37 protein-coding genes (2 of these 37 running past the window's edge) are annotated in these 57,671 nt (G+C 55.8%); 30 read left to right on the top strand and 7 right to left on the bottom strand.

Annotated elements, in window-relative coordinates:
* Both ACIOWL_RS01210 and ACIOWL_RS01205 read right to left on the bottom strand, forming a co-directional pair.
* Positions 1-535 carry the 5' portion of a hypothetical protein gene (locus ACIOWL_RS01210; RefSeq protein WP_400380636.1) on the bottom strand. The gene continues 296 nt to the left of window position 1, outside the view, so only the first 535 of its 831 coding nucleotides appear in the window; the start codon lies at positions 533-535; the stop codon falls past the left edge of the window.
* A gap of 668 nt (positions 536-1,203) precedes the next feature.
* Positions 1,204-1,815: a hypothetical protein gene (locus ACIOWL_RS01205; protein ID WP_400380633.1), complete on the bottom strand. Its 612-nt coding sequence runs from the start codon at positions 1,813-1,815 to the stop codon at positions 1,204-1,206.
* 425 nt (positions 1,816-2,240) lie between these two features.
* On the opposite strand from ACIOWL_RS01205, the gene ACIOWL_RS01200 reads away from it, so the two are divergent.
* From ACIOWL_RS01200 to ACIOWL_RS01155, 10 genes are all read left to right on the top strand, one after another.
* The gene (locus ACIOWL_RS01200) at positions 2,241-4,244 is read left to right on the top strand and encodes a hypothetical protein (protein WP_400380631.1); all 2,004 of its coding nucleotides are present in this window, start codon (positions 2,241-2,243) and stop codon (positions 4,242-4,244) included.
* Positions 4,245-4,253: 9 nt separating this feature from the next.
* A complete protein-coding gene (locus ACIOWL_RS01195) occupies positions 4,254-4,610 on the top strand; it encodes a hypothetical protein (protein ID WP_400380628.1) in 357 nt (118 codons plus the stop codon).
* 98 nt (positions 4,611-4,708) lie between these two features.
* A complete protein-coding gene (locus ACIOWL_RS01190) occupies positions 4,709-7,270 on the top strand; it encodes a glycosyltransferase (RefSeq protein ID WP_400380626.1) in 2,562 nt (853 codons plus the stop codon).
* Positions 7,271-7,311: 41 nt separating this feature from the next.
* Entirely contained in the window at positions 7,312-9,225 is a 1,914-nt protein-coding gene (locus ACIOWL_RS01185; protein ID WP_400380623.1) for a glycosyltransferase, read from the top strand.
* A complete protein-coding gene (locus ACIOWL_RS01180) occupies positions 9,212-10,450 on the top strand; it encodes a glycosyltransferase family 4 protein (RefSeq protein ID WP_400380622.1) in 1,239 nt (412 codons plus the stop codon). The genes ACIOWL_RS01185 and ACIOWL_RS01180 overlap by 14 nt, the downstream gene beginning before the upstream one ends.
* Positions 10,447-12,240, top strand: a complete 1,794-nt coding sequence (locus ACIOWL_RS01175; protein WP_400380620.1) for a glycosyltransferase family 4 protein — start codon at positions 10,447-10,449, stop codon at positions 12,238-12,240. Before ACIOWL_RS01180 ends, ACIOWL_RS01175 begins: the two co-directional genes overlap by 4 nt.
* A gap of 134 nt (positions 12,241-12,374) precedes the next feature.
* Positions 12,375-13,658 carry a UDP-N-acetyl-D-mannosamine dehydrogenase gene (gene wecC / locus ACIOWL_RS01170; RefSeq protein ID WP_400380619.1) on the top strand — a complete coding sequence of 428 codons (1,284 nt, stop codon included), beginning with the start codon at positions 12,375-12,377 and terminating at the stop codon, positions 13,656-13,658.
* Positions 13,651-14,850 (top strand): non-hydrolyzing UDP-N-acetylglucosamine 2-epimerase, encoded by a 1,200-nt coding sequence (gene wecB, locus ACIOWL_RS01165; protein WP_400380617.1) that lies wholly within the window; start codon positions 13,651-13,653, stop codon positions 14,848-14,850. Before wecC ends, wecB begins: the two co-directional genes overlap by 8 nt.
* 68 nt (positions 14,851-14,918) lie before the next feature.
* Positions 14,919-16,814, top strand: coding sequence for a hypothetical protein (locus tag ACIOWL_RS01160; RefSeq protein WP_400380615.1), 1,896 nt, complete (start codon positions 14,919-14,921; stop codon positions 16,812-16,814).
* Positions 16,811-17,776 (top strand): glycosyltransferase family 4 protein, encoded by a 966-nt coding sequence (locus tag ACIOWL_RS01155; RefSeq protein ID WP_400380613.1) that lies wholly within the window; start codon positions 16,811-16,813, stop codon positions 17,774-17,776. The genes ACIOWL_RS01160 and ACIOWL_RS01155 overlap by 4 nt, the downstream gene beginning before the upstream one ends.
* 175 nt (positions 17,777-17,951) lie before the next feature.
* On the opposite strand, the gene rfbA is transcribed toward ACIOWL_RS01155, so the two are convergent.
* Positions 17,952-18,860: a glucose-1-phosphate thymidylyltransferase RfbA gene (gene rfbA / locus ACIOWL_RS01150; protein ID WP_400380611.1), complete on the bottom strand. Its 909-nt coding sequence runs from the start codon at positions 18,858-18,860 to the stop codon at positions 17,952-17,954.
* A 102-nt stretch (positions 18,861-18,962) separates the two neighbouring features.
* On the opposite strand from rfbA, the gene rfbB reads away from it, so the two are divergent.
* The 3 genes from rfbB to ACIOWL_RS01135 all read left to right on the top strand — a co-directional run bounded on the left by rfbB (position 18,963) and on the right by ACIOWL_RS01135 (position 24,396).
* A complete protein-coding gene (gene rfbB, locus ACIOWL_RS01145) occupies positions 18,963-19,979 on the top strand; it encodes a dTDP-glucose 4,6-dehydratase (protein ID WP_400380609.1) in 1,017 nt (338 codons plus the stop codon).
* A gap of 2 nt (positions 19,980-19,981) precedes the next feature.
* Positions 19,982-21,415: a sugar nucleotide-binding protein gene (locus ACIOWL_RS01140; RefSeq protein ID WP_400380608.1), complete on the top strand. Its 1,434-nt coding sequence runs from the start codon at positions 19,982-19,984 to the stop codon at positions 21,413-21,415.
* Positions 21,416-21,912: 497 nt separating this feature from the next.
* Entirely contained in the window at positions 21,913-24,396 is a 2,484-nt protein-coding gene (locus ACIOWL_RS01135) for a LuxR C-terminal-related transcriptional regulator (RefSeq protein WP_400380606.1), read from the top strand.
* Positions 24,397-25,025: 629 nt separating this feature from the next.
* Here ACIOWL_RS01135 and ACIOWL_RS01130 read toward each other — a convergent pair.
* Positions 25,026-25,157 carry a hypothetical protein gene (locus ACIOWL_RS01130; RefSeq protein WP_400380603.1) on the bottom strand — a complete coding sequence of 44 codons (132 nt, stop codon included), beginning with the start codon at positions 25,155-25,157 and terminating at the stop codon, positions 25,026-25,028.
* Between the two features lie 102 nt (positions 25,158-25,259).
* Between ACIOWL_RS01130 and ACIOWL_RS01125 the strand changes: the two genes are divergently transcribed.
* The 12 genes from ACIOWL_RS01125 to ACIOWL_RS01070 all read left to right on the top strand — a co-directional run bounded on the left by ACIOWL_RS01125 (position 25,260) and on the right by ACIOWL_RS01070 (position 42,376).
* Positions 25,260-27,065, top strand: a complete 1,806-nt coding sequence (locus tag ACIOWL_RS01125; protein ID WP_400380600.1) for a response regulator transcription factor — start codon at positions 25,260-25,262, stop codon at positions 27,063-27,065.
* 583 nt (positions 27,066-27,648) lie between these two features.
* Positions 27,649-29,181: a sugar transferase gene (locus ACIOWL_RS01120; RefSeq protein ID WP_400380598.1), complete on the top strand. Its 1,533-nt coding sequence runs from the start codon at positions 27,649-27,651 to the stop codon at positions 29,179-29,181.
* Positions 29,182-30,276 carry a Gfo/Idh/MocA family protein gene (locus ACIOWL_RS01115; protein WP_400380596.1) on the top strand — a complete coding sequence of 365 codons (1,095 nt, stop codon included), beginning with the start codon at positions 29,182-29,184 and terminating at the stop codon, positions 30,274-30,276.
* Complete coding sequence (locus ACIOWL_RS01110) at positions 30,273-31,295, top strand: NAD-dependent epimerase/dehydratase family protein (protein ID WP_400380593.1); 1,023 nt, start codon at positions 30,273-30,275, stop codon at positions 31,293-31,295. The genes ACIOWL_RS01115 and ACIOWL_RS01110 overlap by 4 nt, the downstream gene beginning before the upstream one ends.
* A gap of 68 nt (positions 31,296-31,363) precedes the next feature.
* Positions 31,364-32,518 carry a DegT/DnrJ/EryC1/StrS family aminotransferase gene (locus ACIOWL_RS01105; protein WP_400380590.1) on the top strand — a complete coding sequence of 385 codons (1,155 nt, stop codon included), beginning with the start codon at positions 31,364-31,366 and terminating at the stop codon, positions 32,516-32,518.
* A 1-nt stretch (position 32,519) separates the two neighbouring features.
* On the top strand, positions 32,520-33,212 hold the full coding sequence (locus tag ACIOWL_RS01100; RefSeq protein WP_400380587.1) for a NeuD/PglB/VioB family sugar acetyltransferase: 693 nt from the start codon (positions 32,520-32,522) through the stop codon (positions 33,210-33,212).
* Complete coding sequence (locus ACIOWL_RS01095; protein ID WP_400380584.1) at positions 33,209-34,336, top strand: DegT/DnrJ/EryC1/StrS family aminotransferase; 1,128 nt, start codon at positions 33,209-33,211, stop codon at positions 34,334-34,336. The genes ACIOWL_RS01100 and ACIOWL_RS01095 overlap by 4 nt, the downstream gene beginning before the upstream one ends.
* 2 nt (positions 34,337-34,338) lie before the next feature.
* Positions 34,339-35,820 (top strand): lipopolysaccharide biosynthesis protein, encoded by a 1,482-nt coding sequence (locus ACIOWL_RS01090; RefSeq protein WP_400380582.1) that lies wholly within the window; start codon positions 34,339-34,341, stop codon positions 35,818-35,820.
* A complete protein-coding gene (locus ACIOWL_RS01085; protein ID WP_400380579.1) occupies positions 35,817-38,183 on the top strand; it encodes a glycosyltransferase in 2,367 nt (788 codons plus the stop codon). The genes ACIOWL_RS01090 and ACIOWL_RS01085 overlap by 4 nt, the downstream gene beginning before the upstream one ends.
* Positions 38,184-38,283: 100 nt before the next feature.
* Positions 38,284-39,099 (top strand): hypothetical protein, encoded by an 816-nt coding sequence (locus ACIOWL_RS01080; protein WP_400380576.1) that lies wholly within the window; start codon positions 38,284-38,286, stop codon positions 39,097-39,099.
* Positions 39,100-39,102: 3 nt separating this feature from the next.
* On the top strand, positions 39,103-41,055 hold the full coding sequence (locus ACIOWL_RS01075; protein ID WP_400380574.1) for an O-antigen ligase family protein: 1,953 nt from the start codon (positions 39,103-39,105) through the stop codon (positions 41,053-41,055).
* Between the two features lie 28 nt (positions 41,056-41,083).
* Complete coding sequence (locus ACIOWL_RS01070; RefSeq protein WP_400380571.1) at positions 41,084-42,376, top strand: hypothetical protein; 1,293 nt, start codon at positions 41,084-41,086, stop codon at positions 42,374-42,376.
* A 175-nt stretch (positions 42,377-42,551) separates the two neighbouring features.
* On the opposite strand, the gene ACIOWL_RS01065 is transcribed toward ACIOWL_RS01070, so the two are convergent.
* Both ACIOWL_RS01065 and ACIOWL_RS01060 read right to left on the bottom strand, forming a co-directional pair.
* Entirely contained in the window at positions 42,552-45,236 is a 2,685-nt protein-coding gene (locus ACIOWL_RS01065) for a WecB/TagA/CpsF family glycosyltransferase (protein ID WP_400380569.1), read from the bottom strand.
* Positions 45,237-45,332: 96 nt separating this feature from the next.
* On the bottom strand, positions 45,333-45,920 hold the full coding sequence (locus tag ACIOWL_RS01060; RefSeq protein WP_400380567.1) for a DapH/DapD/GlmU-related protein: 588 nt from the start codon (positions 45,918-45,920) through the stop codon (positions 45,333-45,335).
* Positions 45,921-46,192: 272 nt separating this feature from the next.
* On the opposite strand from ACIOWL_RS01060, the gene ACIOWL_RS01055 reads away from it, so the two are divergent.
* From ACIOWL_RS01055 to ACIOWL_RS01045, 3 genes are read left to right on the top strand one after another with little or no spacing between them, the layout of a single operon-like run.
* Positions 46,193-46,939 carry a hypothetical protein gene (locus tag ACIOWL_RS01055; RefSeq protein WP_400380564.1) on the top strand — a complete coding sequence of 249 codons (747 nt, stop codon included), beginning with the start codon at positions 46,193-46,195 and terminating at the stop codon, positions 46,937-46,939.
* A gap of 3 nt (positions 46,940-46,942) precedes the next feature.
* Complete coding sequence (locus tag ACIOWL_RS01050; RefSeq protein ID WP_400380562.1) at positions 46,943-48,262, top strand: MFS transporter; 1,320 nt, start codon at positions 46,943-46,945, stop codon at positions 48,260-48,262.
* Positions 48,259-49,290 (top strand): hypothetical protein, encoded by a 1,032-nt coding sequence (locus tag ACIOWL_RS01045; RefSeq protein WP_400380559.1) that lies wholly within the window; start codon positions 48,259-48,261, stop codon positions 49,288-49,290. The genes ACIOWL_RS01050 and ACIOWL_RS01045 overlap by 4 nt, the downstream gene beginning before the upstream one ends.
* A 618-nt stretch (positions 49,291-49,908) precedes the next feature.
* On the opposite strand, the gene ACIOWL_RS01040 is transcribed toward ACIOWL_RS01045, so the two are convergent.
* Positions 49,909-55,686 carry a DUF4082 domain-containing protein gene (locus tag ACIOWL_RS01040; RefSeq protein WP_400380556.1) on the bottom strand — a complete coding sequence of 1,926 codons (5,778 nt, stop codon included), beginning with the start codon at positions 55,684-55,686 and terminating at the stop codon, positions 49,909-49,911.
* Between the two features lie 835 nt (positions 55,687-56,521).
* Here ACIOWL_RS01040 and ACIOWL_RS01035 point away from each other — a divergent pair.
* Together ACIOWL_RS01035 and ACIOWL_RS01030 are read left to right on the top strand one after the other, a co-directional pair.
* The gene (locus ACIOWL_RS01035; RefSeq protein ID WP_400381525.1) at positions 56,522-56,956 is read left to right on the top strand and encodes an adenylyltransferase/cytidyltransferase family protein; all 435 of its coding nucleotides are present in this window, start codon (positions 56,522-56,524) and stop codon (positions 56,954-56,956) included.
* Positions 56,957-57,414: 458 nt separating this feature from the next.
* A protein-coding gene (locus tag ACIOWL_RS01030) for a YveK family protein (protein WP_400380554.1) crosses the window boundary here: on the top strand, positions 57,415-57,671 show its 5' portion. Its footprint extends 1,192 nt past the window's final position; only the first 257 of its 1,449 coding nucleotides appear in the window; its start codon is at positions 57,415-57,417; its stop codon lies off the right edge, out of view.

The raw sequence follows: 57,671 nt of genomic DNA, 5'->3' as shown, positions 1-57,671 counted from the left end.
GCGCATGCTCTTGAAGCTCTTGGCTGACGGTAACTTCACGAGCATGGAGAGTTCGACGTTCGCCCGCTATATGACGCATGCCATGCACGAGGAAACTAACTTCCCATGTGCCGAGAATTCCCTCCGCCTGAGTTGGTACTGGCAGTAACTGAAGGGTATGGCCAGCCCGTCTACCGCCCGAGTGCGGCAGTTGCTCCCAAGGTGTGGGAACATCGGAAAGCCCTAGCGCCGAAACGAAACTTGAATAGTCTGGACGCCTCGGGGTCATGACACGTTGGGCAAAGAGTGGAAAAAGATCGTCTGCATCATAGCGAGCATACAAATCAGGGAAACCGACGAGAGGTCGAAAATCTTCGATACTTAACACATTGTGTACGTAGTTGAAGCTGTAGACACCAGAAAGTGTTTTGGCCAGTAACCCGATAGCACTGATTTCGCGCGTAAAAGGGTGCTGCCAGGTAACGACCAATACGTTAACTTGATGCGCGCCGAGCGACTCTGCCGAGAGCAGGCAGGGTGGGGCAAATACAGACATCTTGGATCTCTTCCATATTCACGGTGAGCAGCGTAGTGATGAATCTACGCCGAACCACCTACATTTTGTCGAAACCGTTCGCGATTTCGTTTACTCGTCCAAGAGGGATGTTCGATGGAGACTGTGATCAATGTCGTTTACCGTCATCGGAGTGCTTTGCCAGTTTGGGGATGATACTAGTGCCGAGAACATTTCAGTCTGCCCATAGACGGCCACTAAAATTGCCCGTTGATGGTCGCGAAAAGCACCCACCAGTGGCCATGAATGCTGCCCACCGATCAGTTCACAGTTTTCTGGGTCTTACAGTCAAAGGCGTTTGCCAAGGTCAGAGTAGAATCAATCGCTGATTCGCTTGCAGAAATCCTTCGTAGCCGATGTCGAGACAAATCAGAGTTCCAACGCGGACTTGAAAGTAGGCAATGGGGCAGCTTCGTACATTGAAGTGTTGTTCCTGCTGTTCAGGTGATCGATTCCGGACCTATGGCTATCAAATACCTGGTGTATTGGACTAGCCACTCACCGACACAACCAACGCTAAACAGGGGGGGCACTGAGCGACCGAATGTTATGTGCGCGGAGACGATGAGAACAGCGGATTAAAGCACAAGAGGCCGGAGCAGGAACAAATTATGTCTTCCTGCTCCGACCTCTTCGGAATCTATCTGCGTCTAACGCTTGGAAGCTCGGTAGCCTGCCTTGCGTGCGTCGCTCGTGTTCTTGAAGCATTCCTCAGGCTTGGTGCGGTCGTAGAACTGGCCGCCCTTCACGTGGTACTTCCATTCCTTATTGCTGCCGGTCCGGTTTCCCTTGACCGGGTAGCCAGCAGGGCAATTGTATCCGCTGGGCTTCTTCGAGACTGGTGTCTTTTTTGCAGCCTTCTTGGAGACTTTGATTGTCTCGGTCTTCGTTTTGGTCGAGGTTTTGCCTTTGTACTGGTACTTGACCGTTGTGGTGACCTTATACGTTCCGGTTGCCAACTTGGCCGAAGTCTTGTTCTTAGCTACAGTTTTTGAGCCCTTTTTCACGGTGAGCGTCGCGGACTTGACCTTGACGTTTTTGACCTTGGAATAGCTTGGCTTAATGGTGGCCTTTGCCGAGCCGGAAACGGTTTTGTTACCGATCTTCTTGATGGTGACAGCCAAGGTCGCCTTTTTCGCGGCGACTACGCTCACGCTGGCCGGTGCGGTAACAACTGGCTGTGCTGCGGCAGTGGTGGCGCCCGAAAAGACCAAGGCACCAGAAGCAAGAGCGACCAGAGCCCTCTGCAAGAGTTTGTTCATATTTTCCCCTAAGAAGTGATGATGACCGAGGAAAAAGCCTCAGATGAAAACCAGTTTAATGCGATGTATGACGCCATGTAAACCTAGATACCATTAGCCGAAAGCACAGCGACACGGGCTGTCACCTGTAGTTTTGGTTCACGACGTGGAGCACTCGAGGCTTAGGTGTGTGCAAAAGGAACTACCAATCGGACGCCAGAAACGCGAGCAAATCGTTTTCGGGTGCTGGCTAGAGGCAATTCGGCAGATTGAGGCACAGGTGAAATGCCCTGCGACAATCACCGTAACCGGGCCGGTGGTTAACGCCCCGTGAACACTTCGTGAGCCCTCGGTAAAGAGCTTCTGAAAAGGGCGTATTTGAGACTAGAGCACTGTTAGCCTCGAATGGACGATCATCATCCCGCTGCAGTGAGAGCAAAAAATTTATGCCCATCAATTTCTATCCGCGTGGTTTTCTGTACTCACGGGACGCCCAAGTGATTACGGACGAACTCAAGGGCTTTCGGCACCATCAGACCAGCCGCGGTGAATTCTGGCAGGCGCCAGAAACTGAACTAGAGATCTTGGATAGAGGCACGGCACTCATTGTCTTGATTGGACATGCCCAGTACGTTTCGGATTCCGCTTCCACCGGCGATACACGTGAGATTTGCGCCCTGATTTTTGATGCATGGGAAACTGCGGGCCGCACGGAAGTAGAAAAGTACCTCTATGACCTTGGAGGTCGCTATGCGCTGTTTGTACTGACCGATGACGAACAATATGTCTACCATGATGCGCATGGTATGCGCTCGGTATACTTTATCGACGGTCAGACGGTCGTTTCATCCCATGAGCGAATGCTCGCCGATCTTGTGAATGCCCGGCCCGAGTTGGCTACTATTTCGAGCCTCTCGCTTGCATTGAGAGGGCGATTCAGCCGTTTTCGCGGAATCACAGCATTACAGCCTAACCATAGGTTGGACTTGTCGACCTCGTCGCAATCCCGCTATTTTCCTTACACTGAGAACTCTTACCTAGGTGCGTCAGACAAAGAACGGTTAGATCTGGCTCAGCATTTGTGGACTGAGCAGATCAGGCTGATCTCGTCTGATCGGGACGTGGCGCTGTCGATGACCGGGGGAATTGACAGCCGAGTTTCTTTGGCAATGTCACGAGCCTTTTGGGATCGGATCAAAGCCTTTACCTATACGGCGATTCCTCGGCAAGACAGCGCTTGGTCACGTTCCATCTATCAGGATGAAGCGATCGTTCAGCAAATCCTGGATGTGGTCAACATTGATCATGAATTTCTACGCCGTGATGAAGCACCAGCATTGTCGGCAAATGAAAAGAATACGTTGGCCAAGAACACCGCTGGCCAGCACGGACAGTGGCTACTGAAGCTATATCAGCGAAGGTTTCCGAATCCGAGCACCGTACATTTACGGGCCAATCTGCATGAAACTGGTCGCAACTATTTCCACAAGTACCGTACGCCTGGTGAGCCATTGCGTGGCTTAAGGAAACTCTTGCGTGATCAGACGGTTCAACGCCACCCTGCGATGGAAACTCAGATCGATACGGTGATGGATGAATTTGACGAGCTTATCGGCCAAGCGGGCTACCGTGAATTGCCCGCATCCTATGAACCTCTAGACATGTACTACTGGGAGCTGCGCCAAGGACGATGGTTTTCTGAAGTGTTTAATGAAACGGATTGCGCTTTTGATACTGCGATTCCGTTTAATCACCGCCGTCTAATCGATCTGGCGCTGTCCTTCGACGCGAGTCAACGTCGCGAAGGCTACTTCTTCAAGGAACTAATCAATCGAAGTGCACCGTTCCTCAACTTCTACGGGGTTAATTCCACCAAGAATCTCTATGAACAAGGTCGGGACAAACTCAAGGAGTTGCCACCGTTACGCACCAATAGGGTGAACAATTCCGTAGGTACAAATGTTGAGGTCACTTCCAAAATCAGCATCTTGAATGAACAGGGGCAGAAAATCGCCCATAGGCCCTATGCTGGAAGCTTATATGTTCCAGCCGAACACTTCAGATCAAGCCATGTGGCTGAAATTCAGATCAATCATGATCCGGATGCAGATATGAGACCTATCGATCTGCAGCTCTCTGTGGAAAATACCTACGAGAACCCCAGGGCCACGAATCACATGGAGTTCGTAGTTGAACTCGACGGAGTTGAAACGCTGCGACATGATCTATCGGCAAGGCCAGAACCCTATGGAATTACGATGACCGCCCTGCCTGCTGGTACGTGTGTCAAGATTCGAATTCGTGCGCTTCGAGATACGCCACGAGATTCATGGGAGAAGGCTAGCCGCACCGGCTTGCAGATCGTCGCAAGGGTCGCGCAGGGCCAAGAACGAAAAATCCTGACCGACAATCCTTTTGCCAAAATTCTTCCCGTGGAACCAGCTAACTGAATGGTGAGCATGACCGACCAATTGAACAACCAGACGACTCGGCAAAGTGTTCTCCTGAACAACGCGCGCCGCACCCACCTGAACCTGCATCAGGAGATTCATGAATTGAGTGAAGAGTTACGGGCGCTCTACGAACGTGAATCCCGTTTGCTGAAGATGCTTGATAAACGAGACAAACAGCTGGCGCAAACGCCGGATGGTCGTCATCCCAAAGTTGCACCTGCTGCTACCGCGCAGAAAGGTAACCCCGATTCGGAAAAGGCCATGCGGGAGTTGGAGCTTTTGCAAAAACGCTATTTGGCCTTGAGCCGTTCGAAACTGGGGCGGTTGCAACTGTGGTACTGGCGATTTAAGTCGGGAAGGTAATATCAATGGATCCGAAAAGTCTTAGCAAACGTCTAAAACACATCGACAGGCGCATTGCCAGTCTTTCTCTTCCCGAGGGTTATCCGCAGGGATTCAGCATGGAACGCCACTTGATGTCCGACTACTATTCGCAGGCGTTAGCCGGAGAACATCCTTTCATCGACCCGGCACGGAGCTCAGCGGACTATGTGAGTCGTCGTTCCTACTTCGACTCCACCCGACGGCGAATCACTGACGAATTCTCCAGCGTTATCAATCGCAGCGAATCCGACGGACAACGCTGGTACCAGCCTTTTGAAACACGTATCGGAATCATTGCCGATGAGTTTCTCTATAAGAGCTTTGCCAATACCGCGAAATTTGTTCCGCTCACCCCTCAGAACTACACAGCGCATGTGGGGAAACTCGACTTGGTTCTTGTCACCAGCTCGTGGCGTGGCCTTGCCGGAGAGTGGGTTGGCGCCTCGCAACGCAAGAGCCGGATCCGCAAGCTCATTGAAACCGAACTTATCCCGGCTTTCCAAAATTCCGGTACCCCGGTTGCTTTCTACTCCAAAGAGGATCCGCCCAACTATGCGGTGTATCTGAGTACCGCGCAGCTTTGCGATTATGTTTTCACCAGTGCCGCGGAAATGGTTCCCCGGTACGCAATTGATTGCCCCAACGCCAAGGCGATCGAGGTTCTGCCATTCAGCGTCGACCACCAGCACCACAATCCGGTGGGCAGCCGCCAGCACCGGATCGATGATGTGGTGTTTGCCGGCAGCTGGCACAACCACAAATACCCAGAGCGCCGCGAGGCCGCGTACCAGCTCTTTGACGGGGTGATTGCCTCCGGGCGACGGTTGCGCATTATTGACCGGAACTGGGACTTGGGTTTGGAGAAGTACCAATACCAACAGCATTACCTACCCTATGTTGAACCTGCCGTCGCACATGATGAGCTTCTCCGTATCCATCGGACAAGCGATATTGCCATCAACCTGAACTCGGTAGTGAACAGCGCCAGCATGTATGCGAACCGTGTGGTTGAACTACAAGCCATGGGTTGCACGGTGTTGTCGAACTATAACGCGGGGGTTAATGACCGATTCCCCAATGTGTTTATGCCTGAGTCAGCGTTCGATACCGCTGACATCGTTGCCTCGCTGGATGCTGAGCATCTGTACCGCAATCAAATGACTGGTCTGCGCAACGTTTATACCAGCCACGTGAACTTTGACCGGATGCACACTCTTCTTTCCACCTGCGGTGTTGCCACCAGTGGGCCAGGAACCCGAACGGTGGCGTTGGTTGGTTCTGCAGAAGTTGCCCATCGTTTTCTGCAAAGCCAGCACTTGCCGGGAATGGATCCTTCCACTATCCAGGTCTTCGAAGATGAACGCAGCGCCAGAAATGCTGGTGCGGATCTGGCATGCTCGGTTTCCGAAGGGTTCGATTACGGCCAGCACTATCTCCAGGATCTGCTTAACGCCACCAAATTCGTTGCGGCGGGGACCTTGTTTAAGGCACCTGAATCGTCCGCGAGTACGCAGCACCATGACTTCACCGAAGACGCCGCCCCCGAACACGGCTCACTACGTTGGCTGGAAGCCACGAACGACAGCCGCGAAGATCAGGGTTACATGCTTGACGGTTACGAAGTCGCTCCGCGAGCGCGGGAACGTGCCGAAATCAGCCCTGAGTGGAAGCCGGAGCTGAGTGTGGTGATTCCGGTCTACAACAATGGTGGACACCTGAACTTTAAGTGTTTTGAATCCCTGCGTCGAAGCTCAATTTTCGAGTCCATGGAAATCCTGCTTATCGACGATGGTTCAACCGACGCGGCGACACGAAATACCGTCCGCGAACTTGAATCACGTTATGCCAACGTGCGTGCGTTTAGTTTTGAACCCGGAGGCTCGGGCAGTGCATCACGCCCACGCAATAAGGGTTTGGATATGGCAACAGCGCCGTGGATCACCTACCTGGATCCGGATAACGAGGCACTGTCGGATGGGTACGCTAAGCTGCTGCAGCTGGCCAAGACCAACGGTTCGGATTTCGCCCTGGGCAACATGATTCGTAATGCGGACCGACGCAAGCTGGTCAACTATGTGCGAATCCTGCGCAAGCAGATCCACCAGAATCGGGTGTCCGACGAAACCTACGCTGTAGATCCTGGGCTGCTGCCAAAAATCAATTTCACGCCCATGAGCATCCAGGCATTGGTGGCGAATACCGATTGGCTCCGATCCCTGAAGATTGAACAACCCGTTGGCGCGGTAGGACAGGATTCCTACTTCTTCCAGCAGATGCTCTACTACAGCACCAAGATTTCCTTGCTCAACGAGCCGATCCACGCATACTTCGCGGCCGTATCCACCTCGACGGTGAATACCCTTGGACCGAAGTTTTTCCGCAAGTACATTCCGCTGGAACGCGAACGCGCTGCCTGGCTTGGCGAAGTGGGGCTGCTGGACGTCTACAAACAACGACGTATGGAGCCCTTTATCAAGGGCTGGTACCTTGACAAGCTCCAGCGGGTCGCGCCGGAAGAACAGCCTGAATCTCGTGCGCTGATTGCCCAGCTGGCAGGTTTTTATGGGCCACATGAGTGGCAGGACGAGACTCTGCAAGAGTTTTTCGCCACGACGGCAGCCGAGCTACCCGTTTCCTAGGCTCCGCAAGAACATATACAACACCGTAGGACAGAAACTCGATGGACATCAGAACACTGCGCACCGGGCTGTGGCACCTGCGCACCGGTGGTTTTAGCCAACTAAGCACCTGGTGGAGGCGCCAGCAATTGGGCCTGCATCAGGCGCCACCGTCAGCAGTTGCCGACCGTCAGAAGCTTCTGGGGTACTCGCCACAGGGCATTGCCGGGAGCAGCGTCAATCATTCGCGGGCGCGTAGCTCGTTGCGGGTGGCAGTGATCCTCGACGAGTTCAGCCATGCCGCGTGGGGACCGGAATGGGAACTGGAAGCGCTGACCCCGGGGAACTGGGAACAGAAATTAAGCGACTCACACTTTGATCTGCTGTTCGTCGAATCAGCGTGGAATGGCAACAACGGTGCCTGGCAATACCATCTGACCGGTCCCACGGCACCGCGTCCCGCGCTGGTTTCAATGATCCAAGGATTCCGGGAAAAGGGAATTCCTGCGGTGTTCTGGAACAAGGAAGATCCGCCGCATTACGCGGACTTCTTGGAAACGGCCAAGCTTTTTGACGCGGTGCTCACCAGTGATGTTCGCAAAGTTCCTGACTACACCAAAGACCTAGGCCACCGCCGCGTGGGGGTGCTTCCCTTTGCCGCGCAACCCGAACTGCATAATCCGGTGCGCTCACGAAGCGCCACGCCTCGCGGTGTTGCATTTGCCGGGATGTATTTTGCCCACAAATACCCCGAACGCCGTGAACAATTGGAGCTGCTGCTGGGAGGTGCGCTGGAAGCAGGAAACAAGGGCGGAGAGCAACTCTCCATTTTTTCGCGCCAGCACGGAGGCAAGGCCGAGTACCAATTCCCTGAAGTGTATTCGAAACATGTGAGGGGTTCATTGCCATATGAGCAGATGGTTGACGCCTATCAAGAGTTTTCGGTATTTCTGAACGCCAATTCGGTGATCGATTCACCAAGCATGTGCGCCCGCAGAATTTTTGAGATAACCGGATGCGGCACCCCGGTGCTTTCCGCGCCCAGTGCGGCGCTCGGAAACTACTTCGCCCCGGAGGAAGTCTTCGAAGCGCAAACACGGGAAGAAGCCTCGCAGGTTTTGCGCACGCTGGCACGAAGCCCGCAGCAGCGAGACCGCAGTGTCCATCTGGCCCAGCGCAAGCTCTGGCATGAACACAGTTATGCGCATCGAGCCCTCGACGTTGTTGGACTTGCCGGCCTAGAAAGCCTCGAAGCGGCAACGCCAAACAAATTCTCTATGGCGGCTGACCGCAATGTGAGTGTCATTGTGGCAACCAACCGCCCGGGACAACTGGACCATGTGCTGGAAACGCTTTCGTCTCAACAGCAGGTCAATATACAACTCATCCTGGTGACCCATGGATTTGAACCCGATGCAGGCACCTTGCAGACCTTTCGTGAGCGTAATGCTGAAGGGGAACTGATTCATGTACATGCCCCGGAATCGATGAGCTTGGGGTCATGTTTGAACCAGGGGATACTTCGTGCCGACTCAGATTTTGTCGCGAAGATCGATGACGATGACATTTATGGACCGAACTACCTCGCCGACTCGATCAATGCGTTGCGTTACAGCGGTGCTGATCTTGTGGGCAAGCAGGCGCATTACATGTATCTGGAAGGTAGCAACCGAACTCTTCTGCGCATGGCCGAACGCGAACATCGATTCACCGATCTGGTCATGGGGCCAACCATGCTAGGTAACCGAGAGCTATGGGCCGAACTGAAGTTTGCTGATTTGGGACGAGGGGAAGATACGGACTTCCAACGCCGCGCCGTCTCCGCCGGAGCAAAGATCTACTCAGCTGACAGGTTCAACTTCCTGCAGATGCGCACCGCAACTGAAGGGCATACCTGGCAGGCGGGGGAGCGCGAGCTCGCGGCCACCGGGAGCGTCCAGTTTTTCGGAAGAAACGATGACCATGTTTTTTTCTAAAACGGACGGGGAGGCTTCGCCTTCTTTGAAGATCCTGCTCCTGACCCATTCCTTTTGGCCTGAGAATTCGCCACCCCAACGACGATGGAAAAGCTTCACCCGTTCGTTGGCTGAAGCCGGACATCAGGTCAGTGTGGTCACCCCGTATCCCAAGGCGTCCTCGGAATACCCCAAATCACACAGCGCGGAGCAAGACCAGCGTATTCGGATGATCCGATACCCGGCGTTTGGTTCAGTCACCTCGCTGATCGGAAAGGCCGTGCGCTCACTTTTTCATGCGTTCGCTTCCGTGCCGGCAAGCTTGCGCAACGGCCGACAGGATGTGGTGATCGCTACGGTTCCGGCCTTGAGCACACTGTTCAGCGGATTCGCGGCCAGCCGCTTGTTGCGTGCCCAATTTGTGGTTGACCTACGCGACCCATGGCCGGATTTGTTCAGGGATTCTAAGATTCTTCGGCCCCGAAGGCTTGAACCGCTCGCGATTCGTGCGGTGCTGTATCTGCTGCGCAAGGCAGACCTGGTCGTGACCGTAACCGAAGGATTGGCACACACCGCACGGAACCAAGGAATACGCCACGTCTCGACCATCCCCAATGGGGTAGACCTCGCCAACTACCCGTTGCCGCGCAAACGGAGTGAAAACTCACCGCAACGCAGACTTCGGGTGCTCTATCTTGGAAATGTAGGGCTCAGCCAAGGACTAGACCTGCTGATCCGTTCTGCTGCGCAGCTGCCGGGGCGGATTGAGGTACGTCTTGTCGGTGAAGGCAACGACAAGGTCCGGTTGCAACGGCTAGCTTCCGAGCTTCGCGCACCGGTGCACTTTTTCGACCCGATACGTGGAGAGCAAGTTCTGGATATGTACAGCTGGGCCGACACCGTGGTGGTGAGCTTGAGACCAGATTGGCCGAGTTTCAGCCATACCGTCCCATCCAAACTGTACGAGCTGCTGGCCCTGGACCTTCATGTGACGGGACTGGTTCAGGGTGAAGCCGCAGACATCATCACCGATGCCCGAGCCGGGCAGATTGTCCGACAGAACATCAAAGCGCTCACCACCTACTTTGAGCACTTGTTGCAAGATCCACTAGTCCTCAAGGCTTCTGGCGATGGTCCGCAGTGGATCGCCCGCAACGCGGACCTTGCACGTCTCGGACGGCAATACACCCAACAACTCGAAGCGCTAATCGCGCCAGAGGCGTCCGCCGGAAGAGTTCATTCATGAACGCCTTGAACAGGCCCGCCCAAGCTGCGGGTCAGCTCCGGCACTACAGCAGGGGAATCAGCAATCTCCTCCGGCTGGTGACCGCCAACCTCGGTGATGACCCGCACTATTTCGCACTTCAGGCCGTACGCAAGCTCGCAGGAACTCAAAAACTGGCGGGAATCCAACACGCTGTTGCCGCGGCAGCAAACCGCAGCAATCTCTCCACACTCGGAGCGCTCTTGAGCGAAGATCGGGCCTCGCTCCAAAACACCGTGGAGAACCAAAGGGACCGCTGGAACGAACCACGCTACGCAGCTCGACTGGCTGATTGCGCCATTGCCGCCGGACTGTGGACCAGCGCCGCCGAAATCCTGGCAAGCAGCGAGATATCCCGGCATACCGCCCGATCTCGCGCCAGATTATCTTGGGCATTGGGAAATATTGACGAAGCCATCAGCACACTTGAATCCTCTCGCATATCTGCTGGCCGGCAACTGGCACACTATCGTAGCGAACGTGAAGTTCTCACCGGGTGGGAGCCTACCTTGCCTGCCGGCCAGCGCCATTGGAGCATCGAATCAGCACCCAAACTCCTCTACGTCGCAACAAACTCCCTGCCCCACACCGGTAGCGGTTATGCCCAACGAACCCAGAGCCTGTTGGCGGCGCTGCAAGAAGACGGTGTTGAAACACGGTGTGCCACCCGAGTGGGATACCCCCTGAACATCGGGCACGTCTTCAGCCCGGACCACGAAACCGTGCAGTCGGTTCACTATCACCGCCTGCTGCCAGCCAAAATGAACTTCGATATGGTTGGCCGGATCCAGCAGCAGACACAGCTGCTGGCAGATTTGGTGTCGACACTTCAACCCACGGTTCTGCACACCACCACGGACTTCACCAATGCACTATCGGTGCGAGCCGTCGCGCGCGTCTTCGACCTTCCCTGGGTATACGAAGTACGCGGACAACTGGCAGACACCTGGGCCTCCACCAGGCCGGAAACATCTCAAGATTCGCAACGTTACCGGCTCTTCACCCAACGCGAAGCCGACATCGCAGCTAGCGCGAACGCGGTGTTCACCCTCGGCGAGGCCATGAGCGAAAATCTTCAAAAATCAGGGGTAAGTCCGCCACGTATCACCGTATTACCCAATGGGGTCGGAGACGACTTCTTGAAGCGCGGTTTGCCTGACGAAACTTCACGCGCAGAACTACGCGCGGAACTAGGGCTGGAACCTACGTCTTTCTATTGGGGTACCGTTTCCAGCCTGGTTGATTACGAGGGACTAGATTTGCTGGTCCGGGTCACAGCCGGGCTTGCCCAGAGATACCCGAAACTTCGTTTGTTGATCGTTGGCGACGGGGTCGAACGTGAACCGTTGATGCGACTGGCTGCAGAATTGAACATCGAGGATCGGTGTGTCTTCACCGGACGAGTTCCACGGCACGAAGCCCCGGCCTATCATGCGGCGCTGGATGTGTTCGCCGTTCCACGACGCGACCTGGGTGTCACCCGGGCGGTCACGCCCCTGAAACCGGTGGAAGCCATGGCCAGTTCGGTGCCCGTGATGGCCTCCAATCTTCCAGCGCTCGCCGAACTGATCGAGGATCAGGTTAGCGGTGTTTTACTCAAACCGTCCGATACCGAAGTTTGGAGCGATTCGTTGGAGAAACTCATAATTGACCCATCATTCAGAGCTCGTTTGGGCGCGTCAGGACGGGAATTTGTAGAGAATAACCGCACGTGGTCTTCGTGTTCATCGAAACTTAAGCGAATCTATTCTTCCTTGTCCATCGTAAATTAACCCGGCGTTCACTCACGATTCCTAACTTAGATGAGTAATGGTTGGTCGGCTCGCACCGGCATTATCCACAACTGATAATTTGAGTCTCAATGTCTATAGCAGCGAGGCTCCCTAAGGATGAGGAAGTCGCACGAGTGACTGAGATCAAAGAAGTAGCTGTCATTGGCCTGGGATACATTGGCCTTCCAACGGCTGCGATTCTGGCTGAGAATGGAATTCGTGTTCACGGAGTTGATGTTAATGAACGCAACGTCAATGCCGTCAACGAGGGCAAGGTGCCCTTTGTTGAGCCAGAGCTTGGCGACTTCGTTTCCCGAGCCGTCAATAATGGCCTGTTGACGGCAACGGTGACAACCCCGGCAGCGGATGCCTACATTTTGGCTGTCCCTACGCCGTTTAATGAGGACTACACCGCTGACCTGAGCTACATCGAGGCCGCGGCCGATGGCGTTGCGCCGCTGCTTACGGGAACTGAACTCGTTATTCTTGAGTCCACCTCGCCTCCGGGGACCACCGAGCACCTGGCGAATTATCTGGCAGCCGCCCGCCCGGACCTGAACCTGGATCAGCTTCTGGTGGCGCACTGCCCCGAGCGTGTGCTGCCCGGTCAGGTCATGCGAGAACTCGTGACCAACGACCGAGTTGTCGGCGGAACCACTCCGAAGGCCGCGCAGCTGGCCAAGGATCTCTACTCGACCTTCTGCCAAGCCGAAATCCTGACCACCGATGCCGCCACTGCTGAGATGTCCAAGCTGGTGGAGAACTCCTACCGCGATGTAAACATCGCCTTCGCCAATGAGCTCTCGAAAATTTCAGACAAGCTGGGCATCAACGTGTGGGAACTGATTGACCTAGCCAACCACCATCCGCGGGTCAACATCTTGCAGCCAGGTCCTGGCGTGGGTGGACACTGCATTGCGGTTGACCCGTGGTTCATTGTCGCCGCGGCCCCAGAAGAATCCCAGCTGATCCGCCAGGCCCGTGAAACCAATGATTCCAAGCCAGGATGGGTCGTCACAAAAACCGAGGAAGCCATCTCCCGCAACCCGCAGGCGCCCGTGGCCCTGCTCGGATTGGCCTTCAAAAAGAACATCGACGATTTGCGTGAGTCGCCGGCAATCCAGATTGCCCTGGAACTGGCAAACAAGAACCCGCACATCAATTTCCTGGTCTCTGAACCGAACATCGAGGTTCTTCCGGCGTCATTTGCCTCGGTGCAGAACGTTCAGCTGGTGCCGACCAACGAAGCCATCGACCAGTCAGCGACCGTTGTTTTGCTTGTTGACCATGATGAATATTCAGATGTTTCCCTCCAGCAGCTGACGGGTAAACAGGTGATAGATACCCGCGGGCAATGGCGTGCGTTGACCGCCGCACCAGCAGTGGAATCCTCGGCCTTGGAGAATTCGAATGCCTAAAAAAATCATGCCGATCTACGGGACTCGTCCCGAAGCGATCAAGGTTGCACCCATCGTCAAGGCGCTGCAAGCCAGCGAACTTTTTGATTGTGTTGTCACCGTCACCGGTCAACACCGGGAAATGCTTGATCAGGTCAACACCCTGTTTGACATCGTTCCAGACCACGACTTGGACATTATCGAACCACGGCAGACCCTCAACGGCATCTTGACCAAAACGATCAAGGGGCTGGATGAGGTATTGGATAACGAAAAGCCGGATGCGGTGATTGTGCAGGGCGACACCACGACCTCTACCGCCGCCGCGCTGGCTGCCTTCTACCGGGGAATCCCCGTGGTGCATGCAGAAGCGGGACTGCGAAGCCATGACCTGTATTCGCCGTTCCCGGAAGAAGCCAACCGCAAGCTGACCAGTCAGCTGGCTGCGTTGCATCTGGCACCGACACGAGTGAGCCGAAACAATCTTGTTCGCGAGAACCTGAAGGCGGAAGACATCGTCGTCACCGGCAATACCGTGATCGATGCACTGCTAAGTGTGGTTCAAAAGAACGTTCCGTTTGAGGATTCTCGGCTGGAAGAAGTGACCTCCAGCGGGAAACGTATCGTCCTGGTGACCACCCACCGCCGTGAGAACCAGGGTGAGCCGATGCGCCAGATCGCTAGGGCCTTGGCTCGCCTGGCCCAAGCCGAGCCTGGTGTTGAATTTGTGCTCCCGCTGCATCGAAACCCAGCGGTACGCGAAGCGCTGCTTCCTTCCATTGAAGGAATCCAAAATATCACCCTGACCGAGCCATTGAGCTACGGGGAATTCACCCGCATGCTCGACGCCTCGAACATCGTCCTCACCGATTCCGGGGGAGTCCAAGAAGAAGCTCCGAGCCTGGGCAAGCCGGTACTGGTGATGCGCGAAAATACCGAACGTCCCGAAGCTGTTTCCGCTGGAACGGTACGACTGATCGGTACGGATGAACAGCGGATTGTCGACTCGATCAGCGAGCTGCTGAATAATGCCGCAGCGTACGCCGACATGGCCAATGCGGTTAATCCCTACGGGGACGGTTTGGCCGCTGAACGCACCGTGGCGGCTCTTGCCGAACTGCTGGGTGTTGGGCAGCGTGCCGAGGAATTCGGCGACTACGACTTCGACGAGGCCGCCGCCGAGCAGGCCACCAAACGTTCAACCTTGGTCTAATACCGAACCCGTCCACATATTTTGTCGGGGTCAAACCGACAAGTCAGGCATGTCCGCACCGTGCGGGCATGCCTGACTTAAAACATCAGCACGATCTTGTGTATGAAGGACTTCAACTGTTGAAAACCGAAGAGCTGGCCTATGTGCTTACTCGCGAACTGGACGTTGAGACAACACATGTTTCCGTCCAGCTGTCATTGGAAAACATCCCGTCAGAGGACCTGGATAAGTCGGGTGTGCTCTACTACCGCCTGCAAGACGCAGAAGGCCAGGAGATTCGACTCATCGAGAAGGTTGGCGTTTCACCGGTCTACGGTCCCTTTCGTTATGTCCACCAACGCCAAGGTCAAAGCCACTACACCATCAATGTTCCTATCCCGGAAGGGACCAGTGTTTTTGAAGCTGGTGTGGTCTCCTTGCGGCAGCGGCTTCGTGGAAATGTCAGCCTGGATGCCACGGAACGTGGACCGAATGCGGACACCGATTTCTCTGCGGTGACCCCCAAGTCACCCATTCCTGTGGACGGTGTACGTCTTACATTCCCGGTACAACCCGGGGCCGAGTACGAATTGTTTGCTCCGGTTCAGGCCACCGACCAGGGCAAGGCACTGTTGCTCTTTTCCTTCATGGATAGCGCAAAGAATCTGCTCCTGCCCGCCGAAGGGCTAAGCTACCACCCTGAGTTTGGCGCCTATCAGTATGCTCAGGGCGCGGCAGGTGCCGCGACCTCAGTCAAGATCCCGGAGGGCTGCACCGAACTGGAGTTGCGCGGCAAACAATTCTCCGGATCGGTAGTTGAGCTGATCGGTGAACCTCGGCTTGAAAACACATCTGATCAGATGGTTCCGTCCGGTCAGCTGATCACCTCATGGATCGAGAACCTGGACACCGCCGATGACATCATTTTGCTCCAAAGCACTGCCGGTCCGATTTCGCTGACAAATAAACTACTGCTTCGCTCTAACCGCACGGCGATGGAACTTGCCAAGCACGGATGGAAAGTTGTGTATTCACCGTTCAGCACCCCTGACCTCGCCGATCGGTTGATTAACGAGAATCTGCTCCAGCTCGCTCCTGACGAGCTCCCCGGCGTGGTTGATCGCCTGGTCGCCAAGGGTCTGACCGGGCGTCGGGTGCTGTACTGCTCCTCCTTTGCCGACATGAGAGCGTTGTCCGTGCAAAACCGGCTGCAAGACTACGGCTGGAAGTCCGTATACGAGATCCGTGACGATATGGAAGAGTTCCGTCGAGTCGGCTATTCCAAGTGGTACAGCCCCGCGCTGGAGCAACGCTACGCACAGGAGGCAGAAGGCCTCCTTGCCACAAGCCCTCGGCTTAGGGATAAAATCTCGGTTATTTCCGGCCGGCAAGATGTCGCGTATTTGCCCAATGCGGCGCCCGACGAGTTGATCGAACAGACCCGCACGATGCGTTCAGTGCAGCACCATGACCAGCATCGCTCTACGGCGGTCGTTGGGTACCTGGGGCACCTGACCGACTCGTGGTTTGATTGGCAAAAGTTCTTGTCGGTTGCCAAGCTGAACCCGGATCTTGACTTCGAAATTATTGGCCATGGCATGCCCAAGGACATCAGGCTTCCACTGAATGTCCGCTACCTCGGAGCGATGAGCCATGACGAATGTTTGCCCATCGTTTCGCGCTGGACCGTGGGCCTGATTCCGTTTGTGGAATCACGACTAACCTATGGGGTCGACCCGAACAAGGTCTACGAGTACGTTGCGATGGGTCTACGCACGGTCAGTGCTCCCATGGGAGATTTGGAGAACGTTCCCGGGGTCAGCATTTACCGGACAACCGAGGAATTCTCACATCTACTCAGGGACGCCGTGAACGACGTGCCTGATGAAGAGTTTTACGATACCTGTTCAGCGTTCTTAGAAGAGGCCGCCTGGTCCTTCAGGGTCGGGGAAATCAGGGGTTTTATTGAAGGGCTGTACAAGTGAATCGAATCCTCACCACCTACATGAATTGTTCCCTGGGTGGGATGACCAGCGTTTACCGCGCTCGAGCCCTGCATCATCCGAACACCCAGTTTGATCATGTGTTCGAAGCGGATCGAGGTGGGAGACAAGCCTTCGTTTCCTTGCCAAATTCTTCGGTTCGAATCATCGAAGAGAACCGTTCGGCAAACTATCTGAGCTACCTGCTGTCACAGGTCGACTATCGCCAACTTCGAATTACCAGCCGTCCGGGCTTACTGGACAAACTTGTCATCCCTTCAAATACCTCAGTGGTCTACGAGATTCACTCGCCGAACCCGAAAATTATCGCCCGTGAACTGAAATCCTTGAGCATGGAGCGCATAGATGAGATTTGGACCCCATCAGATTGGGCCTCCCAACTAGTGCAGTCGTTACTGCCGGCCCGCAAACACGCGACAATCCGGACGGTGCCAAATCTTGTTGACACCACAAATTTCCGCACGGAGTCGACAAAAAGTTACAGTTTCCTCAAACGTGAAGGAAAGCCCGTATCTTGGATTGGTCGGCTAGAGAATACGCAGAAAAACTACCTCGACTTTTTGCGAATCTTGAAGCTGCTGCCCCGAGACCACTACGGACTGGTGATTTTTAGTTATGAGAACACCCCGGACCGGCTTGAACGTTTTCTCGGAGACGCGGCCATGCTTGGTGTTGACGATCGACTACAAATCTACGGCAACGTGCCGCAGCCAGAAGTTGCGGACATCCACCGCGCAGTGCGGGACGCCGGCGGGGCCTTCTGTTCCACCGCTCTGAGCGAATCATTCGGCTACGCGGTGCTTGAGGCTGCGCTCACCGACTGTCCGGTGGTTGCCTACGATGTAGGTCCATTGGCTGAGCATCCGATTCCCGTACATTTGACGGCGGTCGGGGACCTGCGCGGCACCGCGGAGGCCATCAGGGAGATTACCGAATCAAACTGACCGTTTGACTGCCAACGCACAATGAGCGGTGCGGTGGTTTGACGCCCAAGTTTTTCTGGGCACCGAAGCACCGCACCATTTACGACCCGTCAGTTGATTGCCGGGCTTACTCTGCACCCGCACCCGCTGGCGGCTGCGGTATAGCCAGGACCCAGTAAGACACCGATTCCAGTGGTTAGACCCCCATCGGGGTGGTGACGTCATGGTAAGGGTCTGCAAAACTATGATCGAGTATCTCGTTCAGGTAGCCGCCGTAGCCGCTCTTGCCAAGTGTTGCTGCAAGTCCGCGGAGTTGGGTGTCGTTAATGAATCCTTGACGCCACGCAACTTCTTCCGGAGCCCCGATTTTCAGGCCTTGTCTGGCTTCAACGGTACGGATGAAGTTGGATGCGTCATTCAGGGATTCAAACGTCCCGGTATCCAGCCAAGCGGTACCGCGGGCCAACACATTGACGTTGAGCTGGCCTTCGTCCAGATACAGGCGGTTGATGTCTGTGATTTCCAATTCGCCGCGAGCAGATGGTGAGAGTGCCTGTGCTTTGGCAATCACGGAATTGTCATAAAAGTACAGGCCCGGAACGGCGTAGTGGCTTTTGGGATTTTCCGGTTTCTCTTCTAGGGAGATCGCCCGGTGGAACTGGTCGAACTCAACCACACCGTAGGCGCGTGGATCTTTGACCCAGTAACCGAAAACGGTTGCGCCCGGCTGGTCGACGTATTTTCGCAATTGAGTACCAAAGCCGGGGCCATGGAAGATGTTATCTCCCAGGACCAGAGCCACCGATTCATCACCGATGTGGTCGACACCAATGATGAACGCCTGGGCAAGCCCCTCAGGCTTCGGCTGCACCCGGTAGCTCAAGCGCACTCCGAATTGTGAACCGTCACCAAGAAGGTTCTGGAATTGAGCCTCGTCCTGCGGAGTCGTAATGATCAAAATGTCCCGAATACCAGCCAACATCAACGTTGATAACGGATAATAGATCATTGGTTTATCAAAGACCGGCACCAGCTGTTTTGAGATGCCCATCGTAATTGGATGCAGACGCGACCCAGTTCCCCCAGCAAGTATGATTCCCCTCATGAATCGAGACTAACAACGGCAATAAGCTCGCCGGCAGAGTATCCGTACTCGAAAATTTCTAGGTCTACACCTCGCACCGGTATTGCTAGTTAGCGTAGGGATATGAAAAGAATCCTTGTGACTGGGGGAGCGGGATTCATTGGGGTCAACTATGTCCACCACATGATCGAGCACTCCGACAGCGCCATCACCATCCTCGACAAGATGACCTACGCCGCGAATCGGCAATCGTTAGATTTGTTGCCGCCGTCCCGCGTCAAGTTGATTGTCGGAGACATTGCCGACGCAGTACTTGTTGACGAACTCGTCTCCAAACACGACGTGGTGGTGCACTTCGCCGCCGAATCTCATAACGATAATTCGTTACATGACCCGGGTGTTTTTGTGCGAACCAACGTTATCGGAACGTTCGAATTGCTCGAAGCGGTACGTAGGCACGATGTCCGATTCCACCATATTTCCACGGATGAAGTTTACGGGGACCTCGCCTTGGATGACCCGCAGCGATTCACCGAAACCACACCCTACAACCCATCAAGCCCGTACTCGTCGACGAAGGCCTCCAGCGACCTGCTGGTTCGTGCTTGGGTGCGCTCCTTTGGAATCAACGCGACGTTGTCCAACTGCTCCAATAATTACGGGCCATTCCAGCACGTCGAAAAGTTTATTCCCCGTCAGATCACCAACGTTCTGACCGGCGCGAAACCCAAACTCTACGGGGACGGCACCAACGTCAGGGACTGGATCCATGTGCGGGATCATTCATCGGCGGTGCAACGCATCGTGGAACAGGGGCAATCGGGCCATACCTATCTGATTGGGGCGGATGGGGAGAAAAACAATAAGGACGTACTCCGGATAATCTTGCGGCTCATGGGCGAAGCAGAGGATGCTTTTGATCATGTGATTGATCGTCCCGGACATGATCTGCGGTACGCGATCGATTCCACAATTCTGCGCAGCGAGCTGGGCTGGACCCCTAGGTACACCGACATCGAATCAGGACTTTCTCAGACCATCGATTGGTACAGTAACCACAGAACCTGGTGGGAGCCTGGTAAAGCCAAGACCGAAAACAGATATGCACAGCAACTCCAAATGACTTCGGAGGCTACCTGAGCATGAATGACTCCAATTCATTGACGATCCGCCCGACACAAATTGCCGGACTGCTTGAGCTGTCAATGCCTGTCCACGCGGACGAACGAGGTTGGTTTAAGGAAAATTGGCAACGCGAAAAAATGGTTGCTGCGGGGTTGCCCGATTTTCATCCGGTGCAGAACAATGTCTCGTTTAATGCTTTTCGCGGTACCACTCGTGGATTGCATGCCGAACCGTGGGATAAATATATCTCGGTGCTCTCCGGGAAAATTTTTGGCGCCTGGGTGGACCTGCGTCCTGGGGCGGGATTTGGGACGGTGTATACAGCAACTGTTGGCCCCGATTCTGCGTTGTTTATTCCCCGCGGTGTCGCCAATGGTTTTCAAACCCTTGATCCGGACACGGTGTATTCATACTTAGTGACCGAGCATTGGACCGAGCAGGCTCGGTCCAACTACAGCTACGTCAACCTGGCAGACCCAACTCTCGGGATCAATTGGCCCATCAGCCTAGACGAAGCGATCATCTCCGAAGCTGACCTCAAACATCCCAACCTTGATGAAGCAAAACCAGTACTTCCGAAAAAAATTGCTGTCCTCGGCGGCACCGGTCAGCTGGGACGAGCTTTGACAGCGCTGGGTGTGGAAGATCCACGGATTGAAGTATTTTCGCGCGCAGAATTCGATTTTGAGCGGTCAGGTTTTTTGGAAGGTTTTCCGTGGGCCAACTATAGCCATGTCATCAATGCCGCTGCCATGACCGCGGTTGATGAGGCTGAGACTCCACCGGGACGTCGCCGTGCCTGGCAGGTGAACTCTACTGCTGTTGCCTCACTGGCCGCACGGTGCGCACAGCACGATGTCACGTTGGTGCACGTATCCACGGACTACGTTTTTGACGGAAAAGATCAGGACGTGAAAGAACAGCACCCGATCTCACCATTAAGTGTTTATGGGCAGAGCAAGGCGGCGGGTGAAGTCGCGGTTTTATCCCACCCAAATCATGTAGTGGTGAGAACGAGTTGGGTTGTCGGGGAGGGGAAAAACTTTGTCGACACGATGTTCAACCTGGCGCAGCGGGGTGTGTCTCCGAAGGTGATTGACGATCAATTCGGCCGACCAACATTTGCGGTGGACTTGGCGCAGGCAATCATGCATCTGATTGACACCGGTCAGCCCGGCGGCACCTACCATCTTCAGGGCGAAGGGGAAGTGACTAGCTGGTATGAGTTGGCGCGCCGAGTTTTCAGCCTCTCCGGGCACGATCCTGACCGGGTTGCCCCTACCTCGGCAGTCGAGTACCTCAGCAGCGTTGCCTTGGCTGCACCACGTCCTCGCAACAGTTCTTTCAGTCTGAACAAGATCCGTGCGACCGGTTATCTGCCCGTGAACTACCTGGTTCGGCTGGAAGAGTACATAGAAGCGAAACGGAACATCGTGCAGATCCTCGATTAAGTCACTGATTCAACTTTCGGCGATGTTTCGCAACACAGTAAATTTCGAGTGGATGCTCAGTGAGCGCACGCTGCGCTCAGGCGGAACCAAAGGGCACGAAGTGCCGTATTGCGACTGTCAGCTCGAAATTCCTAGTCATCAAGCTTTCTATCCAAGACTTGATCCGTAGCCCGGTTACACAGCTGCTACGGACAATTACCTGAAATTGTGAGTCTCGGTACTTGGTTCGTTATGAACGCCCTAAAATATCGTGATTTTTCTCCGTAGCGAGCCTAGGATAAAAAACACGCGGATTGGTCGGGGGATCCATTCGCAGTCATATATGGGGATATGAACCGATTGGGGCGGTTTAAATGGAGTACTCGAGCGTATTTATTGGGGATGACACTCGGAATTCACGTAGGCTTTGGGGTGAGACCAGCGCGCTGGTCGCTACCCCTACCGACGCGAGCACCGAGATCGGAAGAATTCTAGAAAAATCAACAAAATCTGGAGCGGTGGTCTCTGGGCCATCGGGTAGTGGGAGGCGTGCCAGCGCCGAAGCGGCGCACAGCCAGTTGAATGACGCGCCACGGCTGATCAGGCTTAATGGCAGTAGCTTCGGTCAAAACATGCCGCTGGGTGTCCTTGCCTTTCTGTTGGCTCAAATCGAAACCGCTCAACAGCCAACCCATCATGAACTGGTGCACGGACTTGCCCGTTTATTGTGCCCAGAAGGAAAACCCTCGGTAGTTTTGCTGGGGAAACCTGATCTGATCGATGAGGAGTCCGGTTCCCTGCTGGCACAGCTGGCGGCCATGCGAAAAATCAAACTGGTTGTGGTCTGTGATGAAATTCAGGACCTGCCACAAGACATCTTGGCACTGTTCCGCTCCGGGCAATTGGAGCATGTGAGTATCTGCCGCATGAACACCTTGGAGACTCGCGCATTTTTAGAGTCCGAATTGCAAGGGCCGATTTCAGCATTCGCGGCTTCGACCTTGCAATACCTGGCGGACAGCAACCGTGGTGTGATTTTGAAGTTGGCCCGGATCTGGATTGCCAATGGCCAACTGAGTCAGGAATCGGATACTTGGGTTCTTCGCGACTTGGAGCTGGGTAACGGGCCGGCGGTCCAAACCCTGTTTAACTCCATGGCTTCGGGCCTCGATGACGGTGAACGTGTGCTGTTATATGCGCTGGCTCTAGGGGGTCCGGTGTCACGGGAAATGGTTCACCGTGCAGCGCAGACCAAGGCAATGGACCAGCTGATTGCCAAGGGCCAAGTGAAGGTGGTGCCCCAGGCTGAGCACCGTCTCATGATTGCTGTTCCGCTGCTGCGTCTGATGCTTCGTCAAAGCATTGATCCTGAAATGGAGCGCAGCGGCCGAGATCTTGTGGCGCAGCTGCACCAAAACGCAGAAACGGCTTTGACCTTATCCACCATTTCCGTGCTGTCTGATCTGGGACAGAACACGGAACTGTTGGATATTGCCGAGGACTACTCGGCTCACGGCTACGCCAAAGCGCAATGGGTGGTTGGTCCGTTTGCTCGGGTACGTATCCTCAAGCTTCATATCAGGGCTCTGCTTCGGCAGGGTGAGATCGCCGCAGCGACCGTCATTGTCAGGAAAGCGAGTGAGAATCTGCATGCGGCCATTGAAGACTCATGGTCTCAGGATCGTTTGCTCCGTGCCCAACAAGAACTTGAGTTGTTAACGCACCTAGTTGACGCTGCGCGTGCTGAAGAAGAAACAAATTTTGAGGCCAATGCCTTGGAGGCTTCAGCTTTACCGCAACAAGCATGGATGACCCGGGGGCTAAATCTCCGCGCCATGGCGCTGCAGTCGGGTAATTATGCTGCACGTGCACGGCAGTCCGATGCCCAAGCGATAACCAGCTTTGTCAGTAACGAGTTGCGTGTCCGCCGGTTGGGAACAGCGGCATATGGCAACGTGTGTTTTGATGACCTCGGCGAGGTCGAAGAGCAGTTGCTTTTGACAGAAATGCTGTGCGGCATGTATTCCGAGGCCTTGGTGCGAGCTACCGAACTTGCGGCCGGGAAGTTCTCGAACCCCCAGCTGATCGCCCGGGCAGAAAGCCTGCGGGGAATCTTGTTTGCTTTGCAAAGCGATTATGAGCGTGCATTGAAGATTCTTGAACCGTCTCTCGCACAGCTACAAAAGCAGGGGAGCTGTGTCGAGCTTTCGGCCGTGGAAGCGGTTGTTGCCCATTCGATGATCATGGCCGGGCGGCGCTCAGATGCGGCCGAGATTGTGGGGCGCGAGTACGACGGAGAAAACAACACGGTTCCGGTGAACTTTTACACCTGGGTCACCCAGCTTTTCTCGTCGATGAGTTTGGCGGTTATCGGAATGCCGGAAGTCGCGATTGAGCGAATGACTTCCTTTGCCGTCAAAGCACATGCCGCTGGTTACTTGATGCTGGAACTGGGGAGCATGGCTTATGTGCTGCGCTTGGGAGGTGACGATCCGCAGCACAGGCTAGGTGAAGTTTCGGCCCTATGCCAAGGGCCACTGGCCGAAATGTACTCTGAGCTGTCCACAAAATGCCATGATGGCTCAGCTGACCTCTTTACTGTACTTCGCAACCTGGTGGTAGCCGGTCATCTGCTCATGGCCACGGTACCGGGCAACACACTGGTTGCTTCGCTGACCCTGAAAGATCAGCGAAAGCTGGCCAAGCTAGTGAGTACCGTGAAACGTCCGGCCTACATTGCTGACAGCACCTGGAGCGAATCCCCGGAACAGACCAAACCAGACGCACCAAACTGGGCGGGAGAGCTGACCAAACGCGAATCACAGATCGCTTTGCTGGCGATTTCTGGCAAAACAAATCTTGAGATTGCTCGTTTTAATGGTGTGTCGATTCGAACCGTGGAGGGACACCTGTATCAGGTGTACTCAAAGCTACAGGTTCGCAATAGGCAAGAGCTCACCGCACTGGATCGTACCAGCCGACGTGCGGCGGGACAGCTATGAGCGCCACCGCTTACCAGAGCAGGCGCAAATCCAGCGAATACCATGACCTATTGCACGTTGTGAGCACCCCAGAACCAAGCGGTGCCTTGGTTTTGGGAGGCGTCGGTATGGGCAAAACCAGCCTCGTTGATGCGGTGATGAGTAATTCTGGGAATATCGAGCCTGCAATGAAACTCTTCTGCAGTCCGACACTTGCTTCGGTTCCATATGGTGTCTTGTCACCATATTTGGATGCATTGGGCTCGGTAGAAGAACCGGTCCAGGTTTTGCGAGAACTCAATCGTGTGCTCATCAAGACACCAGTAAGTGACCAGCCGAGAATTGTGGTTGTTGAGGACGCGCAATTTCTTGATGCACAAAGCTGTTTTGTCCTTTCGACACTCATGGAAAACGCCGCGCTTAAGCTCATTGCCTTAGGCGCCGGGGCACTTGATTCCGAGTCCACGCTGGCGCAGCTCGCCCAGTCGCCACTGATGTCTACCATTGTGGTTCAACCACTGGACGTGGCCGGTATTCGTGCCGTCGCCGAATCCATGTTGGGTGGGCCCCTGAGCGAAAGTGCGGCGGGGTCGATACATCGACTCTCCGGCGGGAATCCGAGTTTTGTTGAAGCGCTCGTTGCCTCGTGCCTAGAACAACGACTCTTGATTCAAGACAAAGACCTGGACTACGGACCCGGTGCGCTCCAGGGAATCTGGGTGCTCAGCCAAGAAGATATTGCCATAGACGCGCGACTGGCCGATCTTGTCAGCGAAATCCATCGGCTCAGTACCGAGGAAGAACGCCGTGCCTTGGAGTTTCTGGCTTTAGGCGGGCCGGTGTCCAAGGAGACTCTAGAATTCGGACGGTTCGAGTACCGCCGGATGATTGATTCAGGCCAGTTAGTTGAGCTTGCCGACGCGAGGGTGACCTTGGCCTCGGAGTTGCATCGCCGTGTACTTGGTGTGATGACCTCGTCAGAACGAAGTGCGGAACTCTTTCAGACATGGAAGGAATACTCGGGAGGCTCAGCCACAGCACTTTCACCTTCCCACCTTTTATGGGGAATGAAGCTTGGATTGAGCTATCCCACAGAACGGGTGTTGAACGCCGCCAGCGCCGCATTAGATTCGAGCGACTATCCGTTGGCGTGGGAATTATGCAGAGTAGGAAACGTCGCGCACACAAGCGGGCAGGGGGCGTTGTTTGAAGCCGATGTGCTACTGGGGTTGGGGAGGTTTGAATCCGCGCGCAACATTCTTCTGCGTTTCGTTCGAACCGCCAAGGAACCGCATCTGCTGACGTTGGCCTACAGCCAATTACTGGTTGTTGTCACGAATTTGGGCAATAACCTGCCATTAATGGGTGAGTACATTCAGCAATGGCAGGATTGGGCCGAAAGCTTGCCGCCGGGTGAGGAATCATTGACTGCGGTGAGGGACCAGCAGTTCGCTAAGAAACTGTTGGTGTTGTGGACAAGCGTGAACTCCACCAACGGACAACGCCCAGCACCTGAGAGATTCGAACAGCTCATCAATGATCCTCAGTTTCCAGATCAAGGACAAATCATTGCCAGGCTGATGTCTTGTGATGTGGCAAGCGTTGAAGGGCGTTCAGAAAGTGCATTAAAAATTGCCCAAGAAGCCGCCCAGTTGATCGCAACCGACCCGAAGGTCCGGTCACTCTACGAGACACGGTTGATGTTTCTCCAAGTGTGGAACCTGTTGCAACTGGGGGATAATCTTCAAGCTCAGCGGTTCCTGGCGTCCTATAGGTATGGTGGGCCTCATTATGGTGTTCAGCATCAAGGAGCTATCGCCATGCTTACCGGGCTTGCCGACCTGCTGCAGGGACGTAACCAGTCTGCGGTGCGGATGTTGGCTGAGGCCGTGACCGAACTGCGTTTCACTGACCCGGGGCAAGTGTTGAGCCTCGCGCTGAATTTGTATGCCAAGGCGCGAGAACAGGCCGGTACCATCCTGAAGGGAGCTTCTTCAGATAGCTCCGGTCACCCCACTGATCCGCCAGGAGTCTTGGGGGAGTTGCCTTCGCGCCAGCGAATCTTCGCCCGCGCCTCGGCCACGAGTATTGGGCACGCGCTGGGAGAAGAAAAACTCAGGGATTTCCCGATTTTTGAACGTATGGCACTGGCAGGCAGAGTTTCGCATCTACCCGATGAACAACTTGTGGGTAATGAAGAGCTTCAGCGGCTGATGGTGCTGTGCCGGGAACACGAAGGTAACAAGTCACAGCTCCTGTTGGAACTGAGTGAATACCGTTCGGAGCCCGAACCTCGACCATTGGAAGAACTTGCGCAAAAAGCGTTCCGCCACCAAGAAGTGCTCATCGGTGTTGAAGCCTTGGCGCGGGCAGCCGTCCGGTACTCGAATGCAGGCGAACCACGCACCTGCGGCACGTTGTTGCGCCAGGCATCTCGGGTAGTTAACGAGCATCGGATCAATCCGAACAAATATGTTGCTCGTGCACTTGCCCTGACCGAACTCACGGCTCGCGAAGCTGAAATTGTTCAGCTTGCCTTGTCAGGAAAAAACAACTCGCAGATTGCCCGAGCGCTGACGGTTTCTCAACGCACGGTTGAAGGTCATCTGTATCGAGTTTTCTCGAAATTGGGAATTTCGGAGCGCTCTGAATTGGGTGTTGCGGAACTAGATTTTGGAGCAGCCCAGTAAGTTGACTACGGGTTTCAAGCAATCTTGAAGTAAGAACCACCCGTGCGCAGCCTTATTGAGTTTCAGTAATCTCTACTATTAGGGAGCAGCGCGAAATCAGAGCGATTTCATGCTGTCCACGAGAGAACTGGGGACCATGCACGTGGTTAACATCCCTAAGGACTCCTTCCCTTAGACGGGGCGGCGGTTAGCGAATCCGCAAGGATTACCCCCCAGCGCAACCGTTCGCCCCTTACACTAAACAGGTCTCATACCGGATCTCCCCCGATCGCTGGTATGGGACCTGTTTTGTGCGTTAAAGACATTTTTTGCCGAGCGAGTGCCCTCTAAGTATCAACCAAGTATCAGTCGAGTATTTTCTCAGAGTTTCCTCTCAGGATTCGAGTGTTCCTCCACTCGTGCCACTAAGTAGCTCGCACCATAAGCTCAACATTAAGAGTTGCTGAATTGGGTTTTTGGGGACGCGGCTCTTTATTGGGGAAATTGCATCGTTTTGGGGGATTACACAAGATGTGTATTTTTGGGGGACTTTCACGTGCCTGCGCCCGCGCTACGGATACATCGCAGGTTGCGAGGTACTGCCATGTCGCAGGTTAGCGGGCGAATTGAAGGCAGCAACTTAGGATCGTCGCGGCTGTTCGGCGCGACCCGAGCGTCGACCGGTACCGCGGTGGCCTCGACCGCTGCGCTGGACGGACGGCGTTACGTTCGCCGCCTGGCAATCACCGACTTCGTCATCATTGCGTTCGCCAGCGTCTTGCCGGAAGTTTTTGTCCTGGTCGGCGGTCGCATCAACGGCGGGAACCAAGAACTCACCGAGCACTTCATCTTGACCGGTGCTGTTGTAGCACTGGCTTGGCTTCTGAGTTTGACGTTTTTCCACACCAGGGCTTCAGGCCGCATCGCGGTAGGTATGCAGGAATACAAGTTTCTTGTCTACGCGACGGCAACCGTTGCCGGCGGGATCGGTCTCATAGCCCTTGTGACCGGCAACCTTGACTATCGCTTGTTCATCATCCTGAGCCTGCCAATTGGTCTGGGAGCGCTGCTGCTGGGACGTTGGACCTGGCGCCAGTGGCTGGCCAAACAACGCCAACGGGGTTTCGCCCTGAGCAATGTCCTAGTCTACGGGCAGGTCAAGGACGCACCCTACGTGGTCCGCCAAATCTCAAAACAGTCCGGGCCGGCCTATCGGGTCGTTGGGGTGTTGCTGGATGGCGAACACGACCAAGAATCCGAAATGAACCTGCGTGCCGTAGACCCGACCCTTCCGTTGACCTACGACACCGGAGCCATCGAGGAGGAAGTTCGGCGTTATGGCGCTGATTCCGTGGTGGTTGCCGGGCCGCTGAGCGGCGGCAACACCGCACTGCAGGAACTCGGCTGGCGCTTGGAAAAAACCGGCACAAAGCTGATCGTTGTCTCCTCGCTGACCAACGTGGCAAGCCGCCGGGTGCGGACAAGCCCGGTAGACGGAATGCCGTTGCTGCATGTTGAGCTCGCTCGTTTTAGCGGATGGCGGTTCTGGCTCAAGCGCAGTTTCGATGTAGTTTTTGCATCACTGGCGTTATTAGGACTCGGCCCGGTGTTTCTCGTCATCGCCCTGCTGATTCGTTTGGAAGGGCCAGGCAAGATCTTCTTCAAGCAGGAACGTGCCGGGCTGGACGGATTGCCTTTCTACATGTTCAAGTTCCGCTCCATGGTGGAAGACGCCGAAGAGCAGCTGAAGTTCCTTGAAGCCCAGAATGAGGGTGCTGGCCCGCTGTTCAAACTCAAGGACGACCCCAGGGTCACCAAGATCGGCCGGCTGCTGCGGAAACACTCACTGGACGAACTTCCGCAGTTTCTCAACGTATTACGCGGCGAAATGTCGGTCGTAGGCCCACGCCCGCCGCTGTTCAAAGAAGTCGAAACCTACACAGGCCACGACCACCGGCGTTTGTACCTGAAACCAGGTGTCACCGGGCTGTGGCAAGTCAGCGGTCGCTCCAATCTGGATTGGACCGAAAGCATCCGACTGGACCTGTACTACGCCGAAAATTGGACAGTTCTCAGCGACCTGCGCATCGTGTGGCGCACCTTTAAAGTCATGATCAAACCGGATGGAGCCTACTAAATGAGCATCGCACCAGATACAAGCGTCAACCCAGCGATTCGAGTCGCAGTGGTAGGCGCAGGATACTGGGGACCTAACCTGGCGCGAAACTTTGCAATGAGCAGTGAATGGGAACTAGTCGCCATCTGCGATATGGACCTTGAGCGTGCCCGGGGCCTGGCCCACAAAACCGGTGAACCTGCGGTGGCAGGTTCCCTCGACGAACTCTTGGCCAATCACGAGATTGATGCCATCGCCATTGCCACACCGGCAAGGACCCACTACGCCATCGCCATGCAGGCGATTGCCGCGGGCAAGCATGTGGTGGTTGAAAAACCTCTGGCAGATAACAGTGTCCACGGCCGGGAGATGGTTCAAGCCGCCGCAGCCGCAGGAACCATCCTGATGGCAGACCATACCTACTGCTACACGCCGGCGGTTCTGAAAATCCGCGACCTGCTAGCAGACGGCGAACTAGGCGAAATCCTCTACATTGATTCGACGCGGATCAATCTGGGACTGGTTCAACCCGACGTGGATGTGTTCTGGGATCTTGCGCCGCACGACTTGTCCATTCTCGACTTTGTGCTTCCCGGAGGACTACGCCCGTTGTCGGTGACAGCCCAGGGTGCAGATCCATTAGGCGCCGGCAAATCTTGTATCGGATACCTGAGCATGCCGTTGGAAAACGGAGCGCTGGCTCACGTGAATGTGAACTGGCTTTCGCCAACCAAGATTCGGCAAATGGTGATTGGCGGCAGTAAAAAGACTTTGATCTGGGATGACCTGAATCCGCAACAGCGTTTGAGCATTTTCGACCGCGGTGTGGATCTGGGCCGGCAGGAAATGATCCGCACCGACACCGAAGATCGTAAGGGCGCCACCATTTCCTATCGGCTCGGAGACACTTGGTCGCCGGCACTCTCCGAGTTCGAGCCGTTGGGATTGATGGTCTCGCAGTTTGCCGCGAGCATCCGCAGCAACAAACCAGCACCCACCGACGGTGAATCCGCACTTCGTGTCCTGCGTGTTCTGGAAGATGCCAGCGCAAGTTTGGCCAATGGATCCGCACCGCAATTTAGCATCGAGACTTCTGTAATGGGGAACGCATCATGACACAGCCTGTGGCACGCCTTGAGGGCAAAAAGTTTTTGGTTACCGGCGGCGCCGGAACCATCGGTTCCGAAATCGTCGACCAGCTGCTTGCAGCTGGTGCGGAACAGGTAGATATCCTGGACAACCTGGTTCGGGGGCGCCGCGGCAACATCACCGAGGCCCTGGCCAGCGGTCGGGTAAACCTCATTGAGGGCGACATTGCCGACCGCGAACTGGTTCGGGAAGTCACCCAGGGTAAGGACGTAGTTTTCCACCAGGCCGCCATTCGTATTACCCAGTGCGCCGAGGAACCGCGTTTAGCGGTAGACGTCATGGTCAACGGAACCTACAACGTGATCGAAGCGGCGGTAGAGGCAAAGATTCCCAAGGTCATTGCCGCATCCAGCGCCTCGGTGTATGGCATGGCTGAAGAGTTCCCCACCACCGAACGACACCATCCGTACAACAATGACACCCTGTACGGAGCAGCTAAGACCTTTAACGAAGGCCTGCTCAAGAGCTTCCACGCAATGTACGGCCTGGACTATACCTTGCTGCGCTACTTCAACGTGTACGGTCCTCGAATGGACGTGCACGGCGCCTACACCGAGGTGCTGGTGCGTTGGATGGAGCGTATTGCCGATGGGTTGCCTCCGCTGATCTTCGGCGACGGTTCACAGACCATGGACTTTATCTTCTCTGAAGATATTGCCCGCGCTAATTTGTTGGCGGCGGCCAGCCCGCTACGCGAAGGGATTTACAACGTAGCAAGTGGCACGGAAACCAGTTTGAAGCAGCTGGCTGAAACTCTCTTGAAGGTGATGGGTTCTGACCTTCACATCGAGTACGGTCCGGAACGTGCGGTGAACTCGGTGGTCCGCCGTTTGGCCGACACCAGCGCGGCCCGCCGCGATTTGGGTTTTGAATCGACCGTGGGGCTGGAAGAAGGACTGCGTCGGTTGGTGACCTGGTGGGAACCGCTGCGCGAAGAAGTGGCCGCCGGCCGACTTCTGAAAAAACCAGTTGCCGCTAACCACTAGGCAACAGCCCACGTACACATTACATTTGTGAGTACTCACGCGAACACCGATTTTTTGGGGGAAGAATCATGGATCGCATTAGCGTCATGAAGCCATGGCTGGGGACGGCCGAATCCGACGCGGTAGCAGAGGTTATCGCCTCAGGCTGGGTTGCTCAGGGGCCGCGCACCGCAGCATTTGAACAGGAATTTGCCAAGTACCAACGGGTCGGGCACGCGGTGGCGGCTTCGAACTGCACCACCGCATTGCACCTGGCACTTAAAGTGGCAGGGGTGCAGCCCTCAGACGATGTCATTGTGCCGTCGTTTTCATTTATTGCGACGGCCAATGCGCCGACGTACCTTGGCGCACGCCCGGTTTTCGCAGACGTTGAGCTGGAGACCGGCAATGTCACCGCGAACACCATCCAAGCGGCCCTGACCGAGAAAACCACCGCAATCATTGCGGTAGACCAGGGCGGAATGCCCCTGGATCTGGAGCCTTTGCGCAGGCTCTGCGACGAAAAGGGTCTGGCCTTGATCGAGGACGCGGCCTGCGGTGCCGGCTCCACCTACCGGGGCGCTCCGGTTGGAGTGGGCGCAGATGTCTCGGCCTGGTCGTTTCACCCGCGGAAGCTGCTCACCACCGGTGAAGGCGGCATGCTCACCACCAACAACGAACAGTGGGCGCAGCGCGCCCGGCGACTGCGCGAACACGCCATGGATGTTTCTGCCGCTGACCGCCACGGCTCGACCTTGGCTCCCCAGGAAAGTTATGGCGAGATCGGTTTTAATTTCCGCATGACCGACATGCAGGCCGCCGTAGGCTTGGTTCAGCTCTCTAAACTGGACCAGATGGTGGCACGCCGCCGGGAATTGGCAGCACGGTACCAACAGGCTCTGGCAGGGATTCCGGGACTACGCTGTGTGCAAGATCCAGAGTATGGAACGTCGAACTACCAGTCATTCTGGATTGAGCTCACCGAAGCGTTTGCGCTGAGCCGTGAAGAACTGCTGGCAAAGCTTGCCGAAGATGGAATCTCGGCACGCCGCGGCATCATGGCGACCCACCTGCAGCCAGCATATGCAGGGCATTCCGGATACACGATCCCGCTGCCGGTAACCGAACAGCTGACCGCCAACACGCTGATCCTGCCGCTCTACCACGACCTGCGCGAAGCCGAGCAAGACCGCGTGATTGTCAGTGTGCTTTCCGCCAGTGTACTCACCAGCACCGGGGCCTAGGATGGCGCAGGTACTGCTACTGGCCGCCAGCGGGCTGGCCAGGGAAACACTTGAATCAATCCGCGGCACCGGTGACCATGAGGTCACCGGGATCTTGGATGACAACATTTCGTTACATGGAACGAAAGTGAATGGTGTGCCGGTCCTGGGCGGGTTGGAGCTGGCGGCCGAACGCACCGAGCAGCTGCTGATCTGTGCAGGCAAGGGAAGCTCCCGGGCTGCCATCATCCGGCGCTTGGGCCTGGACAATGAACGGTATGCGACACATGTCAGTGCCCATGCGGTACTGGGCTCAAACGTCCACGTGGGGACCGGAAGCATCATCCTTGCCGGCACCGTGGCCACCAGCGACATCCGCATTGGCCACCACGTGGTGCTGATGCCCCGCGTAGTGCTCACCCATGACGACGTCTTATCGGATTACTCAACCTTGGCCGCCGGTGCTGCGCTCGCCGGATCCGTCCACGTGGGCCGCGAGGCCTATCTAGGAACCAACAGCACGGTCCGGGAAAACCTCAATATCGGGCCTGGTTCCGTGCTGGGCATGGCCGCGGCCCTGATCTCCGACTTGCCGGCGGGCCAGACCTGGGCTGGAAATCCGGCCCGCGAGCTGAATACGTTCCGCTCTGGATCGCAGCCGGTCCAGGATTCCCACACACTTTCGAACGCAAGCCTGAAAGAAGCCACTCGATGAGCAATAACTCGACGACAACCCACGCACCTATTCCGCTGGTTGATCTCAAAGCGCAACAGCGCGAAGTCCAGGAACAGGTTAACGCCTCACTGGCCCACATCTTTGAGCACACTGCGTTCATCGGCGGGGCTGCGGTGAGCGACTTTGAACAGTCTTATGCAAACTTCTTGGATACCACGTACTGCATCGGTGTAGGGAACGGGACGGATGCCCTGGAGCTCGCCTTGCGTGCCGCCGGGGTGGGGCCGGGGGACGAGGTCATCATTCCGGCAAACACCTTTGTCGCCACGGCAGAGGCGGTAAGCCTGACCGGTGCCACCGTGGTGCCGGTGGATGTTGACCCGCAGTACCTGCTGATTGACCCTCTGGCGGTGGCCGAGGCGGTGACCGAAAAAACCAAGGCGATCATCCCGGTGCACCTTTACGGGCAGACAGCGTTTGTTGAGGAGCTGGAACCCATTGCCGCGGCCTGCGGAGCGATCATCATTGAGGACGCCGCGCAGTCACAGGGAGCTACCCGTTTTGGTCGCAAGGCCGGAACCTTGGGGCAGATTGCAGGAACAAGCTTTTATCCGGGCAAAAACCTTGGGGCGGCTGGCGACGCGGGAGCGGTGTTGACCAACAACAGCGAGCTCGCCGAGCGAGTTCGCCTGCTGTCGGCCCACGGAAGCCGGGTGAAGTATGTCCATGAGGCCGTAGGGCGCAACTCCCGGCTGGATGCGGTTCAGGCGGTGGTGCTCAGCGCCAAGCTTGAGCGTTTGGCTGGGTGGAATGAGCTGCGTCGACGGGCCGCAGAGCGCTATGGCCAGTTGCTGGCCGAGGTACCAGGGGTAGTTCTGCCGCAGCAGGCCGAAGGCAATGAGGATGTCTGGCACCTGTACGTTATCCAGGTCGAAGATCGCGACCGGGTCTTGGCGGAACTGAATGAGGCAGGTATTGGCGCCGGAATCCACTACCCGGAACCGATCCACCTGACCGGAGCCTTCGCCCACCTTGGGTACGGTGCAGGTTCGTTCCCGGTGGCTGAACAGGCCGCCGATCGCATCCTGTCGCTGCCGCTGTACCCGCACCTCACCGAGGAACAGCAGCAGCGGGTGGTTCAAACCTTAAAGCGAGTACTGTAGCCATGGATCAACACCGGAATGAGACTGGCAAGGCCACCAAGGCCACGGCCCCCTCGGCCGGTGGAGCTTTTGGCTGGAGCTTGGCTAATACCCTTATTTCACGGCTTGGGACCTTGGGGATAGGCATTGTGCTGGCTCGAGTCTTGGGTCCCGAACAGTTTGGCACGTTTGCCATTGCCTTGGTCGCGTTGATGGCTGTACTGAGTTTCAACGAGCTCGGGGTGAGCCTGGCTATTGTGCGGTGGCCGAGTGACCCAGCGTTGATTTTCCCTACGGTTAATACGTTATCCCTGATAGGAAGCACGGTGTTCTGTGCTGCGGCTTGGTTTACGGCACCCGCATTCACCGCGCTGATGGGGGATCCTGAAGCTACGCCAGTTGTCCGTCTCTTGATACTCTCCGTCTTGATTAACGGGGCCGTTGCCGGGCCGGCGGCGCTGCTTCAGCGTTCATTCCTCGAACGTCCGCGTATGGTCATCGACCAAGTGAACGTTTGGGGTGGAGCCGTAGTTTCGATTCTCCTCGCCCTCCTGGGAATGGGGGCCATGGCGTTGGCCATCGGTCGGCTGGTAGGTGGTGTTTTATCCGGCATCATGTTTCTGGTGGTCTCACCGATTCGTTATCGTTTGGGTTTTGATCGGCAGAAAGCCGTTGATCTCCTTAAATTTGGGCTTCCGTTAGCCGGCTCTAGCATCGTGGTTTTCCTTGTAGGGTATGCGGATCAATTGATGGCCGGAGCACTGCTTGGAACCCTTGCACTAGGCTTTTATGTGCTCGCGTTCAACCTGTCCAGTTGGCCATTGAACATCGTTTCGCAGCCATTGCGGCGCGTCGCTCCTGCGGTTTTCGCCGCGGTGCAACATGATCCACAACGATCCCAAAACACTCTGCGTGGCCTTTTCACCTTAGTAGCTAGCGTGAGCATTCCCATTTTTGCGGCCCTAGCCGGTGCTGCTGAACCACTGGTGATGTTGATCTACGGTGAAGTTTGGATGCCAGCTGCGGCGGTATTAATGTGGCTGGTAGTCGCGGCCCTAGCGCGAGTCTTCTGCGAACTGGTTTACGACTACCTAGTGGTAGCGGGAAGGACCTCGGTCGTTTTTGTAGTTCAACTGACGGGACTGATTTTGTTGGTTCCGGCGTTGTGGCTTGGAGCTGAGCTTGGTGGGATCGTGGGTCTGGCTGCCGCGCAGACCATCGTGTGGTTCGCGATCATTCTCCCAATCTATTTGGCGCAACTGCGAAACCTTGGGGTGCATTTTCAGTTCTTGGTCAAGGTATTTTGGCGACCGTGTTTAGGCGGTTTGGCGACCGGATTTGCCTGCTTTATCGCCAGTGAACTGGAAATCCATCCCTTGGTTTCTTTGGCCCTTGGCGGGCTATTTACCCTTTTGGTGCTGGGCGTGCTGCTGTGGCGTCAACGCGGCGAAATCTCTGCCATCCGGAACATCTCACGAAACAACGAAACAACGGTGACCGCATGAGAATCCTGATCTATCCTCATGACCTGGAAATGGGTGGCAGCCAGCTTAACGCCATTGATCTGGCCGCCCAGCTGCAGGCTCAGGGACATGAAGTGATTGTTTACGGTTGGCCTGGTCCATTGGTAGAACGCATTAGTGAGCTAGGACTTGAATTTGTTGCGTCGCCTCGCCCGCGTTTTCGGCCTACCCCTTCAATCGTTTCCGACCTGCGACGTCTTGCGGTAGAACGCCAACTAGACGTGTTGCACGGATTCGAATGGCCACCGTCGCTCGAATGCAGACTTGCCGTGCAAGGCCTTCAGGGAGTAACAAGTGTTTCTACCATCATGTCGATGGCGGTCGCGGACTTTATCCCTCGTGACATGGCCTTGACTGTGGGAACCGAACAGATTCAAGACGAACGAACTCGTAAAGGATATACACAGACCTCGTTGTTGGAACCTCCAATCGATATCAACGAAAACCAGGCCGATACCGCTCTCGGTTGCGAGTTTCGCGCTACGCATGGAATACCTGGCGATGTGCTGCTGCTGGTTGTTGTGTCACGGTTGGTGCCAGAGCTGAAACTCGAAGGAATTCTGACGGCAATTGATCATGTTGGTCAGCTTGCACGGCAACGGAAGATAGTAATGGCCATCGTGGGTGATGGATCAGCCCAAGAATTAGTCAGCGCGCGCGCTGAAAAGGTCAACAGCTCCAGGCCGGGGACGATCATTTTATGCGGTCAGCTGTCAGATCCGCGCGGTGCTTACGCTGCCGCGGACATCATGTTGGGTATGGGTGGTTCGGCATTGAAATCAATGAGTTTCGCCAAGCCACTGGTTGTGCAGGGTGAGAACGGCTATTGGAAGTTGCTTGACGAATCCACGCGTCAAGAATTTGAATGGCAAGGCTGGTACGGTATCGGGGATAACTCTCACAATGGCGAACTTGTTTTGGCCACAGAACTTTCGCGGCTGCTGAACGACGCTCCGTTGCGTACGCAACTGGGAGAATTTGGGCGTCGGATCATTGAAGAACGCTACAGTTTACAGGCAGCGGCAACCATCTTGGAAGGAACCTACCTCGAGGCCCAGGAACGTGGTCAGGGACGTTGGCTGGAACTTGCCCGTGCAGGGATGCACTTCGGTGTTTACCTCGCCCAGCGCGCAGCACAACGTGTGCAGCGAAAGGTCGTAACGGATGATTTTAACTCCCAGCGCCTTGTCGCAGGACGCGAGAGTCGCCTGGACGATACCCAGCGCAGAGTCATTTTTGTGCCCGGAACTTTCTGGGATGACGTGCAAGGTACCGACCATATGTTAGCCAGTGCCTTGGCACAGGAAGCTTTTGTCCTATGGGTCGATCCGCCACGAAGTATCCGCTCTTCATTCAGTGAAGGTCAGCAGGTGCCGTTGAAACCCGTAGGGGTGGATCAGGTAGGGGTCGGAGTAACCCGAATCCGTACCCAAGTGCCTGCTGGCGTCCGATTTGCGGCCGTGCGTAATTTGTATGATCTGCTACCGCTACGCCGAATCCGCGCGTTCGCCCGGACCCGAGAAGCTGAGAAAACAGTGATCGTTAATGCGTCGGCGACGGCTGCCTTTCCTAGGCTCGTGGACGGTCTGAAGATCTTGTACGTCACCGATGATTGGATTGCCGGCGAAAAGCTTATGGGTTTGCCTAACGGCAGTGTCAGCAAACGACTTAAAGCGAATTTGGCGCAAGCAGACGTAGTTTTTGCGGTGTCGCCAACCTTGGTCCAGCAGTTGACTGAGCTGGATCCTACATGTCGGGTAGCGCTGTTGCCCAATGGATGCCGGCTTCAAGACCTTGTGCCTGATCGAGGGCAGCCATCTGCGGGGCTGGTCGGTCAGCTAAACGAGCGACTTGATTTGAGTTTGCTCGAGGCGATTGCAGACGCCGGAATCGCACTGCGCATCGCTGGCCCGCTCAGGGGCGGCGATCCACTGTGGCGGGCGCGAATGGAAAGATTTTTGGCCTCGCCTGGTGTGGAATGGGTGGGGCAGATTCCAACCGAACAGGTTCCTGAATTCCTTTCACATTCTCGGGTAGGAATCACTCCATACGCAGTCAATGAATTTAACCAGGCGAGTTTTCCGCTGAAAACCCTAGACTATCTGGCTGCTGGCTTACCGGTCATTTCCACGAACTTGCCATCCTCAGCCTGGCTGAATACGGGGCACGTGCTCATTGCGGATTCGATTCCAGAATTTGTGGAGTTGCTTGGTCAAGCTGTCGCCAGCGCTCTGGAGCCAGCCGAACGAGCAGAGCGTTTGCAGATTGCTGAACAGCACAGTTGGCCGAGGCGAGCGCAACAACTTTTAGCCGAAATTGATGACTGTGTGTTATCCGACACGTAGACTCGATTAAGCCGAAGAACCTGATTCATTCGGCGCATCCACAGGTTGGGGACCTTGTGGCATGGGGGAGTCGCCTTGGCGACAAAATTTGGGGGGAAATATGTTTGTTAACGACATGCTGAGAAGCTTAATTCATCGATGGTACATCGTTCTTGCGGGAATACTGGCGACGGCGGGCATGGTTTATGGTGCCTATGTTATGACGCCCGTTACCTATCAAGCGCAAGCCACCGTGATCCTGCTTCCGCCTGAGAAGTCTGTGGCGGAGGGGGATAATCCGTATCTATATCTTGGCGGCCTGGGGCAAGCCCTGAACGTTCTCGTGATCAGTATGAATTCTGCGGAATCGCAAAAGGAGTTGGTTGGTGAGCAAACCGGTGTTGGGTACGCGCTGGAGCAAGACACAACGACAACTGGACCTATCATCAACATCACTGCTGTAGCACCCGATTCGGGAACGACAATGGCAATTTTGGACCAGGTGGTGGCCCAGGTTCCAAAAACTTTGGTGGGCCTTCAGGACCAACTTGAGGTGCAAGCCAACGCGCAGATCGGCATAATGACGCTGTCTAAGGACGCTGCGCCTGAAGAACAGAACAAAAAGCAATTGCAACTCATGGCAATTGCGGCCGGTGTTGGGGGTGTGGGCACACTATTGCTCGCCGCTGCCGTTGACAAGCTCCTTACCCGACGCGGGGCCAAGCGTAAAAATGGCCCTGACGATGGCCATGATCTCGAGAAACCAAACGATGAAGCAAAAAAGAAGTCTCGTGATCACGACGAACCCGGTGGAGGCTCGCTTCTCCCAGAGATCGATTTGAGTCTGCTGCCTGAATCGGCCAGCTCGTCCGTTAAACGTTCCACAGACTCGTCAATCTTGCAGGTGCGCAACCTGAAAGCGTTCAACGGGTTCTAAACAATGCTTAAGACTGCGCCTTCAGCTTCGGTCAGCGAGCCAACTAAAACGCAAAAACCGCGCATCAAATCTGATGCAGTGAGCGGTCTGACAGTTTATGTTGTGCTGATGTTTTTGGTGCCCAGCGATCGTGTGGTTGCTCAGCTGGGCGGGTCGGGTACCCCATCGGTCATTTTTGCCATTGGGCTTCTCATCTGGTGGCTCTGGTTTCGAGCACGCCGTTCAACACGAGCGCGGTTTCCGAATCCAGTTGTTATCGCATTCATTTTGTTCTGCGTCGCGGTGTTGGCCAGTGAAGTGGTAGCTGCAACGATGACGGCCCCCATTATGGATCGAAACGCAGCAGATACAGGACTGATTAAACTTGCCAGCTACGCCGGCGTATTTTTTGTCGCTGCCGACGGAATTCCGAGCTTCGATCGTTTGATGGTGTTGATTCGACGTTTGGTTTTCGCTGGCGCGTTGATTGCGCTGCTGGGAGCATACCAATTTGTGACGGGAACGGTGCTCATCGATCGGATTCCCACCCCGGGGCTAGCTGGCACCGATGCAGGAATCGACATCCGTGGCGGTTACATGCGCCCGCGCGGTACGGCTCGGCACGCATTGGAGTTCGCGGCGGTGATCGTGACGATTTTACCTCTGGCTTTAGCGTTGTGCGTGGGAGATCAGGCACGTCGCATGTCCCGACGGCTTGTTCCAGTCGTGCTACTGGTATTGGTTTCGCTGATGTCGCTGACTCGGTCTGCACTGATCGGTCTTGTGCTGTGTTTCATGGCAATGTTTCCGTTCTGGGACAGTAAGGTACGACGGATAACAATTTTGTCGATGATCGCCGGGGTTGGTGCTGCCGCCGTGGCATTCCCACAACTGGTACGCACCATTGGCGACATGTTTTCTTCGGTTGATTCAAGCGTTAATTCGCGAACCGACAGCTACGGTGTCGCTTTTGAGATTTTTTCTATACATCCGTGGTTCGGCCGGGGATTCGGTACCTTTCTTCCTTCGTATCGGATCTTGGACAACCAGCTATTGCAGCTGCTGATTGAAATTGGAATCGTTGGGATTTTATCTTTCCTTGGGGTGCTGTTGACTTCCGTTTACTGCATTTTTGCCGTGCGTAAGGCAAAAATGAGTACCTTGGAAAGCCACCTCGGCGTGGGGCTGGCAGCCTCAATCGCCGTAGGAGCCTCCCTGATGGCGTTCTTTGATGCGCTGTCGTTCCCACAGGCTCCAGGTGTTTTGTTTCTCGTTCTCGGTTTGGCGGCGGCATACGTGAGACTGGCCGGAGAAGAAAATACTTACAACCGATTCATGATCCCGGTTCTTTCGGTCTCGAAACATCGTGCTCATGTGATCGCTACGGCGGCAGCGATGCTGGTCCTGCTGGTGGCTGCGCCGATTGCCCTATCAATCAGGGCAACACCAAACATTGTTTGGGCGCAACGTGACGTGGTTTTTTTGCCGCCAGCCTCCTCTGTTGGAGGAAACTCGCTAAGGTCCGATGCCCAAGACCTGATTCCGTTTGCCACGATGGTTGAGCATCGCTACGACGGGATCCATGGGCTTGATGCGATTCAGACCGTCTCCGCACCGATTTACGGGACCGGAATTTCGTCCGGATCCTCGGTATATGTTTCGAATGCCGGAGGACAATGGCAAACATACATGACCGACGCAATCATCAGTGTAGAGGTTGTTGCCAATTCCAATGAGGCGGTGCTGCAAAAAATTAATGCGATCACCGATGAGCTTGAAGTCCTTGCCGCACAACCACAGGAGCATATGAAGATCATCGACAGCGCTCACATCCTGACAGATACTTATCCAGCGGACATCGTTCCACAGACTATCGCGCCGCGTACCAAATGGGCGTTGCTTCTTTTCGGTTTTCTGACGCTCATGGGAGCCGGCTTCGCCTATGACCTGACTCGTCGAAAACTCGGGTTGCCTTAAAACGTAGATTCACGGGAGGTGAAAACACATGGGGAATACCCACCCTGAACTGGTTCGTTCACTAGGCAAGTATTTGGTGCTGGCCTCAGCTGGTGTTTTGGCATTAAGCGGGTGCAGCCCAAGCCCCGAGAATATCGATGCATCACAGAGGACACGACAGGCGATAGATGGGGGAGCAGACTACTATGCCCAATTCACAAATGGGCTATCAGATGAAGCAAGTTTTTTCCCCTTGGCGCTTTGGCATGAAAGCTTGACGGACGTTGCCGGGGTCCAAACTGATAAATCATTCGGAATCAATACATACGTAGAGGTTACGCCTGACTCAGATCCCTCTCTTGCTTGGGACAACAACATGTATGTGCTCTCAAGTTTGGCGACGGAACAGCAGAATGGCTATGTACTGCCAGACGAAGTGGATATGTGGGCTAAATCCGGCGAAGGCGTTTGGACCGGAGCTTGGCCTGGGGAAGCACCCGTGTGCGAACCCGAGGAGAGCCGCTGTGGCTACACGGTAATGGAAAAATCGTTGGCCAAGGCTCCCGAAGGGTTGGCCGTGTACGCCAATTTCGGCAAGGGAGTCACGTTTTGGGACCCCGACGAACCCGGGAAGCACTTCGTAAACTCGTATGCTGACATCGTGTCAGCAGATAATTACTGGTTCACCGATCCGTACATCTGCAGCCAACACGAAGGAGGGACAAGGTTCGCGACACCTCGGGACATGACCGCCGATGAATGTCGGCTCGCTGCGAATTATGGGTGGACTGTTCAACGTGTCCGCGGTTTAGTGGAGCCCGAGTCTGACATGCCAGTTTGGGGGTTCGTTGAAATCGGCTTGCCTTTTGCGGACGGTGCACGTGCCATCACCGCCCAAGAGACCCGTGCCGCAGTGTGGCAGAGCATTATTGCTGGCGCCAGAGGCATCGTCTACTTCAACCACAGTTTTGGTGGAAGCTGCCAGTCACAGCACGTCTTGAGAGATTGTGGCGCGAAGCTCAGCAGCAATATCCAGTCGCTTAACTCCGAGGTGACAGCACTAGCGCCAGTTATTAATGCACCAACTCTCCAGGGGCAGCTGACCGTTGAAGGAAACACTCAAACGTTGGTGAAGTCGTTGGGTGAAGACCTGTACATCTTTGCGGGGTCCGCTCAGTCCGCCGGTCAGAAGACAAATTTTTCGCTGTCATGTGATGTGCCAAAAGAAGTTGAAGTTCTAGGCGAAGACCGGACGATTACTACCTCCGGGGGGATGTTCACGGATTCCTTTGCTGATGGGAACTCGATTCACCTGTACAAACTCACCAATGCAGGATGCTGACTTGGACAGCTGAGAAAGCTGTTCAATGGGAGTAGTCTGTACCGGCACGTTGACTTTTTTAGCCCCAATGCAGCTTAGGGACGTCGATCCACTTTCGATCAACGTCCCTAAACAGGGGCAACCACACATACTTGTCGCAACGGGACTACCTGAATACTCCTCCTGCGAGTTGCCGCTAGACGCGGCTGGTCTCGTCTCGTTCCCATACAACGATTTCAGGCTTGACCCGCCGATTTTTGAGCCGCGCTGAGACTACGAAACCGGCATAGACTGCGGCATCAAAGGCTGATCCTGGGCCGGAAATGGAACGTGCTAGTTCTACCGATGTTCTTCTTGTGGAAGAACCGTTGCGGGAACTGACGGCAAGGCTGTCCATTTCGGTTTGGCCACGATAGTTGCGCTTCAAGATCCCCATCAGCGCTGCGACCGTACGAGGCGTCGAAACTTTCACCGGGATACTGGGGACAATCTCCTTTTCGTCAGCTCCAAACTGTAGATCAACAAAGAGATCATCACCCGTGAATTCTGGAAACTCATCGAAGCGTGCTCGTCCCGACGCGCTCATGGCGTAAGCGCCCGCGCCCCACAAGGCCTCGTTTGTCGACGGAAGACGACGACGCGCACGGTAGAAGGCCTGGACTAATGGTGATGCACCGTCGGTATCGTACTCAAACGCAGGACGCGCCGAGAGGGCACCTGGCTGGTTCAACCGGTCAAAAGTCATACGCAAGGCCGAGACCGTCAAAGTGATGTCGGCGTCAAGGTACAAGCGCGGGAAAACGCCGGTGGAGTCATCGGCAAGATTTAGCGCAGCGACCTTCGAAGGGATCGATGACTCAATCACCTGAACACCAGCAAACCCACGGGCGATTTCCGCGGTGTCATCGGTGCAGCCGTTGCACGCCACAATGACGTCAATGGTGCCGGCTTTCGCCAGGGGCGTCAACGGTTCCAACGTGCGAGCAATGACGCTGGCCTCGTTGTGGGCGGGAATGATGACGACCCCGTGCGGGAAATTGGCTCCACCATCCACCGGTTGTGTTCCGCTGGGTAGGCTTTGCCACGATTTTTCGTTTGCCACCCGTTGAAATAATCCCTGATGCGCGGGGACATTGCGTCGTGCTGCGTGGTGCAATGTCACGAGTGTATGAAATGCTGCAGCGTAACGGGCGGTTCGGTGTTTGCGGGCGTACTTAACTCGGTTGACCGCCATCAAAGCGTTGAGCTCCAGGGATGAACCTGATCCACCCATCTGATGAGTCATTACGGCAGCCGGTTCATACCAAACCTCTTCTCCTGCCGCCCGGGCGCGGTGGAAATAGTCAGTCTCTTCCGAGTAGAGGAAAAACTGTTCGTCCCAGGCCCCAAGCTGTTGTTCCAGCTTGGCGTCGATTAGAAGCGCAGCGCCGGTGGCCCAATCAATTTGATGCGGATGGGCATAACTCTCCGTATCGAAGTCGATTTCGGTAGTCCAGCTAGGCCGTGTGGGTATTTTGGCCCCAAGAAGTGCATCGCCCAGCGCCCGAGAAAGTGTTGGCTCGTGGCGAAGTGAAACGTAGGTTGTCCCATCAGACTCCAGAAGTTTTGGCACAACGATCCCGGCATTTGAACGACGCATCCGGGCAGTTAGTGCAGAGATGGCGCCGGGAGATACCGTCAGATCAGGGTTGAGCACGAGCACCGCTTCACAGTCACCAATCAGCGTGCGCGCCATATTGATGCCGCCGGCGTACCCAAGGTTGGCCCGATTCTCCAGAACAAGAACATCTTGATGCTGCTTGAGGATGCTCAGGGTCTCATCCGAGGAACCATTGTCAGAAACCACAACCCGCAAATGAAGATCCCGTGCTTCAACACGCAAACTATCGATCAGTTCTTGAATTGAGTCCGCGTTGTTGTACGTCACCGCCAACACGCTCACATCAGCATGTTCCTGCGCGGAAACAAATTCACCGGGCCGGGTTTGCAACTTCTTCAAGACAAGGGGCAGATTCTCGATCTGGCGCGGTGCAGTTTTCCCGGAGAGGTAGGTACGTTCGCGACGGATTTTCAACAATCCCGGAGGGTCATTAACCAGATAACGCTGAGCGAGCCGACGCGGCTCCATACTCAGCCGCCAGGCCCACTCCAATCCGTTGTCACTGACCCAGCTCGGTGAGCGTTTAACGACACCGGCAAGAAAGTCCACCACGGCCCCGAACGCCAGCAGTACCTTGGCACCGGTGAGCGCCCCGTAACTTGCCATCCATAACTCTTGGCGAGGTTTACCCAGGCCCACCACCAGCACGTCCGTTTTCGACAGCCGAATCTGTTCTGCAAGTTCAAAGGACGTTTGCGGGTTTTCGATGTCGTTTCGTGAAGGCGCCCAGAACCCCGATACCTTAAGCTTCGGACGATCTACCAGCAGCTCTGCCGCTAGTTGTTGCTGCACCTGGGGTTGGCCACCGAGAAAACCTACCGAGAGGTTCTCTTGCTCGGCGGCATCGAGGAGCGGACCGATCAGATCACTGCCTGCCAAGCGAGGCCATTGCTGTTTGGTCATTTGGTTGGCTTGAGCCACCAGCGGTGCACCGTCCAACAGGGTCAGCCAGTGCATACCGCGTTCCGTGGAATCATGGATCGGATCATTCCCAGGACGCAATGGTCGAGTTGTATGCGTTGAGTCACCGAGCACCCCGCGCCAACGGCTCTGGCTGCCGAACTGGATAATATGATCAAGGTTCGCGGATACTACCGAGAGCGGGCCAAAAGCTTCAGCAGGAATCAACGCATGGTTAATGATCTGCTTCACCGCGGCGTGCTGATCCATCAGGTCTACAACGATTCCGCCGAGGCTGATTTTTTGATGTGTTAAATGCACAGTAGGCTCCTTGCAAGGCCGGTCAGGGTACGGCCGCAAGGCATCGCGGCAAAGAAAAGGACCGGTAGGGCTTAGATAAAACTAGATGCGGCTGAGTTAGCCGACAGAAGAGAGCTCATCATTGGCGAAGCGATATCGCTCACCGGTGGCGGGACAAACCCAGTCTTCGCCCTCAGGGATCAAGCGGTGACCTGATTTCCCAACCCAACCAAGTTGTTTTGCGGGAACTCCAACCATCAGCGCATGGGCAGGTACATCCTTGCTGACCACTGCACCCGCAGCAACCATGGCCCAGGCACCGATTTCTACCGGTGCGATACAGACCGCCCGGGCACCAATTGAAGCACCCTCTCGTAGGGTGACCCCAACGGCATGCCAGTCGGACCCATCTTTGAGCGTGCCGTCGGTATTGATTGCACGCGGATATAAGTCGTTAGTGAGAACGGCGGCAGGTCCAATGAACACCCCGCCTTCAAGTCGGGCCGGTTCATAAACCAGAGCGTAGTTCTGGATTTTGCAATTTTTACCCAGAATCACGTCAGGGCCGATATACGCCCCTCGCCCAATGTTGCAACCGGCACCAATCTGCGCGCCTTCACGCACCTGCGCCAGGTGCCAAATGTGTGTGCCGGCACCGATACGTGCCCCCGCTGAGACATCAGCGGTGTTTTCAATATGTGACATGTAGTTTCCCCCAAGTATGGCTTTGTCTTAGCCATGGGTGCCCATCGAATGCGGTGTGGGGCACCTCTAAGTTATGAGGATAAGTTCAGCTTCACCGTTCCACAACGAGAATCCGCGAAGAACGTACCAATTAGGTGGACTATGCCTTGGGACAAGTAGTAATCGAGTGTAAGGCTGCTTCACCACTCACGACACAGGGTTCATTCACGCTTTAGTCTGGTCATGGTGATATCGCGTATTCGTGGGGGATCGGGATATCCATGGGGGAGAAAATGAAATCCAAATCTTTGATTGCCGTGATCCTGTCGTTAGCGGCAATCTTATTTATTGTCGCTTTTGCAATGGACTGGATGGGGCGTTCAGAGCAGCCATCACAGGCCGGCGAACCGGTTCCTAGCGCAACCGAACAAACAACTCAAAGTTCCGCGCTTCCATCAGGACAAGAGCCTGTTGCAACACCGTCGGAAACGACCGCTCCGAAGGCATCAGCCACAGGCCAAGACACCGAAGCTTCTGCGGAGGGTGACTCCTCGGAAAAGGTGCAGGCCACCCGTCCGAGCTGGAATCCGCAGCCAACGCAGGCAGACGAGCGACTGGAAGTGCCCGAAGAACCGAGTAAAAGCTCCAGCGCACTGCCAAGCGCCGAACCCCGGGAACCGGTGCTATCCAAAACACCCAAAACCGGGGCTGCTGAGGGGGAACTGACCAAGGGGTTCCCAAAGGACGCGATACCGCTGCCGGCCTCGACAACCGTCGAACGCTCATCCGTGGAAGCTCAGTCTTCGCTGGTTATGGTGGGGGTGCAAGGGCGTAGCAAACAAAGTGTGGAAGACGTGCTGGCCTTCTATGAGTCCCACTTCAAAGATCTTCAGTGGCTTGCAACTACCAGCGACCAAGCGGACGGGACAACACAGCTTCAGGCCGGGTTTGGCAAGGAAACCGCAACTGTCACCCTGCACCAGCTGCCGACCGGGTTGACCGAGATCAACGCCGCAGGCGTATTCACGGTGGAGGGATAGGGCATGTATCTGAGTCTCTCTGATTGGAAGAGTAACAAAGCCTCAAATTCTGCCCGAGCCACCCAGGTGGCGTTCAAAGCTTCACCTACGGTGATTGCGCTGGGTATTGTGAGCATGCTGACCGATATTTCCTCGGAATCCGTAGCAGCAATCCTCCCGATGTACATCACCGGGGCACTTGGGTTATCCATGATCGCCTATGGATTTTTTGAAGGCCTGAATCAATCGGCCAGCGCGTTGGTCAGGATAGCCGCTGGCTATACAGCAGACCAAAGCCGCCGCCCCAAACCGGTCGCCGTGGCCGGCTACTCACTGTCAATGGTGGCCCGGATAGGATTGCTTTTTGCTACCGGGTTTGCCGCGATCACCGCGGTGATCGGGATTGATCGCGTGGGAAAGGGAATCCGCACCGCACCACGCGACGCGATGATTCAACAGGCATCGCAACCCGAACATTTGGCAAGGTCCTTTGGCCTGCACCGGCTATTGGACACCATCGGAGCTACCGCGGGGCCGCTGCTTGCATTTATGGTTTTGCTGATGGTTCCAGACGGATATCGAGCCGTTTTTGTTCTGTCCCTGGCTGTTGCAATTCTCGGCGTGGCTGTGCTGGTTCTTGTGGTGCCGAACCGCAAGCTTGGAACAACACCTCTACCTGAGCAGGAAACCACCCAAACGGTTGAGCCCGAAGTGATAGCGGCAACGAAACCGGTTCGTTCGCTAAAGGTTCGCCCGATGCTTCGAATGCTGTCCCACGGACAGATGGGGCGGTTGCTGTGCGCAGCAGGAATACTCGGCCTATTGACCGTCGGAGACGGGTTTGTGTACCTCGCTTTGATGGACCACGGAACCATGGACTACTTCTGGTTCCCACTGTTATTTGTCGGATCTAACTTCGTGTTTTTGGTGCTGGCTGTTCCCCTGGGCAAACTTGCCGACCGAACCTCACGCGCCGCAGTTTTTGTCTTGGGGCACGTGGCCCTGGCGGTTGCCTACCTGTGCGCCAGCGGGGGAGGATCCATTCTCTTTATCCTTAGTGCGCTGGCCGCCCTGGGACTGTTCTACGCTGCGACTGACGGTGTGCTGGCAGCGCTCGCCGGACAGCTGGCCCCGCAAGGCTCGGTCTCTACCGGCATCGGTGCCGCACAAACGGTGGTGGCCGTGGCACGACTCCTGTCAGCGACCGGATTCGGTGTGCTGTGGGTGATTTTCGGTGCACAAATTGCTCTTCTTGGGGTGGCCGCGTTGCTCCTGTTGATGGTGCCGCTCGCGTGGTATCTCTTGCTTGGAAAAACCGCCGAATCTCATAAAGTGAATCCATGAGCATTACGGATCAAAGAGGCATCAGCAAAACCCGGACACTGATCCTCATCATCGTTGCGGTATTGGTTCTCGGAGCGGCAGGCATCTACAGCATGCAGGCATTTTCCCGTTATCAAGAACGCACTAGCGGCGTTTCAGCGGCTGCGCTTCGAGAGACGATGCCAAGCGGTGACCGTATTGTTTTTCGCAACACCGCGATGGGTGAGGGATACGGCACCCTGGCGGCTGTTGCCCTCGATGCCCCCGGCGGGGAACGGGCATTAACTGGAATCGTTTGCGACCGCGTTGCCCAGCGCGCTGGACTCATTTCTTGTATGCGAACTCAACGGGGGATTCCCACTACTTTTCACAACGACGTACTCGACACACAGGGTGATGCCCTAGAGACATTACCACTCCCGGGGATTCCCAGCCGCACCAGAATCTCCGACGGCGGGCTAGTGGCAACTACATCGTTTGTGACAGGGCATTCCTACGCTGCAGGAAGTTTTTCCACCGAAACCACCGTGACCCGGGCGGACGGTACCGGATATGGAAACCTCGAAGAATTCACCATGATGGTTGACGGGAAGGAACTGACCGCCGTTGACCGCAACGTCTGGGGAGTAAGTTTCGTCTCCGAAGACGAATTTTATGTAACCGTCGCTTCTGGCGGTAGCACGTGGCTGATGCACGGAAGTTTCTCCGCCCGCACCTTGACCTCGGTACATGACAACGCCGAGTGTCCCTCGGTGTCGCCGGACCGGACCCGTGTCGCCTATAAAAAGCGCACCGGCTCTGGTGCCACGGTGCATTGGGATATCGCGGTCCTGGACCTGAAGACCGGGCAAGAAACAATCATTGGGTTGCGTGACGGTTTTGACGACCAGCTGGAGTGGCTGGATGATGACCGGTTGCTATTTGGCGTTCCGCGGGTCGGAGAAGTTGGTGACAGTGATGTTTACGTCATTGATGCCCAGCCCGAGGCTGAACCTGAGCTGCTTATTGAGCATGCCTGGTCGCCTTCGGTTGTGCGTGCTTCCGACTGACCCGTCGGTGCGGGACACCAGTCGTTAATTATCTGTAGTTGGAACCGCTAATCCACGTACCCGGTCCACGTGCCCGGTACCGCAGCTCTCCCTACTGGGTACGGCCCGACCCGGCCTGTTCGTGACCCCTCGGCCACTAGCGTGGCCACGGCAGGTCGCGCGTAATCGATCCTGCGAAGGTGGACTTGATGGCGCAGGAGCACGCCATTATGAAGATACTGCTCCAGGACGCCACTACCAACAGATCTGCGGCGCGGATCTGCGGCGCGGCAGTGCTCGAAGCGAGCCGAGTGTAGCAGCCCCCAAGGCCTTGTCCCCGCAGGGGTAACATCTCGCTTGCTCCGTTAGATTCTTTGGACCCGGAGCTACGGAAGGGGTTGTTCTTCGGCGGACGTAACCACCGCACGTTGGAATGCATGCAGCCCGATGCCAGGCCGCCCTTGAGCGGCTGGCCCGTTCGGATGGACTGGCTGATGGGCTCGGTACCCGGTTCGGGCGATGGCATTACCGGGCACCTGAATTTCGATTCACGACAACGGGAATCTAACTCCAATCACATGCAAAAGCGCCGCTGAGGAAATTCTCCCTCAGCGACGCTTTTGTGGATTCTCCAGTTCGTTACTCTTCGGTGGACTCTGGCGGTCGCGACAGTTGTGGTTGCCGCGTGCTGGTTGGTTCAGGCGTAGGCGTGTCGCTTGGAGCCGCGGTGGTGGCTTCAGGCTCCGTTGTCTGCTCCGGTTCGGGTTCTTCTGCTTTCGTTGTTTCCGGAGCCGTAGTTTCCTCCGGTGATTCGATGGCTTCCTCCGCTGTGGAAACCTCAGCCGTTGCCTGACGGGCGGCTGGAGCCGGCGTGAGTGAGTAGAGCAGGTCAACGTGGTAGTTACTGCTGTTCCAGGAACCAGTCGGCCTAGTGCTAGGCCCGTAGGCGTACAACCCGTTGCTGCCGGATAGGCTCAGCACCCCGTTGTCCTTTCCATTGGCAAAGTCCGCACCGGTGACCACGTACCCACCATTGGGGGTGTGATAGGAAACGGTGAACTGTTCGCCCGCGTTGAATTCCAGCGTATTGCTCAGGTATGCCGTGTACCAACCGGGTTCCGTTGACGGGCCAAAGGTTGTGGTGGCCAGCCGAGTGCCTTGAGCATCCCAAATGTTTCCGGTGGATGCTCCAGTTCCGGTGCTGCCGCGATAGTACCGAATCGCATGGATCGTAAGGTCCTGTGCGGCCTCCAGACGCATCCCCAGTTCGACGTCTCCGGAATCCTGGGGGTTCAAGGTGAGCGGAACCTGATCACCCAAAAATGATTCCAGCTGGATTTGCGCACCTGAAGTGTGAACGGTCCACGGATCAATAGCGGTCTCACCGGAATCCACACCGCGAATATTCTGTGGCGCCACGGTCAGTACACTGCTTTCGGGCAGGGGATCTTTTGGTGTGAAGGTCACTCGCATGCCTTGCTGATCCACCTGGGAGACCCCGTCAATCTCACCCTCCGGGCCGCTGACCTTCAACTTCGCACCATTTTCTAGCGCTTGGCTGAAGGTAGCGCTCAAGGTGCTATCCAAAGCAATCCCGGATGCTCCGGCTTCCGGGGACCGTTCAACAACGGTGACAGGGGGTGACTTGGGGGTGAACCTGACATCAACCAGGTAGCTGGTGGTGACCGTGGAGCTGGGGTACCCAGTTCCGTAGGTATAGTGCCCGGCCCCGGCGCTGGTCTTCAAATGTCCGTTTTGTGTGTCGGTGGCGAACTTACCTGGCGACGCCGGGTAGGTTCCATTGCTGCGGTAGGCGGCCACATAGTCGTTGTTGGCTTGGATCTCTATCGGAGTCTCGAACTCGGCGTACTGCCATCCGGAAACGCCGGTGTCCGGGAACTGCACCGTGGCCAGCACGTCACCGGCCGTTGAATACAGTGTTCCGGTGTGCGGCCCATTTTCTGACATGCTGCGGTAGAACTTCAGGCCACTCACGGAGCCTTCAACATCCGAGGAGAACCTGGTACCCAGGGTGACTGGAGTTCCGTCAGCGACTACCGGAACCGTCGGCGCTTCGGTTGAGTTGAACAATCCACACGGGCAGCTGGCCGGGTCCTCGGGCTCCGCCTGGGTGCGGAACGAGTAGGAAGCAGGGTTGGTGAATCCTGCTGGCTCCCCGGTGATGCTGAAGCCAACGGTGTAGATGGTATCCGGTTGCAGCGGTTCTTCGGGGGTAAAGGTCGCTGTGGTGCGCTCGGTGTTGAGGCTCGACGTACCGGCCACACTCGACCCGCCCTGCGTGAGCGACAGTGATGAACCCTCGGCCACAGCTCGATTGAATGTCGCGCTCACGGCAGCGGTTGTGCTGACACCCGAGGCTTGGGCTTCTGGGCTGCGCCCGGTTACCTGCAAGCTGGTGGGCTCCGGGGTACTCGGGGTCGGAGTTGCGGTGGGTTCACCAGAGCCTGAAACGCTGCGGTACACCAAATCGGCGAAGTAGTTGCTGCTGTTCCAGGAGCTGGACGGCATGCTGCCCGAGCCGTAGCTGAAGATTCCGTTGGTGCCCTTGAGCGAAAGGACACCGTCGGTTTTTCCGTTGCTAAAATCACCGCCGGTGAAAACGTATCCGCCCTTGGGAGCCTGGTAGGAGACCGCAAAATCGCTGCCAGCGGTTATGGTCACCGGTGTGCTCAGGAAAGCCGTCTGCCATCCTTGGGTGGTGGTTGCTGGGAAAATTGCGGTACCCAGCAGGTTGCCCTGGGCATCCCAGACACTGCCGGTGTGCTCACCGGCACCCAACGGGCCCTGATAGTACCGTAGTCCCTGGATCTCGATATCCTGCCCGCTGTTGAACCGTAGTCCCAATTCAACGGCTGACGAATCTGAAGGGTCCAAGTTCGCCGGTTCCTGGGTTCCTAAAAAGGTCTGCAGTGACTGGTTGCCGCCCGAAGTGCGGAAGGTCCACGCGGGAATCTGCACCGCCCCGGTGTCGACACCGGAGATATTTTTCGGTGTGACGGTGATGGTGCTCGCTTCGGGTAGCGGCGTGTCCGGAGTGAACGTCAGTTTCTTGAGATCTTCGGAGACCTCGGTGGTTCCAGGGATCGGGTTGCCCCCGGTAGCGACCTCCAGTTTGGCACCAGACTCAAGCTGTTGGCTAAAAGTCGCGGATATCTGTGAATCCACGGAGGCGTCAAAAACACCGCTGTTGGGGGACCGGTCAGTGAGCCCGACGGGTTGCCCCTGTGGCTGGAACCTGACATCCACCAGGTAGCTGCTGGAGACCAGCGAGTCGGGGAACTGCTCGGCGTAGCTGTAGTGGCCTGCCGAAGCGCTGGTGCGTAGCGGTCCAACTTGGGTTGGAGCGCCTAGGGCCCCGGGGGTGACCGGGTATATCCCGTTGCTGCGGTAGGCAGCCACATATTCGGTGTTGGCTGAAATGCTCACGGGAGAGTCAAATGCGGCATACTGCCAGCCGACGGCTGAATCATCTGGGAAGGTCACTTGTGCTAGTTGTTCTCCGGCAGACGAGTACAGCCAGCCATTATGCGCACCGGTTTCGCCCGGGCTCCGATAGAACTCGAGTCCTAAGAGTTGGCCGTCCTCGGTTGCGGAAAAACGGGTGCCTAGTGTGACCGGTCGACCATCGTTGACAACTGGCACAGTTGGAAGCTCGGCATCCGGATACAATCCGCAGGGGCATTCGTTAGGGTCTGCCGGGGTCGCCAGTACGGTGGTGAATGTCCAGGTCGCACCGTTGTCCACCGGGTTGCCGGTGGTATCGGTAGCCGAGATTTCGGCACTGTAAACGGTTCCCCGTGCGAGTTCGGCCTGTGGTGTGAATGTCGCCTTGCGTGTGGCCGAGTCGTAAGAGGTGGTGCCGGGGACAGTGTTATTTGATGCGTCTTTCAGCACTATCTGCACCGAGGATGCGTCAACTTTTTTGGATAACGTTGCCCCGATCGGTGTGGTGATCGGTACGCTGCGAGCAGTATCGGCCGGCGTATGACCGTAGGCATTGAGGGTGATCGACTCCCCGGTTTCAAATACCGCGTCCACAAAATAGTTTGCCTTGTCCCAATCTCTGGTTGGGAATCCACTGCCACTGACAAACAACCCTGCCGCCGGAGTGCCGAACCCTCCAGCTGCCCCAATGGGGTTGGCTTCCGCTCCGCGATAGGCAAAGTCTTGAGTCACGGCCGAGTAGTGGCCGTTCGGGGCATAGTAGGAGACAACAAATTCGTCTCCGGCACGAGCTTCGACTGGATTGGTGAAGGTTGCGGTTTGCCAGCCTTCTGCGCTCTCATTGGTAAATGCGACGGTTGCCAACTGTGTTCCGTTCACCGTCCACAGCGTGCCGGTGTGTGCTCCGGTATTGGCCTGACTCTTGTAAAAACGCACGCCGGTGACGTATCCGTCGGTTTTTGCGGTAAATCGCAAACCGAGCTCAACCTCTGATCCGTCGCCTGAGTCAGCGGTCTTTGGAACACGTTGGCCGAAGACACTGTAGGGGCCGGTGATCTGCATCGGGACAGTTGTTCCCTGCTGCGGGTAGTTTGCCGAGTCGTCTACGGCGCGCACCAGTAGCTCTTCATCGCCACTGCCTTCCTGAACCGCGGTGAAGCTCCAGGTGCTGGTTCCGGTAGCTGCTTTCCAGCTGGTTCCGCCGTCAAAGGAATACTCGACTGCGGCGACGCGTCCTCCCACATCGGTGGCGGTGCCTTTGACCGTGATTATTTCGCCGTTGCGCACGGACCCGGTTGGCGCCTCGGTAACGGTGAGGGTTGGTGCGGTGGTGTCCTTAGCCGCGGTGGGCAGGACCAATTCACTCATAAGTGTGGTGGGCAGGGTGTCCATGTCCGCAAAGAGGTTGACCTGCGCCTGTTGCATTCGTTCGTCGGCCGGTGCGCCGTTTCCGTCATGCCATTGATCCAGGCCCCACGTCCACTGCACGGAGCCGGTGGAGAACACCAACGCGCCACTGGCCGCCCGATACATCGTGGTGTGATGTGTGGTGTCGTTGGGCGCTACGGTGTTGCCGAAATCTTGGAGATACTCGGGTACCGACCCGGTGGTGGTGGACAAATGAATCAGGCCCGGCGGGCGAAAGCCGTTGGGAAGATCTTCATTGGACTCATACCCCACGGTGTGGGGTGCCAGCTCGGTTTTAGTGCCTGAGTCTTGTGAGTCCAACGGCGTATCACGCCACAGGCGCATCTTGCCTTCTTCGGCATTAACCGTCACCGGCAAATCGCCGCTGTTGACCACATAAGCTGTGCCGGTGAGCGCATTCTCGGGAAGTCCGCCGCCGTCCTCGGTGGAAGCGTAGCGGGGGTCACGCCATGTCCCGGTCCATTCGTCGGCCGGGTCAATCTTGTTATTTCCCCAGGTCTCCTTGTAGGAGACCAACGTCCGGTAATCGTTCTGGTCGGTGGGCGACTTTTCGTAACGTGTGCGCCAGTAGACCTCGTTACCGGTGAGGAACTGCAGGTTAACTCCCGCATCCCGGGCATCTTCAACATTCTTGCGCTGTTGGCCTGACCAGTATTCGTCGTGTCCCACGGAGACAAAAACCTTGTGATTGGTCAGCAGTTCGCCATGCCTGTCGGTATCGACACCAGAGAAATAACTGACGTCGTAACCGTTGCGTTCAAGGAAACGTACCAACGGATATTCGGCACCAAAATAGAAGTCGCGGGCTTCGATCCCATCACGTGTGGCAAAAGGCCGGTTGTAACTCAGCTTGAAGGCTCGACCATTATCCGCCCCCGAGTAGAAATCCGAGCCACCGTAGAGGTTGTACGCATGCCAGGTCGGATCCGAGGTCTGTACCAAGATGTCAGAGGTGCTGGCCTCGTTGCGGACGATAAACGTGATGTGGCTCGAACCGCCGGTGTCATCGCGTGTGAGTTTAGCGAGATAAACTCCGGACACCGCATCGGATGAGACGTCCCATGACGCGGAAACAGCCCACGTACCGCAGTCGATCAGTTCGGTAGTGACATCACTCAGGCACTCAGGCTGATTTTGGGGGAGCGAGGCACTGGGCTGGATCGAAGTGATCTTGCGAGCGCCGAGCCCCTGATACCATCCGGTGCGATAGATATCGATGGAGTAATCGCTGGCATCGGTATCAACCTTGAATTCGACCCGTTGGCCAACATTCACACTGATATCGGTTGCAAATCCCTGAATCGAGTCGTCTCCGGCACCATCGATGTCCCATTCTTCAAAAGACGTACCCGGTTTGGAATTTTCGCAGACAATGGCGTTGGCCCCAGGTCCGCAATCGGCAGCCACGGCTGGCGCCGAGACCGCCGTCAGGCCAACAAGAACCAGTGCCAATGCGCTAAAAGCAGCAACCGCGGTTGAAGCTGAACGCTTAATTGCCTTAAAGAAGTGACGTGTCGTCCCCATGACGAAGCCCATTTCATCCCCCAATGATGCGCCAACTGACGCGCGAGCGTGGATACCGCCGAATAAACGGTTCTTCGGGGCATGTTCAGCATACGGTGCCAAGCTACCTCGCATATAAGAGTTTTGGATAATCAGGAAATATCCGAGTATGGAAACTATCTCGGAAGGCACGTCAAAGGGTATTTGTGTCCACAGGATTTGAACGTACGGTGATTGTCGATGTTTTTGCGAAAAGGATCTTGGGGAAACTGCCTTGAAAACCTTGACATGAATCTCTGCACACGCAAGCCGATCAGATCGATGACTGCTGGCTGTTGGCGGGTGCCTCGAATTGGTAGGTACCTTGTGTTGACTGCCAAAAATATTTACTGTCTCTTGAGGAGAGCTACTGGCTGCCACGTAAGCATTGCAGACTGGCCTAGGATGGCGAAATTACCCAAATGCGTTCCTGGCCCCGATGACATCAAGGGATTTTCGAGTGAGCGACTACAGGGATTCTTGCTTCAAGGCAGCGAAAACGAGTATAGGTTCCGGTGCTGTCCGAGGTTATCTGGCTCTATGGTGAGAAGTGAATCTTGAGACTTGCAATGGCTCAGTAACGCTTGGGGAGCGGGCACCAGTGGAGAACTTTCTCGATCGTGATACCGTCAAATTTTCGTGTGGCGCGCCAAAGCTGAACCAGTCAACGGATGGAACGCAACCCTCGACAGATACCGAGGCGATTGCCCGGAATCTGTTTCCATTGAGCACAAGTCTCCATCGGAACCTCATCGACTCCAAACTTGAATTACCGCCACGAATCAGTGTGAAACACGAGCGGCGTTGGCCCAAGTCCTTGAGAGTTGGCTATGCAGCGGGAGCCTATGACTTGTTCCATATCGGTCACCTCAATATTCTTCGGCAGGCAAAACAACACTGCGATTACCTGATTGCGGGTGTGGTTTCGGATGCAATGTGCGAGCAGGTTAAGGGTATTAAACCGTTCATTCCTGAAGAGGAGCGACTGAGCATTGTCCAAAGCCTTCGGTTTGTTGACGAGGCAATTCTCGAAACTCTGCCAGACAAACTTGATACGTGGCGAGATCTAAGGTTCACCGTCTTTTTCAAAGGTGATGACTGGCGTGGCACCCCGAAGGGGCTAGATCTTGAACAACGTTTCCACGAGCACGGAGTCGACGTTGAGTATCTGCCGTATACCTTGCACACCTCCTCTACGAAGCTTCGTCTCGCGCTCGAAAATTTTGAAAGCATCGCCAAAGCGAACCGATGAAGCATCGAAAAATTTGGTGCGGGTGCTCGGCGGACCGTGGGTGGGTCACGGGTGAGCTGGATCGACTGCGCGATGGTTCACGTCTTCGAAAACTCAAGTCCATCTGATGATTCAGGCACCGAGGGCCCCAGCTGATGAGTTTTGGCGGTCGGTAAACACATTTTCACGTTGGGCTGACCGCTTCTTGGTCACGTGACGGTGTAAGGAGGCAAGAACCTAAACCCAGCGGCAAATTTGGTCTATGTGAAGGCCTCAACTCTTTGAAGCCGTGATAATCCGTCGCTCTCGTTGTCCGGCGGTGAGTGTGGTGACAGGAGATCACTCAATCGATTGGGACGTGCTCGCTGGTTCATAGACAGTAGCACTTCGAGCCTACGGAGTATAGACAACCGACCCGTCCGCACGCAACCTGTCATCCAAGTGAATTTCAAGTGAGCGAAAAATAGAATCCACGTAAATTGAGCCTTATTTTGAGTATCCTATTGCCCGTGCTCAGAAGCGGCTTCGTGCCTATGCTGGAAACCAACTGGGGTAGTGACGGTGCACGTGCAACGTTTTTCAAAGTTTGGGCACGTCACCTACGTGTTGGGGGGCCCGCTTTGCAGGAGAATAAGCAGCCAATGCTGCTAGCTGACCTATGGCGTCGTATCGCCTATCGGTGGAAGACGGTGTGCGTAGTATTCATTGTCACCGTTTTCGCATCGTTGGCGTTCGG

Origin of the sequence: Glutamicibacter sp. NPDC087344 (genome assembly GCF_044744225.1) — a bacterium.
In the GTDB taxonomy this organism is placed as follows: Bacteria; Actinomycetota; Actinomycetes; order Actinomycetales; family Micrococcaceae; genus Glutamicibacter.
The sequence above is the reverse complement of the archived record's forward strand: the minus strand, read 5'-3'. Positions and strand labels throughout refer to the sequence as shown.

What these genes read in the sequence shown, in the direction of transcription:
- ACIOWL_RS01205 (WP_400380633.1), bottom strand. Translation starts at nt 1,815, where the DNA reads ATGAACAAACTCTTGCAGAGGGCTCTGGTCGCTCTTGCTTCTGGTGCC.
- ACIOWL_RS01200 (WP_400380631.1), top strand. Translation starts at nt 2,241, where the DNA reads ATGCCCATCAATTTCTATCCGCGTGGTTTTCTGTACTCACGGGACGCC.
- ACIOWL_RS01195 (WP_400380628.1), top strand. Translation starts at nt 4,254, where the DNA reads ATGACCGACCAATTGAACAACCAGACGACTCGGCAAAGTGTTCTCCTG.
- ACIOWL_RS01190 (WP_400380626.1), top strand. Translation starts at nt 4,709, where the DNA reads ATGGAACGCCACTTGATGTCCGACTACTATTCGCAGGCGTTAGCCGGA.
- ACIOWL_RS01185 (WP_400380623.1), top strand. Translation starts at nt 7,312, where the DNA reads ATGGACATCAGAACACTGCGCACCGGGCTGTGGCACCTGCGCACCGGT.
- ACIOWL_RS01180 (WP_400380622.1), top strand. Translation starts at nt 9,212, where the DNA reads ATGTTTTTTTCTAAAACGGACGGGGAGGCTTCGCCTTCTTTGAAGATC.
- ACIOWL_RS01175 (WP_400380620.1), top strand. Translation starts at nt 10,447, where the DNA reads ATGAACGCCTTGAACAGGCCCGCCCAAGCTGCGGGTCAGCTCCGGCAC.
- wecB (WP_400380617.1), top strand. Translation starts at nt 13,651, where the DNA reads ATGCCTAAAAAAATCATGCCGATCTACGGGACTCGTCCCGAAGCGATC.
- ACIOWL_RS01160 (WP_400380615.1), top strand. Translation starts at nt 14,919, where the DNA reads ATGCCTGACTTAAAACATCAGCACGATCTTGTGTATGAAGGACTTCAA.
- rfbA (WP_400380611.1), bottom strand. Translation starts at nt 18,860, where the DNA reads ATGAGGGGAATCATACTTGCTGGGGGAACTGGGTCGCGTCTGCATCCA.
- rfbB (WP_400380609.1), top strand. Translation starts at nt 18,963, where the DNA reads ATGAAAAGAATCCTTGTGACTGGGGGAGCGGGATTCATTGGGGTCAAC.
- ACIOWL_RS01140 (WP_400380608.1), top strand. Translation starts at nt 19,982, where the DNA reads ATGAATGACTCCAATTCATTGACGATCCGCCCGACACAAATTGCCGGA.
- ACIOWL_RS01130 (WP_400380603.1), bottom strand. Translation starts at nt 25,157, where the DNA reads ATGGATTTCGCTGACAAGATCGGCCAGTCGCGCGTCTATGGCAATATC.
- ACIOWL_RS01125 (WP_400380600.1), top strand. Translation starts at nt 25,260, where the DNA reads ATGATTGATTCAGGCCAGTTAGTTGAGCTTGCCGACGCGAGGGTGACC.
- ACIOWL_RS01120 (WP_400380598.1), top strand. Translation starts at nt 27,649, where the DNA reads ATGTCGCAGGTTAGCGGGCGAATTGAAGGCAGCAACTTAGGATCGTCG.
- ACIOWL_RS01115 (WP_400380596.1), top strand. Translation starts at nt 29,182, where the DNA reads ATGAGCATCGCACCAGATACAAGCGTCAACCCAGCGATTCGAGTCGCA.
- ACIOWL_RS01110 (WP_400380593.1), top strand. Translation starts at nt 30,273, where the DNA reads ATGACACAGCCTGTGGCACGCCTTGAGGGCAAAAAGTTTTTGGTTACC.
- ACIOWL_RS01105 (WP_400380590.1), top strand. Translation starts at nt 31,364, where the DNA reads ATGGATCGCATTAGCGTCATGAAGCCATGGCTGGGGACGGCCGAATCC.
- ACIOWL_RS01100 (WP_400380587.1), top strand. Translation starts at nt 32,520, where the DNA reads ATGGCGCAGGTACTGCTACTGGCCGCCAGCGGGCTGGCCAGGGAAACA.
- ACIOWL_RS01095 (WP_400380584.1), top strand. Translation starts at nt 33,209, where the DNA reads ATGAGCAATAACTCGACGACAACCCACGCACCTATTCCGCTGGTTGAT.
- ACIOWL_RS01090 (WP_400380582.1), top strand. Translation starts at nt 34,339, where the DNA reads ATGGATCAACACCGGAATGAGACTGGCAAGGCCACCAAGGCCACGGCC.
- ACIOWL_RS01085 (WP_400380579.1), top strand. Translation starts at nt 35,817, where the DNA reads ATGAGAATCCTGATCTATCCTCATGACCTGGAAATGGGTGGCAGCCAG.
- ACIOWL_RS01080 (WP_400380576.1), top strand. Translation starts at nt 38,284, where the DNA reads ATGTTTGTTAACGACATGCTGAGAAGCTTAATTCATCGATGGTACATC.
- ACIOWL_RS01075 (WP_400380574.1), top strand. Translation starts at nt 39,103, where the DNA reads ATGCTTAAGACTGCGCCTTCAGCTTCGGTCAGCGAGCCAACTAAAACG.
- ACIOWL_RS01070 (WP_400380571.1), top strand. Translation starts at nt 41,084, where the DNA reads ATGGGGAATACCCACCCTGAACTGGTTCGTTCACTAGGCAAGTATTTG.
- ACIOWL_RS01060 (WP_400380567.1), bottom strand. Translation starts at nt 45,920, where the DNA reads ATGTCACATATTGAAAACACCGCTGATGTCTCAGCGGGGGCACGTATC.
- ACIOWL_RS01055 (WP_400380564.1), top strand. Translation starts at nt 46,193, where the DNA reads ATGAAATCCAAATCTTTGATTGCCGTGATCCTGTCGTTAGCGGCAATC.
- ACIOWL_RS01050 (WP_400380562.1), top strand. Translation starts at nt 46,943, where the DNA reads ATGTATCTGAGTCTCTCTGATTGGAAGAGTAACAAAGCCTCAAATTCT.
- ACIOWL_RS01045 (WP_400380559.1), top strand. Translation starts at nt 48,259, where the DNA reads ATGAGCATTACGGATCAAAGAGGCATCAGCAAAACCCGGACACTGATC.
- ACIOWL_RS01040 (WP_400380556.1), bottom strand. Translation starts at nt 55,686, where the DNA reads ATGGGGACGACACGTCACTTCTTTAAGGCAATTAAGCGTTCAGCTTCA.